The organism is Aquitalea palustris, from assembly GCF_003693445.1.
Lineage (GTDB): Bacteria > Pseudomonadota > Gammaproteobacteria > Burkholderiales > Chromobacteriaceae > Aquitalea > Aquitalea palustris.
Window position 1 is genome coordinate 1 of sequence record NZ_RFAR01000061.1, and the last position, 55,554, is coordinate 55,554.

A 55,554-nucleotide genomic window follows, 5' to 3' on the forward strand; every position below is an offset into this window, starting at 1 on the left:
GCCACCACGGCAAAGCCACGCCCTTGCTCGCCGGCCCGCGCTGCCTCGATCGCCGCATTGAGTGCCAGCAGATTGGTCTGATCGGCCACGTCGCGGATCACATCGACAATGCCGACAATGGACTCCGACTGCTTGCTCAGTACCTGGATGGTATCGGACACGGTGGATATCTCGCGCACGATGCTGTCCATGCTGCGCCCCGCCCCCTGGATTACCGAAGCACCGGAGCCAGACTGCTGCACCGCGCTACGCGACAGCTCATGTGCCTCGACCGAACGCTCGGCACTCACCGCCAGGCTGGTACTCAACTCCTCCACCGCCGCCGCCATGCTGGAAGCCGCTTCGGACTGACGGTCGCTGCTATGGGCAACCTGACTGGCCCCATCCGCCACGTCATGGGCCGCACCATCCAGCTGTCGTGATGTCGCGACCAGTTGCTGTACCGTCTCGCGCAGCTGATTGCGCATCTGGCGGATGGCCGCCAGCAAGCTGGTTTCGTCCTTGCCTTGCAGCTCGATACGCGTGTCCAGCCGACCGGTGGCAATCTGCTCCACCACATTCTGCACATAAAACGGCTCGCCCCCCAGCTGGGCGGTAATCGACAGGTATAGCGCAATAAACAGATAAGTAGACAGCAGGAAGGCAAAAGCAGCGCAAGCCAGATACACATCGCGCTGCCACTGTATGCGGCCGATGCGGGCGTCCAGCAGGCTGCCCAGTTGCTGCAAGGCGGCCTGCTGAAAGTGACTGGCAGTATCCAGCGTCGCCGCAGACAAGGCCGAGCCAGCAGCAGCCTGGCCGGAAATCGCCTTGTCCAGAGCCCCCGCATTCAGGGCAGACTGTGCCGCCAGCTTCTCGTCTGCTCCGGCAAAGCCGGCTTTGACGGTGGCGTTATAGGCGTTAGCCTTGGCCAGATCATGTTGCAGGTTTTGCAGGCTATCGCTGATCAGTGGCGACAGGCCGATAGCCTGATCCCGCGCAGTGGCGGTCAGTGGCTGCCCTCTGGCCGCCAGCAGCAGGCCATTGGCCTGGGTGCTGCGGTTCAGCCAGTTGGGCCACTGCACGGTCACCGCATCCATCAGATAAAAAGTATCGATATCCGGGTCCAGTGTCAGGTTGGACTGATCGCTGGCCATGCTGATCAGATCCAGCAAGCTGCCGGCCATTCCCTGATAATTGGCCAGCTCCGGTGTGCCTTTCAGCTTCTGCCACGCCCCCTCCAGCGCAGCCCAGCCCTTGTCCAACCCCAGACTCCCATTCAGTTGCTGGTGGGTCTGCTGCATGCGCTGCCATTGCTCCTCCAGTCCGGAGGAAAGCGCGGCCTTGTCGCTGGCAGCGGCATGCTGCGCCTGTTCCTGCTCCAGTGCCAGCAGCAGGCTCATCGCCGGCTTCAGGTACTGCACCCCGATCACTTCCTTGCTGGAGAAATCGACATTGTCCTGATTACTGCGATACAGCCCGTAGGTGAGATAAACCAGTGCAATGGCAAAGACAGCCCCTATCACCGCAAAGCGCGTGGGGTAACTCAAGCGCTGCATCCAGCGCGCAACAAGACGGAACATGGACAACTCCTCTGGGATATTGGCCTTGCCCTATGTCTTTTATATGGTGGGCAAGCCTTTCATTTATAGGCGTAAAATTTCGCCACACCTCTTCTAACCATGGTTTTTGCCGGAATTAATCACAGAGCGATGCTCTTGCCATCACTGGTGACAACACCATTTTAAAGATGTATTATTTTTACATTTTTAACGGCAGCACAATCTGTTCTGCACAGCAGCGTGCGTCGATAAAGATGTATTTTTAAAACATCATAAGGAACTGCCATGTTAGACGTATTCACCCGCCAGCAGGTCAAAGCCACAGCCCCCATCCTGAAACAGCATGGTGTAGTGCTGACCAGCCACTTTTACCAACGCATGTTCCAGCACAACCCGGAACTGAAAAACATCTTCAACCAGGGTCACCAGCATGCCGGCCAGCAGCAACAAGCCCTGGCCATGGCCGTGGCTGCCTATGCCGAACATATCGATGCCCCCGAAGTACTGCTGCCGGTACTGGAACGGGTGGCCCACAAGCACACCAGCCTGGGCATCCGTGCCGAGCACTACCCGATTGTCGGCAAGCATCTGCTGGCGTCCATCCGCGAAGTGTTGGGCGAAGAGGCCGCTCCGGACAGCCTGCTGGAAGCCTGGGCCGCGGCCTATCAGCAACTGGCCGAGCTGCTGATCAATCTGGAAAACAGCCTGTACCAGCGCGCAGCCACCCAGCCCGGCGGCTGGAGCGGCTGGCGGCCATTCCGGGTGGTGAACAAACAGCAGGAAAGTGCGGAAATCACCTCTTTCTACCTGCACCCCGCCGATGGTGGCGCGCTGCCCGACTTCCAACCCGGTCAGTATGTATCGGTACAACGCTTTATCCCGGAATGGGGACTGTGCCAGCCACGCCAGTACAGCTTGTCCGATGCTCCCGGCAAAGACTGGCTGCGCATTTCGGTCAAGCGCGAAGCAGCACAGGAGGAAGCCCCGGCTGGCAAGGTTTCCGGGCAACTACACGCAGAGCTGGGCGAAGGCGACATCCTGCAGGTGTCGCCGCCCTTCGGTGACTTCGTGCTGCATCAGGATCGCACTACCCCGGTGGTGCTGATCAGTGCCGGCGTAGGCCAGACCCCGCTGCTGTCCATGCTCAAGCATCTGCTGGCAAGCGGCAGCCAGCGTCCCATCCGCTATCTGCATGCCGCCCGCCACGGCCAGGTCCATGCCATGAAACAGGAAGTCGGCCAACTGGCAGCACAGCACCCGGCACTGAGCAGCACGGTGTTTTATGAATGCCCGCAAGACGCAGACCAGCCAGGCCTGGACTACCAGCGTGCCGGCCGCATCGATGCCGAAGCCATCCGCGAACACGCCCTGCTGGAAGATGCCGACTACTACCTGTGTGGCCCGCAAGCCTTCATGCAACAGCAGCGCGCACAGCTGCGCGCCTGCGGTGTGGCCGCAGCGCGCATTCACATGGAAGTATTCGGCTCCAATGCCATGGCCAGCGACTGATTGCCAGATGCACATGGTTTGCCGCAGCGCATTGTGAGGGTGGGCCGTGCGGAGTATCCTGCGCGGCACCGCCTTTACCCTTTTTGCCCATGCAACTGAACCGTTTCACCGATCTGGCATTGCGCGTGCTGATGTACCTGACCCACCGCGATCGCGAACAGGCCGTCACCATCAGCGAAATCGCCGAGCGCTTTGCCATATCGCGCAACCATCTGGTCAAGGTGGTGCATTTCATGGGACAGCAAGGCTGGCTGCTCACCAGTCGCGGCAAGGGTGGAGGCCTGGCGCTGGCCCAGCCGCCGGAGCACTACCGGCTGGGTGGCATCATCCGCACCCTGGAGGGTAATGCCGCCCTGATCGACTGCGCCACGCCCCCTTGCGCATTGCGCCAGGATTGCCGTCTCAAGTCGGCACTGGACGTCGGCCTGCAAGCGTTTTTCACGGTGCTGGATGGTTATTCCCTGCGCGATATCGTCGCCAGTCCCACCGGAGAGGCAATTATTCGGCTGCACCGACAGCAAAATCCGCCAGCTGCGCCAGATGAGGCGACTGAAGGCTGATCCACGCTCTGCAATTTGTTGTAAAAAACCATCACTTTTCAAACAAAAAGCCCGCTGTGCGCGGGCTTTTTTTCAGGCTTTTTTTCAGGGTTTCCCCTTGGAAAAACAGCAATAACAGTGGGGTCAGATTGTCTTGGAATAGCGTGCCTTGGTCTCTCGCTCGCGCAAATGGCGGTCGAACAGCATGGCGATATTGCGGATCAGGAAGCGGCCCTTGGGTTCCACCATCAGGAAATCACCGTCAAAAGTCAGCAGACCCAGCTTGTGATATTCGCGGATCGCCGGCAGCTCGGCAGCAAAATACTCAGCAAAATTGATGCCGTGCACCTGCTCGATGGCCTCTACCGACAGCGAGAAGCGGCACATCAGCGCCTGAATAATGCCACGCCGCAGGATGTCGTCCTGATCCAGCACCATGCCGCGCATGACCGGCAGCCGGCCCTCGTCCAGCGCGGCGTAATAGCTGTCCAGGTCTTTCTCGTTCTGGCTGTAACAGGGGCCAACCTTGCCAATGGACGATACCCCAAGGCCGATCATGTCGCAGTCGGCATGGGTGGAATAGCCCTGGAAATTGCGCTGCAGGCGGGCCTGGCGCAGGGCGATGGCCAGGTCGTCTTCCGGCTTGGCAAAGTGGTCCATGCCGATAAATACATAGCCGGCATCCGCCAGGCTTTTGACCGCGTCCTGCAGGATGTCCAGCTTGGTGCTGGCGGCCGGCAGATCCGCCTCGTTGATGCGTCGTTGCGGCATGAACACCGTGGGCAGGTGGGCATAGTTGTACAGCGCCAGCCGGTCCGGGCTGATGGCAATCACCTTGTCCAGCGTGGCTTTCAGCGATGCACGCGTCTGCAGCGGCAGGCCGTAGATCAGATCCACACTGACCGACTTGAAGCCTGCCTCGCGGGCGGCATCGATCACTTCCAGTGTCTCGGCTTCGCTCTGCACCCGATTGACCGCCTGCTGTACCTGCGGGTCGAAATCCTGAATGCCCACGCTCATGCGGTTGAAACCCAGACGCGCCAGGTGATGCACGGTTTCGCGGCCCACCTTGCGCGGATCGATCTCGATGGAATACTCTCCCTCCGGCAAAAATTCGAAGTGAGTGCGCAACATGCCCATCAGCCGGTCCAGCTGTTCATCGGACAGGAAAGTGGGGGTACCACCGCCGAAATGCAGCTGGATCAGCTTTTCGCGACAGCCCAGCGAGGCGGCCACCAGCTTGATTTCTTTTTCCAGGTAGTCGAGGTAGCGATCGGCGCGGCTTTTGTCTTTGGTGATGATCTTGTTGCAGCCGCAGTAGTAACATACCGTGTTGCAGAACGGTATATGAACGTACAATGATATTGCGTTCTGATGCATGCCCAGGTGGCGTTGCTTCAGCCAGTGTTTATAGTCCTTCTCGCCAAACGCCGGCGTAAAACGGTCGGCAGTCGGGTAAGAAGTGTATCTTGGGCCAGAGCCATCAAGACGTTCGATCAATGCTCGGTCGAACTCACAGTGGGTAGGCGAAAACGGATGGGTGGTGTGCATGTCGTCGGGTATTGATAGTCAAACGTCAGGTGGACTGGTAAATTTGCGGAAAACGTGTGAATTCCGCTTTGACAAGGGTCAAGCTTCTTTACAGGGTTGTACAAAACACTCGATGTCTGACCAAAACCAACACACTATTCACGCACTGAAGGTGTCCTGCTCCAACTGCAGCCTGCGCGAACTCTGCCTGCCCATCGGGCTGAACCGCGACGAAATGACGCAGCTGGATGCCGTGATCCGTCAGAGCCGCCGCCTCAAGCGCGGCGAGTACCTGTTCCGCAGCGGCGAGGGCTTCAAGTCCCTGTTCGCAGTGCGTACCGGTTTCTTCAAAACCAGCGTCGCCAGTCAGGACGGTCGCGAACAGGTCACCGGCTTTTTGATGTCCGGCGAACTGATGGGCCTCGATGGCATTTCTTCCAATGTGCATGGCTGCGACGCCATTGCGCTGGAAGACAGCGAAGTCTGCGAGCTGCCCTTCAACCGCATGGAAAGCCTGGGGCGCGACATTCCCAGCCTGCAGCACCACTTTTTCCGGCTGATGAGCCGCGAAATCGTGCGCGACCAGAATGTCATGCTGCTATTGGGCAATATGAAGGCAGAAGAACGCCTGGCCGCCTTCCTGCTCAATCTGTCGCAGCGTCTGTCCACACGCGGTTTTGCCGCCAACGATTTCATCCTGCGCATGAGCCGTGAGGAAATCGGCAGCTTCCTCGGCCTGAAACTGGAAACCGTCAGCCGTACGCTGTCCAAGTTCCAGCAGCAGGGCTGGCTGAGTGTTGATCACAAGCACATCCAGCTGATCAAGGCCGATGCACTGAAAGACCTGATCGCCGGCTGCACGCACGCCAACGGCGTCTGAAGCAACACCACATCAGGAACACCGCAGCCCTGCTTGCCGGCAGCCTGCGGTGTTTTTGCATCTTGCGCATGACGGGCAGCGCCGACCATTCGTCTGAAGACCTAGTCCGGGCGACTTAGCCGCCAGCCCAGCGCTACCAGCGCCCCACCAGCATGCCTGCAGCCAGCATCTCGCCCAGCTCCATCGCCTGTTCTCGATGCTGCGGCAATACCTCGCCCTGGGCCAGCAAGGGTGGCAAGACTTCCTTCCAGCCATAACCACAAGCAATACGCCGCATGGCCTGGATCGCCCCCAAACCATCCGTGCCCGCTGACACCAGCATCAGGTAGGGCAGTCCTTCGGTTTTGCCTTGTGCCGGATAATAGGTGCGATCAAAAAAATCCTTCACTTTACCCGCCATATAGCCGAAGTTCTCCGGCGTTGCCAGCACGATGGCATCAGCCGCCAGCAAGTCATCCAGATCCGCCGCTTCGGCCGAGAGCCGGCTGATGCTGAGCTCTGCGCACAGTGGCAATAGCGGCTGACAGAAGGCATCGAGCAGTTGCAGGGTGTGGCCAGTCTGGCTGGCGTAGACAATCAGCAAGCGTTTCATGGCGCGGGCCTGCCATCAATCGTGGCCAGCAAATCCTGCAGCCGCTCCTGTTGCGGCCAGCCCGGCGGCACCACAAAGCCACGTGCCACCTCCTCCCAGTAACCATTGCCTACCGGCAGCAATTCGGCCACCAGCTGTGGCACCGCCGCCTGCAACAGCTCTTGGCGCAGGCTGTCCTGTTCACGAACCATGCCCTGCTCTACCCGTGCCGGGGCCAGCCAGCCCAGCCGCGACAGCCATACCCAGCGTCCTCCGCTGGAAAAACTTGGCCAGGGCTGCTGCAGCGGGCTGATCCAGCCCTGCAGTTGATCTGCCGCCAAAGGTTCAGCCAGGGGTGCCGGCATGTCGGCATAGAAGAACCAGCCGGCCAGTCGCGCTGCACTGGCACAGCCGGCAAAACCGGGCGGCAAGACACGGGCAGCCGCTGGATGACCGGCCAGTTGCAGTTGTTCCTGCAGCTTGGCGGCCTTGAGCGGCCAGGCATCACGCAGGCTGGGGCCAACCAGGGTGTCCGGGCCATGCCCCAGTTGCAGATAGAATTTGCTGGCGGTTTCCACATGCAGCGGCACGCCATCCAGCCGGATCAGGAAATCGAACTCGCCGATGGTGCGACCGGCAGCGTCACGCACCGGTAGATTGGCCGCCACCAGTTCGATATGCGGCGCCAGCCGGAACCAGAAAGCCAGCAGGCGCTCGGCATAGTGGCCAAGCCGCTGGCAAGGCTGTTGTGCCAGCCAGTGTGTGAGCGAAGCCGGATCTTGCTCCAGCGCCGCCAGCAGGGACTCGCCCTGCTCCCCCAGCAACTGCGCGGGCGAGAGATTGCGGCCACTATCCCAGGGCGCAGGCGAGGTCAGCAGAAAAGCCAGATCACGCAGCGCCGGCTGCGTGTAGGGGAGATGAAAACCGCGCTCAGGCTTCGCCGTCGTGCTCATGGCCATCTGCCACGCGCTGAATCTGTTTCATCAGGCCGCGCAGGATGTCGACCTCGTCGCGCAGCATGCCGGAACGATTGAACAGCGCACGCATGCGGCGCATCAGCCGTTCGCTGTTGCGGCGGCGGTAATAGCCGATGGCGTCCATGGTCTGGTCCAGATGCTGGCAGAAGCCTTCCACCTCGCCCAGGCTGGCGGTTTCGCTTTCCGGGCGCAGGTATTCCACATCCACCCCGGTATGGCTGAACAGCTCGTAGGTCATCACCTGCACCGCCATCGCCAGATTGAGCGAGAAATAATCCGGATTGCCGGGGATGGTGACCAGCCGGTTGCACTGCTCCACTTCTTCAATCGACAGGCCGAAGGTTTCATTGCCAAACACCAGCGCCACCTGTTCACCATCCCGCGCGCGGGCTACCAGCTCGGGCGTGGTTTCACGCGGAGTGGACAAGGGCGTGGTCAGCTCGCGACGGCGGCTGGTCAGCGCGCAGGCCACGGTGACGTCGCCCAGGGCCTCGGCCAGGCTGGACACCACAGTCGCGCTCTCCAGCACATCCACCGCACCGGAAGCCAGCGCATTGGCTTCATCGCTGGGAAACACCTTGGGCTCCACCAGATACAGCCGGGTCAGACCCATGGTTTTCATGGCACGGGCGGCCGAGCCGATATTGCCCGGATGGTTGGGCCGGGCCAACACCACACGAATGTTTTTCAGAAAATCAGGTACTTGGGGTTTATTCATCAGCGGTTTCACATTAAAATAGCGGGCATATCAAAAAGCCCGCGCACTCGCGTCGGCTTTTTTTGTTCCTTAACCCAGATTGTTACCGTCAGATGTCGAGCCGTGTTGGCTGACATCTGCTATCCGTTCTAGAGGCCGTCAATGCATCCGATGCTCAATATCGCGGTTAAAGCCGCTCGCCGTGCTGGCAGTGTTGTCCAGCGCGCGTCGCTTAACCTCGATACCATTCGCGTAGAAAAGAAAAAGCACAATGACTTTGTGACCGATGTGGACCGCGCTGCCGAGCAGGCCATCGTCGACATGATTCTTGAGGCGTATCCCAAGCACGCCATTCTAGCAGAAGAGTCCGGCGCCAAAGGCGTGGGCTCCTCCGAATTCGAGTGGATCATCGACCCCATCGACGGCACCACCAACTTCCTGCACGGCCATCAGCAATACGCCATTTCCATCGCCCTGGCGCACAAGGGCCAGGTACAGCAGGCCGTGGTATACGACCCCAGCCGCAACGACCTGTTCACCGCCAGCCGTGGCGTGGGCGCCTTCCTGAATGACCGCCGTATCCGTGTCTCCAAGCGCTTCATGATGAACGAATGCGTGATTGCCACCGGCTTCCCGGTTTCCGACCAAAGCTATATCGACCAATACCTGGGCATGCTCAAGGATGTGCTGGGCAAAACCGCCGGCGTACGTCGCGAAGGCGCAGCCTCGCTCGACCTGTGCAATGTAGCCTGCGGTCGCGTGGATGGTTTCTGGGAACTGAACCTGAAGCCGTGGGATATCGCTGCCGGCAGCCTGATCGTGCAAGAGGCAGGTGGCATCGTCACCGACCTGACCGGCGAACAGGAATGGCTGGAATCCGGCGATATCGTGGCTGCCAACCCCAAGGTGCTGGCCCAGCTGCTGGCTACCATCGCGCCGCACCTGAACAAGTAATCGCCTCAGTGCAGGCAGCAAAAACGGCGACCCGCGGGTCGCCGTTTTTTATTGCCCGCTCACCGCCGGCTATTCGTGCATCACCACTTCCACCGCAGGCGCATCTGCAGCTGCCTGGCGCGGCTTGAGCAGCAATAGCAAGGGCAGCATCGCCAGAAAGCTGTAGGTAATCAGCCAGTACACATCGACAATCGACACCATCAGCGCCTGACGCTGCAGCTCGGCCGCCAGTTGCACGGCGGCAGTGCTGTCCAGGCTGGTCTTGCCCATGCGCGCCAGATAGTCGCTCAGCCACGGGTTATACAGATTGAACTGCCCCACCATGGCATTCCAGGCCGACTGCTCACCGCGTGAATAAGCCGTACTGACAATGGCAATACCCACCGAGGAGCCCATGGTACGCAACAGGCTAAACAGCCCCGCTGCCTCGGCCGACAAGCGTGCCGGCAAGGTGGACATGGCCATGGCCGACAGCGGCACGTAGATCATCCCCAGCCCAAAGCCTTGCAACAGCACCGGCCAGGCAAACCAGAAGGGACTGGTGTCCAGATTGTAGTGCGTACAGACCCAGGTACCACAGGCCCCGATCAGCAAACCACTGCCAATCAGATAGCGAGAATCCACCCGGCCAATCAGCCGGCCCACGATCATCATGCTCACCAGGCTGGCGATGCCGCGCGGTGCCATGATCAGGCCGGTATCCAGCGTGGGGTAGTGAAACAGCCCTTCGAGCATGATGGGCTGGATCACCATCGCCCCGTACATCGACAGGCCCAGCGCAGCGATGACGATGCTGGCGGCAACAAAGTTGCGGTCCTTGAACATGTGCAGGTCGAACAGTGGGTGAGCCCCGCTGGACAGCCCGCGCCAGATGAAACCCACCGCGCCAACCATGGCCAATACCGCCGCCGTGACAATGCCACGGCTGGAGAACCAGTCATCGCCATTGCCACGGTCCAGCACATACTGGATGCCGCCGATAGCCAGTGAAATCATCATCAGGCCCAGCCAGTCCATGCCGCGCTCGCGCCGGGGTGTGTCCGGTACCTGGCGTGCCAGCAACAGCGACAGCAGCCCCACCGGCAGATTGATGAAGAAAGTCCAGCGCCAGTCGAACATATCGGTGAGCCAGCCGCCCAGTGTGGGCCCGGCAATCGGCCCCACCATCACCCCCATACCCCAGATGGCCATGGCCTTGCCCCGCTGCTCGCGCGGATAGTTATCCACCATGATGGCCTGCGACAAGGGTACCAGTGCCGCGCCAAACACCCCTTGCAACAGACGGAAAGCCACCAGCTGCCCCAGATTCAGCGCCACACCGCACAGCATGGAGGCCAGCACAAAACCGCTGATCGACAATAGCAGATAGCGCCGCCGCCCCAGCCGGTCGGTCAGAAAACCGGTGAGCGGCATGCAGATGGCGGAAGCCACCAGATAGCTGGTCAGCACCCAGCTGATCTGGTCAGATGTCGCGCCCAGCTCACCCTGCATCTGCGGCAGGGCGACGTTGACGATGGTGGTGTCCAGCACCTGCATCACCGTGGCCGCCATCACCGCCACGGTCACCAACAGCCGCTTGCTCACGCTGTCGGCTCCTGGGCCTGCTCGGCAGCGGCGCGGATTTGTGCCAGCACCTTGATACAGGTTTGCAATTCCTGCGCATCCAGCCCGCCCAGCAACTCGGCCTTGAGTGCATCGGCTACCTGCAGCAGTTCACCGGACAGCTGCTCTGCCTTGGCCGTCAGGCAAATCCGTTTGGCGCGACGGTCCTGCTCATCCTGCTGACGGACAATCCAGCCATCGGCTTGCAATACATCCAGCAGGCGCACCAGCGAAGCCGGTTCGATGCCGACACGCGCCGCCAGCTCGTTTTGCAGCAAGGGCTCGCCCGCACGGCCCAGCTTGAGCAAGACCTGCCAGGTGGCCTGGGAAAAACCATACGGTCGCAGCCGCTGGTCCAGCAGCGCCCGCCAGGCCTTGGGTACCGCACCCAGCAACTCGGCCACTTCCTGATGCGACTGACTCATGCCTTGCTCCATCAAATAATTAGTCAGCTAATTATATTGACGCAAATAATAACCGGCAATCCACGTTTCCCAGCCAACAGGCAAGCGGACAAACCCATAGCCGACGCTGCAGGCGTAAAGTGGCTGTATTCCCCTTCTGCTATCCTGACAGCTGAATCAGTTCATGGAGCCTTGCATGTCCTCTCATTTCCTGCGCCTTGCCCTTGGCCTGCTGTTCTGCCTGCCGCCACTGGCGCAGGCTGCCGGCCCGGATTGCAGCCGCAGCTATACCCTGGCGCTGCACGAACACGGCTTGCTGTATAACGCCAGCAGCCGCAGCGGCATCGACAAGGACGTGGCGGACGAGCTGATACGCCGCAGCGGCTGCCACGTGGAAATCAGCCTGCTGCCACGCTCACGCATCTGGAAACTGCTGGAAAGCGGCAACCTGGACTTCAGCTTGTCCGGCATCACCAACGAGGAACGCGAACGCTTTGCGGCTTTTGCCTGGTATTTCGCCGACAAATACAGCCTGATCGTGCGCAAGGATGCGGCCGTGCAGAGTCTGGCCGAATTTGAAAAACGCAGTGATCTCAAGCTGGGAGGGATTCTCAGCTTCCGCTACAGCGACACCATCAACCAGCTGGTAGATGCGCTGGACCGTGAAGGGCGGCTGATCGGCAGCTACGACTACGATGCCCTGTACCAGAACCTGCGCCAGGGGCGTACCCAGGCCATCATCATCGAGCCGTTCGACTATTCGGATCTGGACAAATACCAGGTGGGCAAGCTGGTGCGCATCATGGAAACCAACGACCAGCCCACCCCGCACGGGCTGATCATGTCGCGCAAGACCATTTCACCGGAACAGCAGGAGCGCTGGCGCGAAATCATCAACAGCATGCGCCGCGATGGCAGCATGCTGAAAATCTTCCGCAAGTATTTCAACCGCGATGAAGCGCAGCAGATGATGAATTTCTGATCAGCCGCCCAGCAGCGGCTTACCTGACGGCCGGTAGCAGATCCAGCCGGTCGGTACAGACACTGTCCACGCCCCAGCCCATGATTTCACGCGCCCGCGCTAGCTCGTTCACCGTGTAACACAGCAACTGGTAACCGGCGGCCTTGATGGCGGTGGCTTGCTCACGCGTCAGGGTGCTGTGGTCGCAATGCAGGGCAATGCAGTCCATTTCCTGCAGCATGGCCTGCCAGTTGGCCGGCACCTCTTCCACCAGCCAGGCGCGTGGCAGCGCCGGTTCCGCATGCTGTGCCGCGCGCAGGGCTTCGGCACTGAATGATGACAATAGCGGCGGCACCGCCGCACCAGCCCACAAGCGTGCCGCCTCCTGCGCCACCAGCCGGCCGGTTTCCTCTTCACGTCCCGGGCAGGGTTTGATTTCCACGTTCAGCAGCATGCCCTGAGCCTGACAATAAGCGGCCACATTGGCGAAAGTGGGCAGGGCCTCGCCGGCAAAAGCCGCCCCCTTCCATGCCCCGCCATCCAGCTGCGCCAGGCTGGCCATGCTCAGCTCGGCAGCCAGACCCTGGCCATTACTGGTGCGGTCGACCGCATCGTCATGCAACAGGAAGCAGACATTGTCTGCCGACAGCTTCACATCGCATTCGGCAGCGCGGTAGCCATGAGCAATGCCGGCGCGAAAACCGGCCAGGGTATTTTCCGGAGCCATGGCCCCACCACCCCGGTGTGCCACCACGGCAGGATAAGGCCAGGGGCTTCGCAGCTGTAGCTGGGACATCGATTTTCTCCATCAAGACGCTTGCAATGGTTGGACAGGCAGCGGCGGCAGTTGGCCGGTGCCGATATGGCTTGGCATGAACATGGCAGGCATGCAGATCTCACCAGAGCAGCATGCGCCATCTTGCATTAAAGCGGCAAAAAGCGCGCATTATCCGTCGCCGATGTGACGCATGCATGACAAAACCCGACCTGCCGGGCAAGTCGGGTCTTAAACAGCATGAGCCGGTGCCCGCGCAGACTTACTGGTAGCTCAGGCTGTCGGCTTTGCCCCAGAACACCCGGTAGGCAAAGGCGGTATAAGCGATGATGCAAGGCAGCACCAGCAAGGCGCCCCACAGGATGATCCACAAGGCCTCCGGATCGCTGGCTGCCTGCCAGATATCCATGCGCCCGATCACCACCTGCGGAAACACACTATAGGCCAGCCCCCAGAAGGCCAGCAGCACAATACCCACGGTGGCGGCAAAAGGCAGCCAGCAGTAGCGGTCATTGCCGACAGCCTGGCGGCGCGCCAGCCGCGGCAGGATGATCAGCTGCAGGGCAAACAGGGCAACTGTACCCAGCGGCAAAGGCAGCAGCAGGAATAACTGCGGCAGGGCAAACCATTTGGCGGCAATCGCCGGATTCACCAGCGGCGTCACCCCCGACACCAGCAATACCGCCAAGGCCGCGCCCGCCACACTATGGCGCGCCCAGCCGATGGCCCGGGCCTGCAAGGGGCCATCGGTTTTCATGATCAGCCAGCAGGCGCCGAGCAAGGCATAAGCCGCGCTCAGCCCGGCCCCCACCAGCAAGGCAAACAGCCAGGGCAGCACGCCCTCGGCAAAGCCAGTCAGGTAACGCCCCAGCATCACCCCTTGCGCCAGCGAGGCCAGCAGCGAACCCAGCGCGAAAATGGCATTCCACCAGGGGCGGTGCGGGTCGCGCGCCTTGACGCGAAAGTCGAAGGCCACCCCGCGCAGGATCAGCCCCACCAGCATCAGCAGCACCGGAATATACAGCGCACCAAACACCACGCCATGCGCCATGGGAAAGGCCACCAGTAACAGCCCCGCCCCCAGCACCAGCCAGGTTTCATTGGCATCCCAGAACGGGCCGATACTGGCCACCATGCGGTCCTTGCCGGCATCGTCCGCCAGCGGCAGCAACAAGCCCACCCCCAGGTCAAAGCCATCCAGCACCACATACACCAGCATGGCCAGACCCATCAATCCGGCGAAGATCACCGGCAACCAGTAAGCAGCGTTCATGCCTGCACCTCCTGCAGCACGACAGCAGCATCAGCCTGTCCTGCCGCTTTTTTGGCCAGATGAAACAGCACCGAGACATAAGCCAGCAGCAGGCCGGCATACAGTGCCAGATAAGTGAGCAGCGACCCGGCCACCATGCTGGTAGTGGCCTGCCCCGCTGCTTGCGCCGTGGTCAGCACACCGGTTACCAACCAGGGCTGGCGGCCGATCTCGGTGACATACCAGCCCGCCAGCGTGGCCACCCAGCCGGCAAAGGTCATGCCCACCAGCCAGCACAGCAGACGCCGGTCCAGCCGGGCAGCAGGTCTGTCCCGACGTAGCTGCCAGGCGCCAAACCAGGCAGTCAGCAACATCAGCACCCCCACCCCCACCATTACGCGGAAACTCCAGAACACCTTGGCCACCGGCGGATGCTGGGCAAATTCGTTCAGACCGCGGATTTCGCCGTCCGGATCATGCTTGATGATCATGCTGGCCAGATACGGAATACCCACGGCGTAATCGTTACGCTGGGTATCGGCATTGGGCAGGGCAAACAGCAGCAGGGGCGCGCCGCGCTCGGTATGCCACACCCCTTCGATGGCCGCCAGCTTGGCCGGCTGGTGCTCCATGGTATTCAGGCCGTGCGCATCGCCCACCAGAATCTGCAAGGGAATCAGCAGTGCCGCCAGCCGGACCCCGGTTTTCAGCGCTGCGCCATTGCCCGCGCTGCGATCCCCTTTCAGTTGACGGTAAGCCGACAGCCCGGCCAGCAGGAAGGCTACAGTCAGGCCGGAGGCCAGCAGCATGTGAGTCAGCCGGTAAGGCATGGACGGATTGAAGATCACCTGCAGCCAGTCGCTCACATGGGCGCGGCCATCCTTCATCACGAACCCGGCCGGGGTTTGCATCCAGGAATTGAGTGCGATGATCCAGAAAGCCGACAAGCTGTTGCCAAAGGCCACCAGTAGCGTGGCAAAGGTATGCACCCGCTCGGACACCCGTGGCCGGCCAAACAGCATGATGCCGAGAAAGCCCGCCTCCAGGAAAAACGCCGTGAGGATTTCATATGCCAGCAGCGGGCCGGCAATATTGCCCACCGTCTGCATATAGCCCGGCCAGTTGGTGCCGAACTGAAAGCTCATGGTGACGCCGCTGACCACGCCCAGCGCGAAAGACAGCGCGAAGATCTTCACCCAGAAGCCATAGGCATCCATCCACGCCTGCTTGCCGGTACGCAGATAGCGCAGCTTGAAGAACAACAATACCCAGGCCAGTGCGATATTGATGCTGGGAAACAGAATATGAAAGCTGATATTGGCACCAAACTGGGCACGCGCCAGCGTTAAGGCATCCAGTTCCATGATGGCTTACTCCCTTTCCGTGTCACGCCCGGTCAGCTTGCTCAGCGACTGGGTGAACTGCAGTACTTTTTGCACCTGCGAACCCAGCTTCATCAGCCGCTGCAGGGTTTCCACATCCATATGCTGGATATCGGAAAACCAGGTGGTGACCAGTTCGATCAACTGGTACATCTCTTTCATGCGTGCCTGCGCATGGCGGTCGGCCTCGCTGCCGGCGGTCTCCATCATGGCCCCGCGCAGCATGGTGAGCGTCGGTTCCACTTCGCGCTTCTTGCGCTCCTCGGCCAGTGTTTTGAAGATGGCCCACACATCATCCGGAGTAGAAAAGTATTCGCGCCGGTCGCCCGGGTAGTGCTGCAGCTTCACCAGCCGCCACGACTCCAGTTCTTTCAGGCCCATGCTGACATTGGAGCGGGAAAAACTCAGGCGCTCGGCGATCTCGTCGGCATTGAGCGGTTTTTCGGAAACAAACAACAGGGCATAGATCTGACCGACGGTGCGATTGATGCCCCAGCGGCTGCCCATCTCGCCGAAATGCGAGACAAAAGACTGAACTAAAGGGGTGGCATTCATGACTTCCTCAATTTTCAGGAATTTCTGAAACTTTGATAAAGATCATACTTTCATCAGTTAATGCTAGTCAATGCGTCGCGTGCTTGATTAAAGGACTTGCCAAATAGCGCAGACCAAGACAGCCACAGCACGCCATCAAGCTCAAGCTGGACGACTGCCGCCTGACACCCGGCCCCCGCTACGGTAAAATCGCCGTTTCATGTCAGCGCCCCGCCAAAGCGGGGCGTTGTCATCTGCACCCGATACCGACCAGAGCACCACGCCCATGAGCACGCCCCAGCACACCCCGATGATGCAGCAGTACTTCGCCCTGAAAAGCCAGCATGCCGACAAGCTGCTGTTCTACCGCATGGGCGATTTTTACGAGCTGTTCTACGAGGATGCGGAAAAGGCGGCACGCCTGCTGGACATCACCCTCACCACCCGTGGCGCCAGCGGCGGCAACCCCATCAAGATGGCCGGTGTGCCTTACCATGCTGCCGAAGGCTACCTGGCACGGCTGGTAAAAATGGGCGAGTCGGTGGCCATTGCCGAACAGATTGGCGACCCGGCCCTGGCCAAAGGCCCGGTCGAACGCAAGGTAGTGCGCATCGTCACCCCCGGCACGCTGACCGATGCCGCCCTGCTGGACGACAAGCGCGACAACCTGGTGCTGGCAGTAAACATGCACAAGGGCACGCTGGGCCTGGCCTGGCTATCCATGGCCAGCGGTGAATTCAAGATCATGCAAACCGGCGTGGAAGAATTCGCCAGCGAACTGGAACGCCTGAAACCTGCCGAGCTGGTGCTGCCGGACGACAGCGGCCTCAATATCTTCGAGCAGGTCAGCTGCCCGCGCAAAAAGCTGCCACCCTGGCAGTTCGACACCGCGTCCGCCCAACTGGCGCTGACTCGCCACTTCGGCACGCATGATCTGGCCGGCTTCGGCGCCGACACCCTGCCGGTAGCGGTGGGGGCGGCCGGTGCACTGCTGGAATACGTCAAATCCACCCAGAGCGTGAATCCGGCGCATATTTCCCAGCTGGCGGTAGAGGATGCCGGCGAGCTGATCCGTATGGATGCCGCCACCCGCCGTAATCTGGAACTGACCGAAACCATACGCGGCGAACCCTCGCCCACACTGGCGTCCTTGCTGGACACCTGCGCCACCAGCATGGGTAGCCGCCTGCTGCGCCACTGGCTGCACCACCCCATCCGCCAGCATGCCAAGCTGCAACGCAGGCTAGAGTCGGTACGGGCACTGCTACCGCTGCATCAGGACGTGCACGGCCAGTTGCGCGAAGTGGCCGACATCGAACGCATCACCGCCCGCATCGCCCTGCGCAGCGCCCGCCCGCGCGATCTGGCGGCCCTGCGCGATTCGCTCAAGGCCCTGACCGGTGCCAAGCAGCTGGCCAGCAGCCTGGATGCCCCGCTGCTGGGCGAACTGGCACGGCTGCTGCCGGACAACTCTCCGGTGGAAAGCCTGCTGACAGCCAGCATCCTGCCGGAACCGGCCACCTTTTTGCGCGATGGCGGGGTCATCAACCACGGCCTGAATGCCGATCTGGACGAACTACGTGCCATCCAGACCGACTGCGGCGACTTCCTGCTGGCGCTGGAAGCACGCGAAAAAGAACGCACCGGCATCACCACCCTCAAGGTGGAATTCAACCGCGTGCACGGCTTCTATATCGAGGTGTCGCGCGCCCAGGGCGACAAGGTGCCGGACGACTACCGCCGCCGCCAGACCCTGAAAAATGCCGAACGCTACATCACGCCGGAGCTGAAAGAATTCGAAGACAAGGCCCTGTCGGCGCAGGACCGCTCGCTGGCATTGGAAAAGCAGCTGTACGAACAGTTGCTCGACCAGCTGGCGCCGCACATTCCCGATCTCAAGCTGATCGCCCAGGCCGTGGCCGGGCTGGACGTGCTGGCCGCCTTTGCCGAACGCGCCAGCAGCAATAACTATGTCGAACCGCAATTTGTCAGCGACACCCGACTGGAAATCATCCAGGGACGCCATCCGGTCGTCGAGGCCGAGGTGGAGCGCTTCATCGCCAACGACACCCGCCTCAGCGACGAGCGCAAGCTGCTGCTGATCACCGGCCCGAACATGGGTGGTAAATCCACCTATATGCGGCAGAACGCGCTGATCACCCTGCTGGCGCACATCGGCAGCTTCGTGCCGGCCGAGCGCGCCGTCATCGGCCAGATCGACCGCATCTTCACCCGCATCGGCGCCTCGGATGACCTGGCCGGCGGCCGCTCCACCTTCATGGTGGAAATGACCGAAACGGCGAATATCTTAAACAACGCCAGCGCCCAGTCACTGGTGCTGATGGACGAAGTGGGCCGCGGTACCTCCACCTTCGACGGCCTCGCCCTGGCCTGGGCCATCGCCAAGGCACTGATCGAAAAAAGCCGCGCCTACACCCTGTTTGCCACCCACTATTTCGAGCTCACCACCCTGGCCGATCAGTACCCGGCCGTCGCCAATGTGCACCTGTCTGCCGTCGAGCACAAAGACCGCATCGTGTTCATGCACCATGTGGACGAAGGCCCGGCCAGCCAGAGTTATGGCCTGGCGGTGGCCCAGCTGGCCGGAGTGCCGCCCAAGGTGATTCGCGAAGCCAGGCGCTATCTGGTGGAGCTGGAAAACCAGTCGGCAGCCCGCGTCCAGCCCGATCTGTTCAGCGCACCGCCGGCCATGGTCGACACCGTGGAAAACGAGCCGAATCCGGCGCTGGACATGCTGCAAGACATCAACCCGGACGAGCTCACCCCGCGTCAGGCACTCGACTTTCTCTATCAAGTGAAAAAACTGCTGAATTGATACAGCAAAATGACAAGCATCATCTATGATGAAAAAATCATGACACGCAGAGAACAGGAGTAAGCACTATGTCGTCGCAGAGCACTGCCAGCAACCCGGGGTTTGTTCGCCTGTTTGGACACACTGGAGATGATGGCAGCATCACCCTTCAAGCCATCCGCGAGCGCGCCAGCAAACAACTGGCCAAGTTTGCCAGCCTGGCGGAAGAACAACTGGTGGAACGTCAGATCAGCATGCCACCTGCCATCAGTCTGGTAAGTTGCCCGGCGTGCAGCCTTACCCTGGAAAACAACCATCCCCAATCCGATGAAATCCTCAGCTGGCTGACTGACAACGCCAAGTTGTCCAGCCAATTCAAAGAAGTAGAAGTGCTGTTCGAACTGGTACGTGCCGCTGAAGCTGCAGGTGAAATCTTCCCCGAGACATCCTGCTTTCATATCGGTCTGACCAGCGCAGGTCCCATTGCTTACTTCGAGGACCATGCCTGCAGTCCCTACCCGCAATAATTTTTGTGTACGCCTGAGCCGCCGGGGGAGACTTCAGTCTCCCCCGGCGGCTTTTCAGCGCCATACCGGCCTTAGCCGACCACAGAATTTACAGCGAATCAAAGAGAAAATTCGCTAGCAATCATCAGACTCCCCATCCGGCCTGCCCTTCTACCATCAAGGTATCGCACACCTTTGGAGCAAGAACATGCCGCTGACCGAATCCCCCCGCCAGCAAGCACAGGCCCTGCAGCCCCCCACCCTGAGTGAGAATTTGCGCCTGCAAGCCAAAACCCTGCTGGGCAGCCTGGGACGGCAAGCCCGCCTCGAACTGCTCACCCGTGGCATACACATTCCGCCCGCCATCTGCCTGGGCAGCGATCAGCACGGCCAAGTGCTGCTGCTCAGCCCACATCCGCAGGCCCGACAAATCCGCCTGTGGCTGAAAAACAGCCATTACCTGGGTGAACTGTTCCTGGAGCTAAGCAGCCTGTTCGAACTGCTGCAGGCTTGCAACGCAGAGCATCCCGCGGCCGCCAATCGCCGCTTCTGCCTCGGTCTGACTTCGGCCGGACCACTGGCCTACTTCGAGGATTACCCTCAGTCAGCTGCCAGCGCACACGCTAGCTGAGTCCTGCCACAGACATGAAAAAAGGGAAGCCACGGCTTCCCTTTTTCAGTCTTGCTCATCCATACCCCGGCAAGGTCGCGCCTGCCGCCGCGCCAGTGCGTGGACAAAGCGCATTTCTTCCGGATAAGGATAGAAGTCCTCCATATAGCCAGCGCGGATGCGCTGCTGGCGCTGCTGCCAGAAATCCGGCGTCAGCAAGTCGCGGTGGTATTGCAGAAAGGTCTTGCGCACCAGCGGGTCGCCCAGCAGGAAAGTACCGAACTCCTCGGGAAACACATCATTACGTGCCACCGGATACCAAACCTCGCCGGACATCTCCATTTCCGGATTCGGCGCTTCCGGTATCTGACGAAAATGGCAATCGGTCAGATATTCGATTTCATCGTAGTCATAAAAAATCACCCGGCCATAACGGGTGACACCGAAGTTCTTGAACAGCATGTCGCCGGGAAAGATATTGGCGGCAGCCAGCTCCTTGATCGCCAGGCCGTAGTCGCGGGTCACCCGCTCTTTTTCCTGCTCATCGCAGTTCATCAGATACATGTTCAGCGGCTTCATGCGCCGCTCGATATACAGGTGGCGGATGACAATGCTGTCTTCCCCCTCCTCCATCATCGACGGCGCCAGACTGCGCAGCTCCTCGAGCAGCTCGGCGGTAAAGCGCTGGCGCGGAAAGGCGACATTGGAGAACTCCAGCGTGTCCGACATGCGCCCCACCCGGTCGTGCCGCTTCACCAGCCGGTACTTCTGCTTCACCGTGTCGCGGTCTATTTCCTTGGGGCCGCCAAACACATCCTTGATCAGCTTGAACACATAGGGATAGGACGGCAGGGTGAACACCAGCATCACCAGGCCGCGGATGCCCGGGGCGATGATGAACTGGTCATTGGAATGCTGCAGATGCTGCATGAAATCACGGTAAAAGGTGTTCTTGCCCTGCTTCTGCAAACCCAGCATGGTGTAAAGCTCGGCCTTGGTCTTGCCCGGCAGCATGCTGCGCAGAAACTGCACATAGCCGGAGGGCACTTCCATATCCACCAGAAAGTAGGCGCGGCTAAAGGAAAACAGCACGCCGATACGCCATGGCTCCAACAGCACGGTATCCAGATACAGGCCGCCATCCGCATCGTGCAATACCGGCACGGCAAAGGGATAGCTCAAGCCGCCATTGATCACCTTGCCGAAAATATAGGCCGTCTTGTTACGGTAAAAGGGGGAGGACAACACCTGTATCTGCAGATTGGCCTCTGCATGCGGCCAGGTACCGGCAAAAAAGTCATTGGCGTACTGCAAGACCAGCGCCAGATCGCGGCGCAGGCGGACAAAGGCGCGGCTCCAGCCCATGTCGGCGATGATCTGCCGCATCACCCGGCGCAAGCTGCTGCTGGCCGGATAGTAACTGCGATAGGACGGCGGGTCGGACTCGATATATTCGGTGGAAATGGCCGGCCGGATGAAGATGAAATCGTTGTTGAAATAATCCCGGTGCAGCATGCGGGTGAACACCGAGTTGAAGAAGGTCTCCGCCAGCTCCGGCTGCTTGTGATTGGTCAGCAGGCCGATGAAATACAGCTTGGCCTGCTGCCATATTTCATCGTCCAGCAGATCGGCATGAAACTCCCCGTGCAGCCGGGCTACCGTCTCCACCACCCGTTCATCGTAAAACTGGATGCGATCCCGAATGGCCTGCTGCACACCTTGCCAGTCGCCGCGCTCGAACAAGCCCTTGGCCTGGCGGTTACAGTCGCGAAACAGCCGGTAGTGCTTGTCAAAACCATCGATCAGGGCCTGAGCGATATCACGCGCCACCGGATTGTAATACTCGGGAATCTGCATGCTCTGGCCTCGCTGTGACCACGCCCGCCATCACGGCTAACGGCAGGTGCTCATGGCTTGTTTCTGCGGGCAAAGCGGAATGAGGGCTGTGGCCCCGCCTTGCTGCCTGCGGCTGTGCTCTTGCGAGCAGGGGCGTCGCTGCCCTGCCCCAGACGCTCAGCATGCGACAGCGTCGGCAAATCTTCAAGATTCACATTGATGCTGCGCAGCTCGCCCGGCTGCAGTCCGTCCAGCTGCCAGGGGCCAATGGCCGCCCGCACCAGGCGCAGCGTGGGCAAGCCCACCTTGGCCGTCATGCGCCGCACCTGGCGGTTCTTGCCTTCACTGATGATGATTTCCAGCCAGCAGTCCGGCACTGTCTTGCGAAAACGTACCGGTGGCTTGCGCTCCCACAGCGCCGGTGGCTCGATCTGCCGCACCTGCGCCGGCCGGGTGACAAAATCCCCCAGATCGACCCCCGCACGCAATGCCTCCAGCTGAGCCTCGCTCACCCGTCCCTCCACCTGCACCCAGTAGGTCTTGGGCAGCTTCCAGCGCGGGTCGCTGATACGGTGCTGCAAGGCACCTTCGCCGGTCAGCAGCAGCAAACCTTCGCTATCGGTATCCAGCCGGCCAGCCGGGTAGACGCCGGGTAACGCGATATGGTCTTTCAACGTGGGGTGCAGCTCGTGCTGGGAAAACTGGCAGATAACGCCATAGGGCTTGTTGAACAGGATGAGCTGGGACATTTTCTGGCAAACCGTAAACGAGTGATGCGCCGGATGATAACAAGGACTGACTGGCGCGGTCATGCTGGAGCTTGCCCGACAGGCTACTGCAACAAACTATTCGCATCGCTGTCAATTGCAGTGGCTATGCTGTGGAGTGCAGCTCACAGCACCGGTGCGGAAAATTCACATTCGAACAGTTGTTTCTCTAGTCGAAATGGCAAAGTTCGGATACTTACAAACAGCGCGCAGATTTGAGGGGTATAATTCACTTCCGAAAAGTCACCCGCAAGTTCACGGGCCACGCTGCCACGCACAGGCTGCCTAGTGCAGTCCGGCAAAACGCCCGCCTGCTGCTGTGCCTTTCCACGCGCCTAGCGGAACATCCCCCGGTGTGCGAAAGCCGCCTTGCGCAGCCGTTCTGACGTCAAAATAATCATTGGAGATAGAGTATGCCCACAAAGCAGCCGACCATCATCTACACCCTGACCGACGAAGCACCAGCGCTGGCCACCAGCGCCTTCCTGCCGGTCGTTCGCACCTTTACCGGCGCTGCCGGCATCAACATCGAAACGGCAGATATCTCGGTTGCTGCCCGCGTACTGGCCGAATTCCCCGAATACCTGACTGAAGAACAAAAAGTACCGGATACGCTGAGCACCCTGGGCAAACTCACCCAGGACCCGGACACCAACATTATCAAGTTGCCGAACATCAGTGCTTCGGTTTCGCAGCTGATCTCCTGCATCAAGGAACTGCAAGCCAAGGGCTATGCCCTGCCCGACTACCCGGAACTGCCCAGCAGCGACGCCGACCATGCCCTCAAGACCCGCTACGCCAAGTGTCTGGGCTCGGCCGTCAACCCGGTACTGCGCGAAGGCAACTCCGACCGCCGCGCCCCGCTGGCCGTGAAAAACTACGCCAAGAAACACCCGCACTCCATGGGCGAATGGAAGCAATGGTCGCAAACCCATGTTTCCCACATGCACCATGGCGACTTCTACCACGGCGAAAAGTCCATGACGCTGGACAAGGCACGTGACGTGAAGATGGAGCTGACCACCAACAGTGGCAAGACCATCGTGCTCAAGCCCAAGCTTGCCCTGCAGGCGGGCGAAATCATCGATTCCATGTTCATGAGCAAGAAGGCGCTGTGCGACTTCTACGAACAGGAAATGGAAGACTGCCGCGAATCCGGCATCCTGTTCTCGCTGCACGTGAAAGCCACCATGATGAAGGTGTCCCACCCCATCGTGTTTGGCCACTGCGTCAAGATCTACTACAAGGATGCTTTCGAAAAACACGGCAAGCTGTTCGAAGAGCTGGGCGTCAACGTCAACAACGGCATGGCCAACCTCTACGAAAAGATCGAGACCCTGCCGGCGACCAAGCGCGAAGAAATCATCCGCGACCTGCACGCCTGCCAGGAACACCGTCCGCGTCTGGCCATGGTGGACTCCGCCAAGGGCATTACCAACTTCCACTCGCCCAACGACGTGATTGTCGATGCCTCCATGCCGGCCATGATCCGTGGCGGTGGCAAAATGTGGGGTGCCGATGGCAAGCCGGCCGACTGCAAGGCCGTGATGCCGGAATCCACCTTTGCCCGCATTTATCAGGAGATGATCAACTTCTGCAAATGGCACGGCAACTTCGACCCGCGCACCATGGGCACCGTGCCCAACGTCGGCCTGATGGCGCAGAAGGCCGAAGAGTACGGCTCGCACGACAAGACCTTCGAAATCGCTGAAGACGGCGTAGCCAACATTGTTGACCTTGCCACCGGCGAAATCCTGCTGAGCCAGAACGTGGAAGCTGGCGATATCTGGCGCATGTGCCAGGTGAAGGATGCCCCGATCCGCGACTGGGTGAAGCTGGCCGTGACCCGCGCCCGCAACTCCGGCATGCCGGCAGTGTTCTGGCTGGACCCGTACCGCCCGCATGAAAACGAGCTGATCAAGAAGGTGGAAACCTATCTGCAGGACTACGACACCAGCGGCCTGGAAATCCACATCATGTCCCAGGTCCGCGCCATGCGCTTCACCCTGGAACGTGTCGCCCGCGGCCTGGATACCATCTCGGTTACCGGCAACATCCTGCGCGACTACCTGACCGACCTGTTCCCCATCATGGAACTGGGCACCTCGGCCAAGATGCTGTCCATCGTGCCGCTGATGGCCGGTGGTGGCATGTACGAAACCGGTGCCGGCGGTTCGGCACCGAAGCATGTACAACAGCTGCTGGAAGAAAACCACCTGCGCTGGGACTCGCTGGGCGAATTCCTCGCCCTGGCGGTATCGCTGGAAGAACTGGGCATCAAGACCGGCAACAACAAGGCCAAGATCCTGGCCAAGACCCTGGATGCCGCCACCGGCAAGCTGCTGGACAACGACAAGTCGCCGTCGCGCCGCACCGGTGAGCTGGACAACCGTGGCAGCCAGTTCTACCTCGCCAGCTACTGGGCCGAAGCATTGGCCGCGCAAACCGAAGATGCCGAACTGCAAGCCCAGTTCGCGCCGCTGGCCAAGCAACTGGCCGGCAGCGAGCAGCAAATCATCGACGAGCTGAAAGCCGTACAGGGCCAGCCGGCCGACATCGGCGGCTACTACCTGCCGGATGCGGCCAAGTGCCAGGCCGTAATGTGCCCGAGCGCCACCTTCAATACTGCACTGAAAGCGGTACAGGCCTAAGCCAACACTGGCGCACTGTCGTGCGCATGCCAGTCCCCAAAGCGTCAGGATTCGTCCTGGCGCTTTTTTTGTGCGCTCTTGCCCACCAACGATTTTCCAAAAAATTTGTCTGATAATCCTCTGCAAGCGCCCCGCCACGGTCTAGGCTGAGTGAGTGGAGAAACACTGCGCCCGGTCGCAGCCCCTTACCCGGTAAACAGGAGAGAACAACAATGAGTGAATCCCATATCAAGGTTCCCGCAGCAGGACAAAAAATCATCCCGGGGCAAGCCACCCCCGACCACCCCATCATTCCCTTCATCGAAGGTGATGGCATCGGCATCGACATCACCCCGGTGATGATCAAGGTGATCGATGCTGCGGTGGCAAAAGCCTATGGCGGCGCCAAGAAAATCCACTGGATGGAGGTGTATGCCGGCGAGAAATCCACTCGCCTGTACGGGCCGGATGAATGGCTGCCCAAGGAAACCTTCGACGCGCTGAAAGAATACGCAGTGTCCATCAAGGGCCCGATGACCACCCCGGTAGGCGGTGGCATCCGCTCGCTCAATGTGGCGCTGCGCCAGGAGCTTGACCTCTACCAGTGCGTACGCCCGGTGCAGTACTTCCAGGGCGTGCCCTCACCGCTCAAGCAACCCGAACTGGTCAATATGGTGATCTTCCGCGAGAACACCGAAGACATCTATGCCGGCATCGAATGGCAAGCCGGCTCCGATGCGGTGAAGAAAGTGATCGCCTTCCTGCAAAACGAAATGGGCGTAAAGAAAATCCGCTTCCCGGACAGCTCCGGCATCGGCATCAAGCCCATCTCGGTCGAGGGCACCGAGCGCCTGGTGCGCGCGGCCCTCAACTACACCATAGACAATGACCGCAGCAGCCTCACCATCGTCCACAAGGGCAATATCATGAAGTTCACCGAAGGCAACTTCCGTGATACCGCCTATGCGCTGGCACGCCGCGAATTCGGCGCCGAACTGATTGCCGGCGGCCCGTGGTGCAAGTTCAACAATCCGAAAACCGGCCGCGAGATCATCGTCAAGGACGCCATTGCCGATGCCTTCCTGCAGCAAATCCTGCTGCGCCCGGCCGAATACGACGTGATCGCCACCACCAACCTCAACGGCGACTACATCTCCGATGCCCTGGCCGCGCAAGTGGGCGGTATTGGTATCGCACCGGGGGCCAATATCTCGGACCAGTATGCCTGCTTCGAGGCCACCCACGGCACCGCCCCCAAATATGCCGGTCTGGACAAGGTCAACCCCGGCTCGCTCATCCTGTCGGCGGAAATGATGCTGCGCCACCTGGGCTGGACCGCCGCAGCCGACTTGGTGATCAAATCCATGGAAGCCGCCATTGCCGACAAGCAGGTCACCTACGACTTCGCCCGGCTGATGGAAGGTGCCACCGAGGTCTCCTGCTCCGGCTTTGGCGACGCCATGATCGCCCGCATGTAAGCCATCGGCAGGCGTAGTCAGCCACAAGGCCCACCCCTGCGGGCCTTGCCTGTTTCAGCCATCTGCCAAGGCGCGCGCTGCGTCCAGTACCAGCGTTTTTGCCGCATCCACCCGCTTGCCCGCGCGCCAGGCCATCATCACTTCCCAATGCCACGCCGGCAGCTCCGGCAGGCACAGCCTGACCAGGGTGCCATCCTGCAGATCAGCCTTGATCGACAGCTCCGGCATGAAAGAGACAAAACGATGGCGCAATACCAGCTCACGCGCCGCCGAGGCCGGCTGTACCGCATGAATCGGGCTGGGAAGCTGCCGCAACATGCGGATTTGCTGGATCAGGCTTTCGCACTCGTCCCCCCAAAACTGCGGGGCAATGCGATGACGGGCAAGATCAGCCAGCGCCAAGGGGCTGCGGCAGTCCGCCAGCGGATGATGGGCAGCCACCACCGCAACAATCGGCGAACGCCACAGCAGCTCCATCTGAATACCGGCCATCGCCGGACATTTCAGCACAAAGCCCACCTCCACCTGCCCGGTCAGCAAATCTTGCATGATCTGCTGTGAGTGGTCGGTACCACAGCGTATCTCCATCGGCGCATCGGCCAGCTTCATCAGCAAAGGTCCGAAAACCGGCGAGGTCAGCGATGGCAGGCAGGATAGCCGGATACGCGGCACACTCGGTGTGCCCTGCATGGCCTCCAGCCCTTGCCGGTAGGCCGTAAGCGACTGGCGTGCCGCAGCAAGGAAAGCCTGGCAGGCATTGGTGGCCACCGCACCACGCCGATGCCGGGTAAACAGGCGGACATCCCACTGCTGCTCCAGCAGGCTGATACGCTGGCTGACCTGTGGCTGCGACCAGCCGCGCTTGGCCGCCGCCTGACTGAAACTGCCCAGCTCAGCCACATCCAGCAATAACTCCAGATCAGACAAAGCCACAGACATAAAAAAATCGCATATGAAATATTAGTAGAAGTCGACTTACATAATAGCAGGCCGCCTCCTTAAAATGCTGTTCGGATGAGGAGAACACATGGCTTCGGCACAACGGGCACGCAAACTGGGCAAGGCGTTTATCCTGCTGGACAACCTGCTGGTGATATTCGGTTTTTTCATGGTTTTCCCGCTGATCAGCCTGCATTTTGTTGACCAGTTAGGCTGGAGCGCCACGATCGTCGGCCTGGCACTGGCCATGCGCCAGTTCATGCAGCAGGGGCTGGGCCTGTTTGGTGGCTCGCTAGCCGACCGCTACGGTGCCAAGCCCTTGATAGTCTGCGGCATGCTGATGCGCGCCGCCGGCTTTGCCTGCATGGCACTGGCGCATGCACCGTGGCTGCTGTTTGTCTCCTGCCTGCTCTCCGGCCTGGGCGGGACCCTGTTTGATCCGCCGCGCACGGCGCTGGTCGCCAAGCTGGTACGGCCCAGGGAGCGACCGCACTTCTACGCCATCCTGATGATGCAGGACAGCGCCGGCGCGGTGGCTGCCGCCCTGCTGGGTTCCTGGCTGCTGCAATTCGACTTTCGCTGGGTTGGTCTGGCCGGCTGCGCCATGTTCGTGCTGGCTGCCGTGGTCAATGCCCTGTTGCTGCCACCGTACCGGGTCGCCACGGGCAAGGCCTCCCCCTGGCACTCCATGCGCACCGTCTTGCACGATCGCAGCTATATGCGCTTTGTACTGACCTTGAGTGGCTATTACATGCTCGCAGTCCAAGTCATGCTGCTGGTCCCGGTGACCATCAAGCAACTGACTGGCAATTATCAGGCGGTAGGCTGGATGTATATGCTGGAGACCTGCTTGTCTCTCAGCCTGCTTTATCCGCTGGCACGCTGGGGAGAACGCTATCTGCGACGCGAGCAGCGCATGCTGATCGGCCTGGGGTTGATGAGTCTTAGCCTGGCCATCATGAGCAGCGTGCAACATCCACTGGCGGCCTTTGTCATTCTGGCCATGTTTTTTCTGGGGTCCATCATCATGGAGCCGGCGCGGGAAACCTATGTCGCCGGGCTGGCCAAGGCACAAGCGCGCGCCAGCTATCTGGGTTGCAGTCGGCTGGGGCTGGCTTTGGGTGGTGCCGTGGGCTATGTTGGAGGAGGCTGGCTGCTGGACATGTCCCGTCAATGGCATCTGCCAGCGCTGCCCTGGCTGTGCCTGGCCATGATTGGCACCATCACCTTGCTGGCACTATGGGGGCAATTGCTACGCGCCCCTGCCGGCACACGCTATGCCAGCAATACCATTTGATGAAAAAACAAAACCCGCCGGTTGGCGGGGTTTTGTTTGAAGCTGTCGGGACGTTGACCGGTCAGATCAGCGCACCTGGCAATCCTGGCGCATCCTCTGCCTGATCAGGCAGCCTGGATGTTCGACGCTTGCTTGCCTTTCGGGCCGCTAACGATGTCAAAGCTTACACGTTGACCCTCTTTCAGGGTCTTGAAGCCTTGCATATTGATGGCGGAGAAATGGGCAAACAGGTCTTCACCACCCTCATCCGGGGTAATAAAGCCAAAGCCTTTAGCGTCGTTGAACCACTTAACGGTACCAATTGACATGTTACTTCCTTGATTGACTATGGCTGGTGAGGCCGACCAACTTAAAGCCTGCTGTCCATTCCGGCTTATCCGGGAATGCCAAACAGCTAAGCCAAGCACCTGAACAGCATTTCTACGCAACCATCGTGATAGCGTCAAGTCCAAAAGGAATTCGCACTCGCCCCTTGAAAAAAAGTCAGGGGGAACCAAAATTGAAGTAAACCGCGGTTTAACTGAAAGTCGACATGTCCACGCAGTTCAGCAACGACGCCGTCAAAGAGGTGTCACGGGTGAGGACCACCCCTCCCCCAATGTATAAGGTATTGTTATTGAACGATGATTTCACCCCAATGGAATTTGTGGTGGAAGTGTTGCAGCAGTTGTTCCACATGAACAGGGAAAAGGCTACCCAGGTCATGTTGCAAGTCCATACGCAAGGTCACGGCGTGTGTGGCGTTTATACCAAAGACGTGGCTGCCACCAAGGTTGAACAGGTGTCGCAATTTGCCAAAGCACACCAGCATCCGCTTCAGTGCGTAATGGAGGAAAACTGATGATTGCCCAGGAGCTTGAAGTAAGCCTGCATATGGCGTTCATGGACGCCAGGCGCAAGCGCCACGAGTTCATCAGCGTGGAGCATTTGCTGCTTGCCATGATCGACAATCCCTCCGCCGCCGATGTTTTGCGCGCCTGCGGGGCCAATCTCGACCAGCTGAAAAAACAGCTGGGCGACTTCATCGACGAACACACCCCCACCGTTCCCGGGGAAACCGAGGTCGAAACTCAACCTACGCTGGGCTTCCAGCGGGTGATTCAACGCGCCATCCTGCATGTGCAATCGTCCGGCAAGAAGGAAGTGACTGGCGCGAATATCCTGGTGGCCATCTTCGGCGAAAAAGACTCACATGCCGTGTATTACCTGCATCAGCAAGGAATTTCGCGGCTGGATGTGGTCAATTTCATCTCGCACGGCATTACCAAACAGCGCTCGCCGCAGCACCCACCCGAGCCCCGTGAACAGCACAACGAGTCCGAGGGCGAAGAGCAATCTGCCGGCCCTGGCGGCGCGCTGGAGAACTACACCCAGAACCTGAATCAGCAAGCCCGCGACGGCAAGATTGATCCACTGATCGGTCGCGAACACGAGCTGGAGCGCACCGTGCAAATCCTGTGCCGCCGTCGCAAGAACAACCCCTTGCTGGTGGGTGAGGCCGGCGTGGGCAAAACCGCGATTGCCGAAGGTCTGGCGCGTCGCATCGTCAATAACGAAGTACCGGATGTCCTGTCCAAGGCCACCGTGTATGCGCTGGATATGGGTGCCCTGCTAGCTGGCACGAAATACCGTGGTGATTTCGAGCAGCGCCTGAAAGCCGTCATCAAGCAGTTGACTGAAGACGAACACGCCATCCTGTTCATCGACGAAATCCACACCCTGATCGGTGCAGGTGCAGCCTCTGGCGGCACGCTGGATGCGTCCAACCTGCTCAAACCGGCCCTGTCCAATGGCAGCCTGCGCTGCATTGGTGCCACCACCTACAACGAGTATCGTGGTATTTTCGAGAAGGATAATGCCCTGTCGCGGCGCTTCCAGAAAATCGACGTGGCTGAGCCTACCGTGGAGCAGACCATCGAGATCCTCAAGGGTCTGAAATCACGCTTCGAGGCGCACCACGGTGTGAAATACACCCAGTCGGCACTGTCCACCGCTGCCGAGCTGTCTGCACGCTATATCAATGACCGTCACCTGCCAGACAAGGCAATTGATGTGATTGACGAAGCAGGCGCGGCGCAGAAGATTCTGCCCAAGTCCAAGCAGAAGAAGGTGATCAACAAGTCCGAAATCGAAGAGATCGTGGCCAAGATTGCCCGCATTCCGCCAAAGACCGTCTCCAGCGATGACAAGAACGTCCTGAAGAATCTGGAACGCGACTTGAAAAACGTGGTGTTCGGGCAGGACAAGGCCATCGAAAGCTTGGCCACCGCTATCAAGATGACGCGTTCGGGGCTGGGCAATCCGCACAAGCCGATCGGATCTTTCCTGTTCTCCGGCCCCACCGGGGTGGGCAAGACCGAAGTGGCCAAGCAACTTGCCTACGTGCTGGGCGTGGAGCTGATCCGCTTCGACATGTCGGAATACATGGAGCGGCATGCCGTCAGCCGTCTGATCGGTGCCCCTCCGGGCTATGTCGGCTTCGAACAGGGCGGCCAGATGACCGAGGCCATCAACAAGCATCCGTACGCAGTCTTGCTGCTGGATGAAATCGAGAAGGCACATCCGGACATTTACAACGTGCTGCTGCAGGTGATGGACCATGGCACCCTGACCGACAACAACGGGCGCAAAGCTGACTTCCGCAACGTGGTGATCATCATGACCACCAATGCCGGTGCCGAAGCCATGTCCAAACCCACGCTGGGCTTTACCCAGTCCAAGGAAGCCGGTGACGAAATGGCCGATATCAAGCGCCTGTTCAGCCCGGAATTCCGCAACCGGCTGGATGCCACCATCTCCTTCAAGACGCTGGATGAACAGATCATCATGCAGGTGGTGGACAAGTTCCTGATGCAGCTGGAACACCAACTCAGCGACAAGAAGGTGGAAATCCACTTTACCGACGCACTGCGTGCCTTCCTGGCCAAACGTGGCTTTGATCCGCTAATGGGTGCACGCCCGATGGCACGGTTGATTCAGGACACCATCCGCAAGGCGCTGGCAGATGAGCTGCTGTTTGGCCGCCTGGCCAACGGCGGGGAGGTTACCGTCACCATCAACGATCAGGATGTCGTTGAGTTGCAATTCGACCAGGAAACACTAGCCGCCGAACCGGCCTGATTCATCTTTCCATCACCACAACGCCCGCATTATTTGCGGGCGTTTTTTTGGTGAAATCCACTCGCCTCAACCGCGCGGATGATGCTGGGCGTGCAGCTGCTTGAGCCGCTCGCGCGCCACATGGGTATAAATCTGCGTGGTGGAAATATCAGAGTGGCCCAGCAGTAGCTGCACCACGCGCAGATCAGCACCATGATTGACCAGATGGGTGGCGAAAGCATGTCGCAGCATATGCGGGCCGATAGGTGGCAAGCCCTGCTGCCGAGCATAGCCGGCAATCAGATGCCAGGCCATCTGCCGCGTCATGCCAGCCTTGCGCTGGGTGACAAACACCGCATCGCACTGCGCACCCGCCAGCAACAATGGCCGCGACTCGCGGAAATAGCGTTCCAGCCACTCCAGCGCAACCTCGCCCAAGGGCACCATGCGCTCCTTGTTACCCTTGCCACGGGTAATGATCAGCCCGCTAATCATGTCCAGCTGCTGCAAGGTCAGCCCTACCAACTCGGACACACGCAGGCCGGTGGCATACAGCACTTCCAACATGGCCCGGTCCCGCAAACCCAGTGGTTCATCGACATCAGCAGCTTGCAGTAGCTGCTCCACCTGCCCTTCGGACAAGGCTTTGGGCAAGCGCTGCCCCAGCTTGGGGCTGCCCAGCTGGGTACTTGGATCGTCTGCACGCTGGCCACTGGCCAGCAGAAACTGGTAATAGCGCCGCAGACAGGACAACTGACGAGCACGAGTTGCAGGCTTTTCGGTATCAACCGCCATCAGCAAAGCTTGCTGGATACACGGCTGATCCGCCGTATCCAGCTCAGCATCCAGCGCCTGCAGCTGTCGCTGCAGCTTGAGCAGGTCGCGACGGTAAGCCGCCAGCGTATTGGCAGACAAACCGTCGGTCAGCCACAGATGATCCAGAAACCGGTCTATGCTCTCGCTACTCATGCCCTTCCCTCACCATGCCTGGCTGCAGACGCAAAAAAAGCGCAAGGCAGTTGCCTTGCGCTTTTATCATACCTGACAGTATCAGGATCAGCCTTGCTTGCGAGCCGGCAGTTTTTCCTTGATACGTGCAGACTTGCCGGTACGGCCGCGCAGGTAGTACAGCTTGGCGCGACGTACATCACCACGGCGCTTCACTTCTACGGAAGCCACCAGCGGGGAGTAGGACTGGAAAGTACGCTCAACACCTTCACCGGCGGACATCTTGCGCACGATGAAAGAGCTGTTCAGACCACGGTTACGCTTGGCGATAACAACACCTTCGTAAGCCTGCAGACGTTCGCGGTTACCTTCCTTTACCTTGACATGAACCACAACGGTATCGCCAGGAGCGAATTCCGGGATGGTTTTGCCCAGGCGGGCGATTTCTTCTTGCTCGAGTTTCTGGATCAGATCCATGTGTTACTCCGGTTTTTTGAGGATATCTTGTTCCTGCTGGTACTCTGCCAGCAGCCGAGATTCCTGTTTTGTCAACGTGCGGCCTTGCAGCAGATCCGGGCGACGTTGCCACGTCCTTCCCAGCGCTTGCTTCAACCGCCATTTAGCAATCAGTGCATGATTTCCGGACATAAGTACATCCGGCACCCGCATGCCCTGATAGTCTTCGGGTCGGGTATAGTGCGGACAATCAAGGAGTCCGTTCACATATGAATCTTCATAAGCAGACTGGGCATCGTTGAGCACGCCAGGCAGCAGCCGGATGACTGCATCCATCAGCACCATCGCAGGCAGCTCGCCACCGGACAACACATAGTCGCCGATGGAAACTTCCTCATCTACCTGGCGCTCGATCAAGCGCTCATCCACCCCTTCGTAACGGCCGCACAAAACAATGAGTCCGGGACGTTGGGACAGCTCCACCGCCTTCGCGTGCGACAAGGCACGCCCCTGCGGTGACAGGTAAATCACATGGCTCTCTTCGACACCTGCTGCCTGCTGACGGGCTTTGGCTGCCGCAATGGCAGCTTCCAGCGGTTCAATCAGCATCAGCATGCCAGGCCCACCGCCATAAGGACGGTCGTCCACACGGCGATAGTTGTCATGGGTGAAATCGCGTGGATTCCATTTCTGGAAATCCCAAATGCCCAAATCAAGCGCCCGCTGGCTTACGCCAAAGCGGGCGATGGCATCGAACATTTCCGGAAACAGCGTGATGGCATCGATATGCATCAGTAGTCGAGGCCCCAGTCCACTGAAATGCTGGCCTCAGCCAGATTTACATTCAGCACAAACTGGCCGACAAAGGGAATCAGCCGCTGGCCGTGTTCACCTTCAACTACCAATACATCGTTGGCACCGGTTTCCATCAATTCGGTCACCTTGCCAAGCACCACGCCTTGCTGGTTGACGACAGACAGGCCGATCAAATCGGACCAGTAATATTCGTCTTCACCGGCTTCCGGCAATTCACTACGGGGAACAGCAACCTGCAGGCCGCGCAGGGCTTCCGCCCCATCACGATCGTCAACGCCTTGCAGCTTGGCGGATAAACCCTTGGGTTGCACTGCCCCGTTTTCAAATGTGTACGGCTTCCAGCTGTCATCCTTGCCCAGCCACCAGACCGGGTAGTCAAACAGACCGTCAGCGTATTCGGTATCGGCCTGGACTTTCACCCAGCCCTTGATACCGAAGGCGCCACGCACAAACCCCATCAAGACGAGATCTTCTTTGCGCATGCGCCTTAGTCCGTTAGTTGAGTCAACGAACGATTAGGCAGCAACCTTCTGCTCTTTCAGCAGCTTGGCTACGGCGTCGGTAACCTGAGCGCCAACGCCGATCCAGTAGTTCAGACGATCGGAAGTCAGGCGCACGCGCTCTTCCTTCTCGTTTGCTACCGGGTTGTAGAAGCCAACGCGCTCGATGAAGCGACCGTCACGACGGTTACGGGAATCGGTCACCACGATGTTGTAGAACGGACGGTTCTTGGCGCCGCCACGTGCCAGACGAATCACTACCATTGTCGATTGTCCTTAGATAAAAACGGTATCGTAGAAAAGCCCACGATTCTATGGCACTTTTCCCTTATCTTGCAAGCGCTTAATACGCTTGCGGCCTAGTGTGGCCCATATCGGCGGGCTGGACGCCCTTGTTTGACGGATAAAAACCACACACCAGAGCCATATGGGCGACCATTGGCCGCCCGAACTGCCTTACAGGATTTTGGTCACGATGGTCAGCGCCCGGTCTTCCGGGTGGGTTTCCACGGTAAAGCCCAGCTTGTGCATCAGCTTGAGCATGCCCTTGTTGCCGGCCAGCACTTCGCCACGCATCACGGTCAGCCCCTGCTCGCGAGCCGCATCAAACAGGGCATTCATCAGGATGTAGCCGATGCCCTTGCCCTGCCACTTGTCGGCCACTTCCAGCGCGAATTCGCAGCCTTCGTTGTCCGGATCGGTAATGAAACGGGCCACGGCCTGCTGTTCTTCGCCGTTTTCTGTTTCGCAAGTCATGGCCAGTGCCATCTCGCGGTCGTAGTCCAGCTGGGTGAAACGCACCAGCATGGTTTGCGACAGCTGCTTGATACTGGACATATAGCGGTTGTAGCGGCTCTCGTCTGACAGGGTGCGTACGAACTCCTGCTGCATCTCGGCATCTTCAGGCCGTACCGGGCGGATGGTGACCTTCATGCCATCCGTCAGCGTGGCGCTACGCACCATGTGCATGGGGTAAGGCATGATGGCCATGTGGCCGTAGCGCTTCACATCCGGCTTCAGCGGCTCGACAATGATGCGCGCATCCAGGGCGATGACGCCCTTTTCATCGGCCACCAGCGGATTGATATCCATCTCGCGCAACTCGGGTAGCTCGCACACCATTTCCGACACGTGCAACAGCACGTCCACCAGTTCGTCCATGTCCACCGCGGGCAGGTTCTTGAAGGCACCCAGCAACTGGCCGATACGGGTCTTGCGTATCATGCTGCCCACCAGATACTGGTTGAGCGGTGGCAGCGACAAGGCACGGTCATGCATGACTTCTACCGCGATACCGCCGGCACCAAAGGTAATCACCGGCCCGAACGAGCTGTCATGCGTCACCCCCACCATCACCTCGCGGGCAAAACGCCGCTTGCGCATGGGTTGTACCGAAATGCCGTCGATACGTGCCTCCGGCATGGCTTGGCGCGCGCGCTCCAGAATGCCCTGGAACGCTGCGCGCAAGGTAGCTTCGTTGCTGATGTTCAGCTCCACACCGCCCACATCGGACTTATAGATGATGTCCGGCGAATCGATCTTCAGCACCACCGGGTAATGAATCTGTTCGGCCAATGCCACCGCTTCATCTTCGGTTCGCGCCAGCAGGGTCGGGTTAACCGGAATGCGGAAGGCCGCCAGCACTTCCTTGGATTCCCGCTCGGAGAGCACGGTGCGCCCTTCGGCCATGGCACCGGCGATGGCGGCGCGGGCGCGACTGAGATCCGGAGCCTCGCGCTTGCCCTCCAGCGGGCTGGGGGTCTGCAGCAGCAACTGCTGGTTGTGATGGTAGGAGGCAAGGTTGCGGAACACCTCGATACCATATTCCGGGGCACGGAAATGGGCACACTTGGCCTTGGAAAACAGGTCACGGCTTTCTGATACCTTGGCATCGCCCAGCCAGGACAGGAACATCGGCTTGCTCGATTCGCGCTGCAGGCCAATCATCAGTTGTGCCGTGGTCAGGTGATCAGTCCCGGCCTGCGGGGTAAAGATCACCAGCACCCCATCTACATTGGGGTCATCGATACAGGCTTTCACCGCCGTACGGAACCGCACCGGGCTGGCGTCGCCAATCAGGTCGATGGGGTTGCCATGCGACCAGTTGCGCGGCAAGGCATTGTTGAGCAGTTCCATGGTGGTCTCGCTCAGCTTGGCCAGTTCTACCCCGTTGGTATAAGCACTGTCAGCTGCCAGCACCCCAGGGCCAATACCGTTGGTGACAATTGCCAGCCGTTTGCCGCCAACGCGGAAATTGGCTGCCAGAACCTTGGCTGCGGTAAACAACTGGGCAATGGAAGACACCCGCAGCACACCGGCTCGCGACAGCGCCGCGTCGAACACATCGCCACTCTCGATCAGATTGCTCGAATGCGTCACCCCGGTCACATCATCCTGGTAACGGCCAGACTTGATCACCACCACCGGCTTGGTACGGGCAGCCGCACGCAATGCGCTCATGAAGCGGCGCGCATGGTGAATGTGGTGAACATGCAACAGAATGCCCTGGGTGAAGTTATCCGCCACCAGGTAATCCAGGATCTCACCAAAATCCACATCCAGCGCCTCGCCCACCGAAATCACGCTGGAAAAACCGATGCCCTTGCTATCAGCCCAGTCCAGCATGGCGGTACACAGGGCGGAAGACTGCGACACCAGCGCCATATTGCCCGGCCGCACCTTACTGGTGTAATTGGTGGCATTGAAACCCGCCACCGGTCGCATCAAACCCAATACATTCGGCCCCAGCACCCGGATGCCGTAGTGACGTGCAATCGATACCGACTCATTCAGGATCTCGCGCTCCAGCTGTTCGCTGTCGGAAAACTCCTTGGCCAGCAATACCGCCTTGATGCCTTTCTTGCCACAGTCTTTGATGATGGCCGGCAGAGTGCGGATCGCCGTGCACACCACAGCCATGTCAATCGCCGGTTCGATCAGGCGCACCGAAGGCACGGCCGGAATACCACCGACCACCTTGTGATTGAGATTGACCGGAAACAGCTTGCCTTGAAAATTGCCTGCCAGCAGGTTGGCAAACACGGCCTGACCGATGGACCCCGGGGTATCGCTGGCGCCGACAACCGCGACATTACGCGGCGAAAAGAGCGAAGTAAGGTAGTGAGGCCTCATGGCAGCGGTTCCAGTTCTGTTGAATCAAGCAATAAAGCATCGTCCAGCGGCCTTGCCGGATAGGCTGGCCGCTAGCGGGCGAAATACCTTTGTGACACAGCGGCTTGCGTTAACAAGGCAGCCATTATTTTCCAATCATGTTGCGACAGTATTGTGCAACGCACAATAAGGAGTAACGATAATACTGGCTACCGTCGCAAACTGCTGCACAGGGCAGCACCCGTCCAGGAACAGGCCAGCCACTCGAAGCAGCAGCTCATCCTGCCGCAAACATCACTATGTCATGTTGACTTCAGGCAAGCAGGCTACAAATGAATTTTATAGCAAAGACCAACAGCAACTGACGGACATAAGGCGGCTTTACTGGTGGTAATCGCACTGCAATATTGCTAACCTTGCCTGCTTGGCAACCCACAGGCGTTGCATCGCAACATATTCATTCAGCCCACCTGCAGCACGCTGGCGGGCAGGAGTCAGCTCATCATGACGAAGCGCGTCGTCACCCTTGCCCACTACTACACTCAGCCAGAAATCCAGCAGATGGCTGACAAAGTGGGAGACAGCCTGGAGCTGTCCTTGTATGCCAAAGAAGCCAACGCCGACATTATCGTATTTGCCGGCGTCCGCTTCATGGCCGAAACCGCCAAAATCCTCAATCCGCAGGCCGAAGTCATCCTGCCCGATGCAGGCTCTACCTGTTCGCTGGTGACCCAGACCGATGTCACGGCACTCAAGGCCTGGCGCGAAAGCCATCCCGACCACGTGCATGTGTCGTACATCAACTCCAGTGCCGAGCACAAGGCGCTGTCCGACTGGATTGTCACCAGCCGCAATGTGGACGACATCATTGCCCACCTGTATGCCGAAGGCAAAAAGGTCATCTTCTCGCCCGACCGCAATATGGGCGGTTATCTGAACGACCAGTACGGCTACGACATGCCGCTGTGGTCTGCCGTGTGCGAAGTACACGACAAGTTCAACGAAGCCGCCCTGAACGAAGCCTTTGCCGCCGCCAGCGGTGAAAAATACCTGATCGCCCACCCGGAAAGCCCGCTGCCGGTGCTGAAAAAAGCCGATTACGTCGGCTCCACCTCGGGCATGCTGAACTGGGTCAAAGCCTTCAAGGGTGATAGCAAGGCCGTGATTTTCGTCGCCACCGAAGACGGCATCCTCTACAACATGGGCCTGGCGCGTCCGGATCTCGATCTGCGCCAGGCACCGATCTATGCCGGTTGCCAGTGCAACTCCTGTCCTTACATGAAGATGAATACCATCGAGGCAGTCAAACGCGCCCAGCAAGGCGAGGGCTTGCGCATCGACTACCTGAGCAGCGCACAGATGGATGCCGCCCGCATCCCCATTGAGCGCATGCTGGATTTCAGCCAGCGCTACTACGCCTGATCATGCAAACCCGCCACGGCGGGTTTTTCTTTGTCTGTCATGCCGCTGCGGTTTTCCACAGCGCCACGGCAGCGATACAATCAGGCGTCCAACCCGGAAGCACAGCATGAAGTTCCTGATCAGCAATGATGACGGCTATTTCTCCCCAGGGATCCGTACCCTGGCCGAAACCCTGTCCCGTCATGGAGAGGTTGTCGTCGTGGCCCCCGAGCGAGACCGAAGCGGGGCCAGCAATTCGCTGACACTGGACAGACCGCTCACCGTACGCCAGGCCGCCAACGGCTTTTACTATGTCAATGGCACACCCACCGACTGTGTGCATCTGGCGGTCACCGGCCTGCTGGACTTCCGTCCCGACATGATTTTCAGCGGTATCAACCATGGCCCCAATATGGGCGACGACACCATTTACTCCGGTACGGTGGCCGCCGCCACCGAAGGCTTCCTGCTCGGCATTCCCTCGGTAGCCATTTCACTGGCCGGCTACAGCGGCCAGCACTTTGCCAGCGCCGCCCTGGTGGTTGATCAACTGGTCATGCGCTGCCAACAACAGCCTTTTACCCAGCCGGTGCTGCTCAATGTCAATGTCCCGGATGTAGCGCCGGAAGAGTTGCAAACCATGCAGGTCACCCGGCTGGGACGCCGCCATCATGCCGAACCGGTAATCAAAGCAAAGAATCCGCGCGGAGAGACGATATACTGGGTAGGACCGGTCGGCAGCGCACAAGATGCCGGCCCAGGCACCGACTTCGCTGCCATCGCGGGTAAACACGTGTCTCTGACCCCGCTGATGCTCGACCTAACCGCTTTCGGCCAACTGGACGGAATCAACACATGGCTTCATCCGTGACACAAGACAGTCAGGCTTATGGCATGCTGTCCGATCGAACCCGCAAGCGCATGGTAGAACGCTTGCGTCAGGCAGGCGTACAGGACGAGCGGGTGCTCAATGCCATGTCCGAAGTCCCGCGCCACCTGTTTGTCGATCAGGCTCTGGCCACGCGTGCCTATGACGATGTGTCCCTCCCCATCGGCCACGGCCAGACCATCTCACAGCCACACACAGTGGCCCGAATGACCGAAATCCTGCTGGCCGGGCGCAAGCCGGGGAAAATACTGGAAATCGGCACCGGCTGTGGCTATCAGACCGCGGTACTGTTGAAGACCGGAGCCGAGGTTTATTCCATTGAACGACTTGGTGTTCTGCTGGACAAAGCAAGACGCAACCTGCGGGCGGCCAAGCTGGTGCACGCGCGGCTGGTGCACGGTGATGGCCATTTCGGCCTGGCAGAAGCCGCGCCGTTCGAAGGCATCATCATGACCGCCGCCGCACGCAATATTCCGGAAGCACTGGTCGAACAAATGGCGGAAGGCGGGCGCCTGATCATGCCCGTTGGCGACACCGAACAGCATTTGTGGTTGCTGGAGAAGACTACGCAAGGCTTGCAAAAGACCCGGCTAGACCCGGTGAAATTTGTCCCATTATTGCCCGGTCGTAACTAACTCTTGCAAAAACACAACACATAACCTGTCAAACGATTTACAAAACCCAACTAACTGACATATAAAATCTCCAGGCATGCATAAACAGCATTCAAAGCGTTGGCTTGCGGCGTCACTGACGGCCGCCGTTCTTACCGGTTGCAGCAGCATGGCGCAACAAGCAGCGCCGGTAGAGTCCGCCCGCCCGGCCCAGATCGCCGCGGGTACAACCATCAGCAAATCGGCTCCCGCGCCGGTCGCGGAAGTCGCGGTTGCCAGCCCCTACCAGAGCAGTGGCAGCCTGGCTGCCAAGCCGGTGCAGTCTGGCGGTGGCGAGAAGACCCATGTGGTACAGCCAGGTGAGAACCTGTTCCGCATCTCGCTGAACAACGGGTTGAAATACAAGGATGTTGCGGCCTGGAACAATCTGACGGACACCAATATCAAGGTCGGTCAGGTCTTGCGCCTGACGCCACCGGATTCAGCCGGCAGTGTGGTACCGCCAACAGCGGTGAAAACACCGGAAACTGTAGCGCAGCAAAGTTCGCGTAATACAGCTGTAGTAGAAAATGGTAATCCGGCCGCTGGTAGCAAAAACTATCCGAAAGCACTCAAACTGCCCTATTCGGAAGATGCGGCGCGTAGCCTGGCACAACAGAGCGAAGGCAGTTCCGGCAAGAAAAATGCCATCAGCAAGAGTAGCAGCACTTCAGCTCCAGTCGCACAAGCCGATAAAAAGGACAGTAGCTCCCCGGCTGCAGTATCGGAAAATAAGAACAAAATAGAAGAAAAATCTCAGGCCGCAGTAGGCGAAGACGCAGTCGCCTGGATCTGGCCGACCGAAGGCAAGGTCATCCGGGCTTACTCGGACAGTAACAAGGGGCTGGATATCAGTGGCCGCACAGGTCAGGCCGTCATCGCAGCCGGCGATGGCAAAGTGGTATACAGCGGAAATGGCTTGAGGGGCTACGGCAAGCTCATCATCATCAAACACAACAAAACATTCTTGTCTGCTTACGCACACAACAGCCAGTTACTGGTGAAGGAGGGGCAAAGTGTCAAGAAAGGGCAGAAGATTGCCGAAATGGGCAATACCGATGCCGACCAGGTAAAACTGCATTTCGAGATCCGCCGTTTCGGGAAACCGGTCGATCCGATGCAGTACCTAGACAACAAATCCTGAGCAGGGGTATTTCCCCCTGCAAGGAACCACCGTAGCGGGGGGAATCATGAGCCAAGACAGCGATATCCTTGAAGAAGAGGAAGTTCTTGAAGAAGAGGCCGCAGAAGAAGCAGCTGCCGAAGCAGATGCCGAAGAAGTGGCTGAGCGTCAAAGTGTTACCGAAGAGGTAGCGGATGTCACTCAGATCTATCTGAACGATATCGGCAACAATGCCCTGCTGACACCAGCCCAGGAACTGGCGCTGGCTCGGCGCGTGGTGGCGGGCGAGTTTGAAGCCCGGCAAAAGATGATCGAGCACAACCTGCGCCTGGTGGTAAACATTGCCAAGCACTACATCAACCGCGGCCTTGCCCTCCTCGATCTGATCGAAGAAGGCAATATCGGCCTGATGCACGCGCTGGAAAAGTTCGACCCGGAACGGGGTTTCCGCTTCTCCACCTACGCCACCTGGTGGATCCGGCAGAGCATCGAGCGCGCCATCATGAACCAGTCGCGCACCATCCGCCTGCCGGTGCATGTGATCAAGGAGCTCAACGTCTATCTGCGTGCTTCGCGCCATCTGGAAAGCCAGATCGGCCGCGAACCGACACTGGACGAAATCGCTCATCTGGTTGGCAAACCGGTTGAGGATGTGCGCAAGGTGATGAACCTGAATGAGCGCATGGCCTCACTGGATGCACCGCTGGATATCGATCCCATGCTGTCGATTGGTGAATCGATCCCGGACGAGCAACATGAAGAGCCGGAAATCCAGCTGCATAACAGCCAACTGGAAATGTTTGTCAAAGACTGGCTGTCTCAGCTGAACGAGAAGCAGTGCATGGTGATAGAGCGCCGTTACGGCCTGAATGGCCATGAAATCTGCACGCTGGAAGAACTGGCTGCTGCCCTGAACCTGACCCGCGAGCGGGTACGGCAGATTCAGATCGAAGGCCTGGAGCAATTGCGCCGCATTCTGCGCCGCAAGGGTATTTCCCGCGACTTCCTGCTGTAAGTCCGCCACGCGGCAATCAGCATACTTCAGCCCCGCCCCCTGGCGGGGCTGTTTTATTGGCGCCCCGGCCGGAAGGCTTTGACCCGGCGCAACCACTGCCTTGCCTGTTGCTGCGGTACAGGCTGCCGATAACGCATCGCCGCATATTCTTTCAGCAAGGCCTTGAGCTGGCGGTAATCAGGCTCTGGCAAGCGGCGAACCTTGTTCAATATATCCAGCGGACCATCACTATCCACCACCATGATGCCCATTGCGGCGAGAACCTGCACCAACCGGTCCCGCCCCTGCTGCAAGGGTGACTGCGCGCACTGGCGGCGCCACAACAGCAACAAGGGCAGGCAGGCCAATCCACCGCCAATCAGCACCGCCCGCAATACTGCACCACTGTCGACCTGCTCACCCAGCCCCAGCCAGCGATACAGATTAAGTTGCTTGCCCGCATCATAGCCCACCACCCATTGCTGCCAGGCAAAGCCAGCAGCCTGCCAGTTTTGCTGCACACGCAGTAGCCAGGATGGCATGCTGCGCCCCAGCCCGGGCAGCTGCGACTGCATGGCGGGGATGCTCTGGCTGACACCTTGCGTCACCCGGTCGGGTGCCACTGCTGCCGTCGGGTCGACCCGCAGCCATTCACCAGTCTCTGCCAGCCAGATTTCCACCCAGGCATGGGCATCCGATGACTTGACCTGCCAGAACTGCCCCACCGGATTGAACTGTCCGCCCTGATAGCCGGTGACGATGCGCGCCGGCATGCCGGCAGCACGCGCCATGAAGGCCAGCGCCGAGGCATAGTGTTCACAGAAGCCCTGCCGGCTGGAGAACATGAATTGATCAATCCCGTCCTCGCTGTTGAGCAAAGGTGGCTGCAAAGTGTAGGAAAAGCCACCCAGGCGGAAATATTGCAAGGCTGCGCGGACAAAGCCGGCCCCATCCCCGCCCTGTGCACGCCACTGCAAGGCCAACTGGCGGCTTGCCGGATTGCCAGGCGGCAAGTGGCGATAGAAATCCTGATCAGCCCGACTGAGCACGGTACGGTAATGAGCGGCGAGCAGGCTTTGCGCCTGGAAACGGAATAGTTCGTCACCATCACGCGCCAGCTTGAACAAATTACCCGGCTCCAACACCCCGCCAGCTGGTGCGGTCACCGTGTACTCCAGTAGCGGCAAACGCGATTTGCTTGGCTTGCCGGTCAGGCTGTAAGACACCAGCCGCCCTCCCTGCCACTGCACAGTCTCGCTGCTCAGGCCACGGACGTTCTGCCAGCGCCGCCCATCAAAATCGTCAAAAATCATGATGCGCCAATACATTTCGCTCACCGCTGGCGCCTGCCCGGCAAACACCACCGAGAATGCCGGCTCTTGCTGCTGCACCAGCTGGCTGATGCTGCCCGGCTCCATGCTGTCGGACAGGCCGGTACCGGCAACATGCTGGTCGTGCGGCATGCTCCACAGCGGGCCCGGTAAACGCGGCATCACCACGAACAGCACCAGCATCAGTGGCAGCGACAGTGCCAGCGCCTGCATGGCGCTACGCAGGCTACCCTCCACCATTTCACCGGACAGAATCAGCATGGCCCAGGTCAGCACCAGCAGACTGATGGCCAGCCACACCGCCGCTAGCGGTGACTGATCGAACAACAAGGGCATGGCAGCCAGGAAGAAACCTAACGCCAGCAGCACCTGCCAGTCACGCTGCTGACGTGACTCGAAACTCTTGAAGCCCAGCAACAGGATCAGCAAGGCGGCACCACCTTCGCGCCCCACCAGCGTGTTCAGGCTCAGCCATAGCCCGCCGACCGCCAGCAGCAGCAAGGGCAGCAACAGATAGAGCGAAGGCAGCACCGCCTGACGGTGCAGCAATGCACCGCGCAAAGCCAGCATGGACAGTACCAGCATGGGCAGCCACGGCGGCAAGAACAGCAGCAGCGGCAAGATGACCAGGGCCACGGCCAGCAATACGGCCATTTCACCCTGACGCAATAATGACTTGATCATGATGGAAGCTGGAACTCCGCCAGCGCCGCCAGCGCCAACTCACGCTGCAATGGCTGCGGCTCGATTAGCAGGCCAGGCAAGTGCAGGCGGTAATGCTGGCCGGCTTTTTCACATTGCTGCACCCGCCAGCACAAACGCGACAGCCGGCTTTCGACATCCACGGTAGCCGGATAATCCTGCCAGGCCAGCTGGCGTATCGACTGGCCTCTGGGTTGGCTGGCAAAGCGTTTGCTCACCAGCACATCACGCCGAGCCAGCACGCTCCAGGCAATCTGGCGCGGCGTATCTCCCTGGCGGTATTCGGCCAGATGGGAAAAATCCTCTTCATCATCGCCGCTCTGCCGGCCACACCCCTGCTCGCTGTGCAGATCGTTGCGTTCCCGATCTGGCACCGGTAAAGGATAGGCCAGCACATGGCCATCCGGCCGCAGCCAGGCAAATGCCCGCATCAGGCCGAATGGTGCAGTGCTCCACAGCTGCAAGGCAGGATAAGCATGGCGGCCACGGCGAGCCAGCAACAAGGGTAGCGCCAGCGACTGGCTGCTACCGGCAGCCAGCAGGCAGGACAGGGGTTCGCCCTCCTGCCCGGCACGTAATTGCAGACGACGCGCCAGCGCAGAGTCATTACCCAGCTGTATCCGACAATCAGCACTCTGCCCGACAAATACCCCCTCGCCAGGCAGCACCGTCCAGTGCAGGCCGGATAACTGCCGGTAAGCCATCAGCACGGCAAGCAGCATCAGGCCGATGATCCAGAATGCCAGGGCATAGGCCAGACTGACCGCGTAATTGAGCGCCCCCACCCACACCGCCAACGCCACCAGCAGCAGCAGCAGGCCAAAGCGGGTCGGTAGCAGATAGATACGCTTCTGCCCCAGTCGGCCGGCACTTTCCAATGGCAGACGACTCAGCAACCAGCGCTGCAGCGACTTACGGAATGGCAACATGATCCAGCAACTTTTTCAGGCTGCCCAGCGCATCGCCACTCAAACCCAGCCGGTGGCCGGCAACATGGGGAAAGACTGCCTTCACGTCTTCCGGCAAGACGTGATCGCGCCCTTCCAGCAGAGCCCAGGCCCTCGCTGCAGCCAGCAGCGCCAGGCCGGCACGTGGGCTGAGTCCGGTCAGATAACTGCGCTCCTGCCGGGTAGCCTGCAACAAGGCCAGCACGTAATCGGCCAGATCCGGGGTTACCGTCAGCGCGGCGGCTTTGTTCTGCAACAACAGCAAGTCTGCTGCGGTCAGACCGGCACTGATATCAGCCAGCAGGGTGCGCCGGTCCTGCCCCAGCAACAGGGCACGCTCGGCCTCTGGCGGCGGATAGCCCAGCGAGATGCGCATCAGGAAACGGTCTAGTTGCGACTCGGGCAAGGGGAATGTACCCAGTTGTTCGGAAGGATTCTGCGTGGCGATGACGAAAAACGGCGTCGGCAGCGGATGGCTCTCACCATCGATGGAAACCTGGCGTTCCTCCATGGCTTCCAGCAAGGCGGATTGCACCTTGGGCGAGGCACGGTTGATTTCATCCGCCAGCAACAGCTGGCTGAATACCGGCCCCTGATGGAAGCGGAAGCTGCCGGTTTCACGCTGATAGATGTTGACGCCAAGGATGTCGGCCGGCAGCAGGTCACTGGTGAACTGCACCCGCTGGTAATGCAGGCCCAGCACGGCGGCCAGACCATGCGCCAGCGTGGTTTTACCCACGCCGGGTAAATCTTCGATAAGCAGGTGACCACGGGCGATCAGGCAGGCCAACGCCAGCCGGATGGCACGTGGCTTGCCCAGAATTAGTGTGTTCAGTTGACGATAGGCAAGGCTGAGTGATTGCATTTGGACCCGGTTGCGCGCAGTATTTATCGAAAAGACATAAAGATAAAACTCGCGTCCATTGTACGCAAACAATCGTACGCAACAAGGAAACGCTCGTGTTCACTTGGCTAAAAAACCGTCTACAGAGAAATGGACTCACTGCCTACATCACCCATCCCGTCTGCCTGCAGCACAATATGGGGGTAGGCCACCCGGAATGCCCGGAGCGGCTGATTGCCATCAGGGACCAACTGATGGCCGCGCAAATCTACGACAGCCTGCATGAAGTCGAAGCACCGGAGGTGACCGAGCAGCAGCTGGCCCGGGTTCATCCGCCACGCTACGTGGAATATATCGAAGCCTGTTCGCCCAGCGTCGGTACCTTCCGCATGGACCCGGATACCGCCATGGCACCCGGTACCCTGTCGGCAGCGCGCCACGCTGCCGGTGCGGTGATCAAGGCGGTAGAACTGGTGTGCGAGGACAAGGCACCCAATGCCTTCTGCGCCATCCGTCCGCCAGGCCACCATGCCGAACACGACAAGGCCATGGGCTTCTGCTTCTTCAACAATATCGCCGTCGGCATCGCCCATGCGCTGTCCACCTACAAGTTTGAACGGGTGGCGGTAATCGACTTCGACGTCCACCACGGCAATGGCACCGAAGACATCTTCCGTGACGACCCGCGGGTGATGATGGTGTCCATCTTCCAGCACCCCTTCTACCCTTACTGCGGTGATAATCCGGCGGGCGCGAACATGGTGAATGTGCCGCTCAAGGCCGGCAGCACCGGGCGGGAATTCCGCGAAGTGGTGGAAAACGTCTGGCTACCCAGTCTGCACGATTTCAAACCGCAGATGATCTTTATTTCTGCCGGTTTTGATGCCCACCGCGAGGACGACATGGGTTCGCTGGGCCTGGTGGAAGCCGACTACGAGTGGGTGACCCGCCACCTGATGCAGATTGCCGACCAGTATGCCGATGGCCGCATCGTGTCGGTGCTGGAGGGCGGCTACGACCTGTCCTCGCTGGCGCGCAGCGTGACGGCCCACGTCAAGGTGCTGTCTGACGGTTAACCGCCATCCGTCAGTAAAAATAAAAAGCCACCGCATGCGGTGGCTTTTTGTTGGCCAACAGAATACTAATTGCCTTTCTTCTCGGCCTTCTCGCCGATCCGGCCTTCCTGACCGGTCAGCAGCTTGATCAGATTGGACTTGTGGCGGTGGATCACCAGAATGGCAATGATGATGCAAGTACCAAAATACGGCGAAGCCGGCCCGGTAATGAAATAGGCGTACACCGGCACCATCACGCAGGCGACGATGGCGGATAGTGAAGAAATCTTCACCACAAAAGCCATGAACAGCCAGGTGGCGATGGCCGCCAGCGCCAGCCAGACATTGAAGCCAAACAACACGCCTACCGCGGTGGCCACGCCCTTGCCGCCCTTGAAGCCGAAGAATACCGGCCACATATGGCCGATCAGCACCGCCAGTGCCGACATGGCAATGGCTTGCTCGCCTAGGCCATAGCGCGGACCAAACCAGGCAGTCAGCGCCACGGCCACCCAGCCCTTGGCCCCGTCACCCAGCAGGGTGAGTACGGCGGCAGTCTTCTTGCCGGAACGCAGGACATTGGTGGCGCCGGGGTTGCCGGAACCATAGCTGCGCGGGTCTGCCATGCCCATGGCTTTGCTTACGATGACGGCAAAGGACAGGGAGCCCAGCAGGTAGGCCGCAACAACGAAGGCAAAAGCTGTCGTGGTCATGGTGTATCCATTAGAATAGAAGGCTTCGGATTTTACGGTATCGGGCGACAAAGCCCAACTCCCGGCATACAGATGGATATCATTTTCCTGCGCGAAGTACGCGCCGACACCATTATCGGTGTTTATGAGTGGGAGCGGAAAAATCCGCAGACCATCGAAATCGACCTGGAAATCGGCATTCCCAGCGAGGTGCCCTGTCACAGCGACAATATCGGCGACACCATCCACTACGGCGTGGTGGTGGAGCGCTTGCGCAAGGCGCTGTCGGAGCAACACTTCCTGTTGCTGGAGGCGCTGGCCGAATACATTGCCAAGGTGATCCGCGAAGACTTTGGCGCGCCCTGGGTCCAGGTGTCGGTGACCAAGCTGGGCATTCTGCCCGGCGTACGCCGTGTGGGCGTATTGATCGAACGCGGCCACCGCCCGCGCTGAGGCAAGCTCACCCCGGCATGGGGTGTCACAACAAATTGACGTTAACGTAATCGTCATGCACCATGCAAGGACCATTTCCGAGGTCCACCGCATGAGCCAGATCAGCGTTGCAGAATTCCAGTCCTTGATCGACAGCGAGCTGCCGCTGGTCAAGCTGTTCGGCATGCGTACCGAAACCATCGGCCATGGCCGTGCTAGTCTGCGCATGCATTTCAACCCCGATCTGATCCGCCCTGGTGGCACCATTGCCGGCCCGGCGCTGATGGCACTGGCCGACGCCACCCTCTACGCCGTGGTGCTGGGCATGATAGGCAAGGTGGAGCTGGCGGTCACCACCAGCCTGAATATCAATTTCCTGCGCAAGCCACCACAGGCGGATGTGATTGCGGAAGGCCGCATTCTCAAGCTGGGCAAACGATTGGCAGTGGGCGAAGTGCTGTTGTACTCGGAGGGTAACGACGAACCCGTGGCCCATGTCACTGGCACCTACTCCATTCCGCCCCACCCTTCCATCAAATAAAACAGCCCTCTGCCGGCGACCGCCATGCAGAGGGCCTGATACAACTAGCCGCCAAGGCCCGTTGGCTATTCTTGCTGATTACGCATGAAATCCGCCGTGTTGTAGAAGGCTTCCAGCAGCTTGGCCTTGAGCCAGTCTTCCACCAGCAGTTCATTCACGGCCTGAGTCATGCACTGCATCCACTGGTCGCGCATCTCCCCGTCCACGGCAAACGGCATATGGCGCATGCGCAGGCGCGGATGGCCGAATTTTTCCATGTACAGCCCCGGCCCGCCCAGCCAGCCGGACAGGAACATGAACAGTTTCTCGCGCGAACCGGCCAGATCAGCCGGATGCATGTCGCGCAGCACCTTGACCGAAGGGTCGCTATCCATGATGTCGTAGAAGCGGTTAGTGAGCCAGCGCACCACCCCTTCGCCCCCCATCAGTTGATAGGGCGTCATATCCTGCATGCTCACCCCTTCACCGGCTGTACCAGCGACGCGGCCAGACGGGCGCGTTCGCGGGCGGTTTCCACATGATCGGCCTGGGCCACGGCCACGCCCATGCGGCGGCGGACAAAGCTTTCCGGCTTGCCAAACAGGCGCAGATCGGCCCCCGGCACCGCCAGTGCCTCGGCCACGCCCTCGAAGGCGATACCCTGTTCTTCCATGCCGCCGTAGATCACGGCCGAAGCGCCAGCGCTGCGCAGCGCCGCATCCACCGGCAGGCCCAGAATGGCCCGGGCATGCAGTTCAAACTCGGAAAAACGCTGGGTGGCCAGCGTGACCAACCCGGTATCATGCGGGCGTGGGCTGACTTCGGAGAACCACACCTGATCGCCCTTGACGAACAATTCCACGCCGAACAGGCCACGGCCGCCCAGGGCATCGGTCACCGCCTTGGCCATTTCACGGGCACGCAGCAGGGCCAGCTCGTTCATCGGCTGCGGCTGCCAGCTTTCCACATAATCACCGTTTCTTTGCAGGTGGCCGATGGGCTCACAGAAATGGGTAGCGATGCCGCCGGCACCATCACTGGCACGTACCGTCAGCAAGGTGATTTCGTAATCAAAGTCGATAAAGCCCTCGACAATCACCCGGCCCTTGTCCACGCGACCGGCGCTGACGGCATATTCCCATGCCTTGGCCACATCATCCGGGCCGCGCAGCAGCGATTGTCCCTTGCCGCTGGACGACATCACCGGCTTCACCAGGCAGGGGTAGCCGATACCAGCGTCGATGGCCTGTTGCAACTCGTCCAGCGAGGAGGCAAAAGCAAACGGCGAGGTGGGCAGGCCCAGCTCGTCAGCGGCCAGGCAGCGGATACCCTCGCGGTTCATGGTGAGATTGGTGGCACGGGCGGTGGGGATCACCTCGGCCAGACCATCCGCCTCGATGCGTAGCAGTTCTTCGGTGGCGATGGCTTCGATTTCCGGCACGATCAGATGCGGGCGTCGCTGCTCCACCAGGGCACGCAGCGCGGCGGCATCCGCCATGTCGATCACATGACTGCTGTGTGCCACCTGCATGGCCGGGGCATCCGCATAGCGGTCCACCGCGATGGTTTCCACGCCCAGGCGCTGCAGCGCGATGACAACTTCCTTGCCCAGTTCGCCACTGCCCAGCAGCATGACACGCAGCGCGCTGGCGCTGAGCGGGGTTCCGATACGCATGGTCCGACTCCAGTTTGATGATCCAGGCCGGCATTTTAGCATTGCTGCCGCGCTACCCGCTGCGCCGGATCAAATCCCCTGAAAGGCAAAGTCAATGGGCGGGGTGCGGCCACTGATGATTTCTGCCAGCGCCCGGCCGCTACCCGCGCCTTCCGTCCAGCCCAGCGTGCCGTGGCCGGTATTGAGGTAAAGATTGGCATAGCGACTACGGCCAATCAGCGGCACATTGCCCGGTGTGGCCGGCCGCAGGCCGCTCCAGAACTCGGCGGCATCCCAGTCGGCAACATCCGGCATCAGCGCTTGTCCACGCTTGAGCAAGGCCTGACAGCGCAGCGCATTCAGACTGCTGGAATAACCCGCCAGCTCGGCCGTACCGGCAATGCGCAGGCGCTTGCCCAGGCGGGAAATCACCACCTTGTAGGCTTCGTCGGTAATGCTGGCCACCGGTGCCGTGGCCGGGTCGCGCAGTGGCAGGGTGGCGGAATAGCCTTTCCATGGGTAGATCGGCAGGCGGATGCCTATCGGTGCCGCCAGCAGCGGTGAATAGCTGCCCAGGGCCAGCACATAGGCATCGGCGGTCACTCGGCTGTAATTGCCTGCTGGCAGGTTAACCGACACGCCACTGATGCGCCCGCCATCAGCTTCCAGTGCATTGATACGGGTATTGAAGCGGAACTCCACCCCGGCGCGCGCGGCATGTTCGGCCATGGCACAGGTATACAGATGCACATCGCCCGACTCATCGGAAGGGCAGTAGCTGGCCCCGGCCAGCGTCGGGGCGATGCCAGCCAGCGCCGGTTCGATGCGCGCCAGCTCTTCACGGCTGATGATGTGCTTGTCCATGCCTAGCGCCTGCATCTGGCTGGCGACATGGGCTGCCGAATCCAGCTCGCGCTGGCTATGAAACAAGGACACGATGCCACGGGTCTGCTGCTGGTAGTCCAGCCCCAGTTCGGCGCGCAGCAGCTGCAGGGTGTCGCGGCTATAGCGCCCCAGCGCCAGCATCTGCCGCATATTGTGCTCGGCCCGGCTGCCACGACACTCCAGCAGGAATTGCCAGCACCAGCGCCATTGCGCCGGGTCCAGCCGCATGCGGAACAATAGCGGCGCGTCATCCCGCAACAGCCATTTGATGATTTGCCATGGTGCCGACGGATTGGCCCAGGGTTCGGACTGGCTGACCGAAATCTGCCCGCCATTGGCAAAACTGGTTTCCCGCGCCGGCCCACAGGCGCGATCCAGCACCACCACCTCATGCCCTGCCCGGGCCAGAAACCAGGCGGTGGACACCCCCACCACGCCAGACCCCAGCACTGCTACCTTCATGTCGACTCCAGCAGACGTGACAACGGGCAAGACGCGCCTGCCCGTTTGGCTAACTCGATTGAGACTCCGGATACTACGCCGCCGCGTAGGCCGGCTCAATGGGATGGCTGCTACTTTTTCGCCGTGTGCTGGTAAACGGTTTTGCCCTTGAGATGGAAATAGTCGGCGGCAAAATAGAAATTCTCCGAATGGCCGACAAACAGCAGGCCGTCCGGCTTCAGCAGCGGGGCAAACTTTTTCAGCACCGCAAACTGTGTGTCGCGATCAAAGTAGATCATCACATTGCGGCAGAAAATGGCATCGAACTGCTTGCGTAGCGCCCAGTTGTTCTCAATCAGGTTCAGCCGCTGAAAAGTGATCATATTGCGCAGCACTGCCTTGGCCTGATAGTTGCCATCCGGCAGCTTGTCGAAATACTTCTGCGCATGGCCGGGCGGCAGGCGGGCGATCTTGTCGTCGGAATAAATGCCCTTGCGGCCGGTTTCCAGCACGCTGGTATCCAGATCGGTCGCCACGATGCTGATGCTGGGCTTGCTGGCCAGCGGGAAGGCTTCCAGCGCGGTGATCGCCAGCGAATATGGCTCCTCGCCAGTAGACGAGGCGGCGCACCAGATGGACAGCTCGCTGGCTCCGGTGGACGCACGCTGTTTCAGATGCTCGGCCAGGATGGGGAAATGATGTTCTTCGCGAAAGAAGAAGGTCAGATTGGTGGTGAGCGCGTTGACGAACTGCTCGAACTCGCGCTTGCCCGACACCGATTCCAGAAAATCCACATAGGCCGCGAAACTGGCCAGCTTCAGCTCGCGAATTCGCCGCACCAGCCGCCCGTACACCATGTCTTTCTTGGACGGGTTGAGCGAAATGCCGGCTTCCTTGTAGATCAGTTTGCGGATGCGTTCGAAATCGGCATCGCTGAAACTGAACTCGCGATTGAATTCCACCTTGGGTAATACCAGCGGCGGCAATTTATTCATCTTGATTTTCCCCGATACAAAAAAACCCGGAACAGAGTCCGGGTTTTCATTCTACTCCTGTTTGCATTCGCCCCGGTTTACACCGAGAAGGACGAACCGCAACCACAAGTGGTGGTGGCGTTCGGGTTGCGAATGACAAACTGGGAGCCTTCCAGGCTTTCCTGATAATCGATTTCCGCACCCACCAGATACTGGTAGCTCATCGGGTCGACCAGGAAAGTGACACCGTCTCTCTCTATAGCGGTATCGTCCTCATTGGCGATTTCGTCAAATGTAAAACCGTACTGAAAACCGGAGCAGCCACCACCGGTCACGAATACGCGCAGTTTCAGATCAGGATTGCCTTCTTCCGCGATCAGGTCCAGCACCTTGTTGCAAGCGCTGTCGGTAAAGTTGATCGGGCACGGCATTTCGGTAGTAGCAGACATGGTTCACCTCGCAAATCGATTTCGGCCCTGCGGCCATTCACCTACTATTTTAGTCGGATATCGGGGCGAATGGCCAACATTCAATCGCCGAGTGCGTCAAGGCAGCAACGGCACGATGTCCAGGCCGGCATTTTCCGGCTGGCCGAACATCAGGTTCATGGTCTGCACAGCCTGGCCGGATGCGCCTTTCACCAGATTATCCTCCACCACCAGGATGATCAGCAGATCGCCATTGCCCGGACGATGCACGGCGAGGCGCGCGGTGTTGGAGCCACGCACGCTGCGGGTTTCCGGGTGGCTGCCAGCCGGCAGCACATCGACAAAGGGTTCGCCGGCATAGCGTTGCTCGAACAGCGCCTGGAAATCGGTGTCCATGGCTGCGGGCTTGATACGGGCATAGATGGTGGAGTGGATGCCGCGAATCATCGGCGTCAGGTGCGGCACAAAGGTCAGCTTGACCGGCGCACCATGAATGGCGGACAAGCCTTGCTCGATTTCCGGCGAATGACGGTGGCCCTTCACCGCATAGGCCTTGAAGTTGTCACCGGCTTCGGCCAGCAGTGCGCCAACTTCGGCCTTGCGCCCGGCACCGGACACCCCGGACTTGCAGTCGGCAATCAGCGTCTGGCTGTCGATCAGCTGCTTGCCGCCTTCCAGCAGCGGCAGCAGGCCCAGCTGCACCGAAGTGGGATAGCAGCCGGCCATGCCCACCAGGCGCGCCTGGCGGATGGCTTCGCGGTTCACTTCCGGCAGGCCGTAAACGGCTTCGGCCAGCAGGTCGGTGCAGCTATGCTCCATGGCATACCATTGCTGGAATACCGCCGGGTCTTTCAGACGGAAATCCGCGGCCAGATCGATGACCTTGACACCAGCTGCCAATAGTTCGCGCGCCTGGGCCATGGCCACACCGTGCGGGGTGGCAAAGAACACCACATCGCACTGGTTAAGCGGGGTTTCATCCGGAGTGGAAAAAGCCACATCCACGCGGCCACGCAGGCTGGGGAACATCTCGGCCACTTTCATGCCCGCTTCCTTGCGCGAGGTAACGGCCACGACTTCGGCACCGGGGTGACCGGCCAGAAGACGCAACAGTTCGACACCGGTATAACCCGTGCCGCCGACGATGCCCACCTTGATCATGCTGTACTTCCTTGTATAAATAAACGTCGCAAAAGCGACAGTCTAAGGACTAGCCTTGCGCGATGCAACATCGATCTGGCGCATACGCTAGCCAGGCGCACTCACAGGCGGAACTGCGCCACCATGGCCTGCAGATCGGATGACAGCCGGTGTAGCTCGGCCACGGTCTGCATCGCACCCTGTACCGCCTGATCGGTCTCCATGGTGGCGCGGTTGGCCTGCTCGGCAGCCCGTGCCATTTCGGTGGTGGCCACCGACTGCTCGCGGGTGGAGTCGGCAATATCGTGGATCGAACCCACTACCTGGGCAATCTGGCCCTGAATGCCGGACATGTCCTGTGCCACACTGCGCGAAGCCTCGACACCGCTGGCAACCGAGCGCTGCGTCTCGCTCATGTCGTTCAGCGCAGTACGAATGTCGCCATGGGTGGCATCGATCAACTGGCCGATTTCCACCGTGGCCTTGGCCGTGCGCTCGGCCAGCTTGCGTACCTCATCCGCCACCACGGCAAA

The 55,554-nt window shown here is 59.8% G+C and carries 53 protein-coding genes; 21 read left to right on the top strand and 32 right to left on the bottom strand.

Going from position 1 to position 55,554, the window contains the following annotated elements; translation table 11 throughout:
• On the bottom strand, positions 1-1,562 hold a 1,562-nt coding region (locus EAY64_RS14440), incomplete at its 3' end, for a methyl-accepting chemotaxis protein (RefSeq protein WP_147456234.1).
• 264 nt (positions 1,563-1,826) lie between these two features.
• Between EAY64_RS14440 and hmpA the strand changes: the two genes are divergently transcribed.
• Positions 1,827-3,050 carry an NO-inducible flavohemoprotein gene (hmpA, locus tag EAY64_RS14445; protein WP_103525454.1) on the top strand — a complete coding sequence of 408 codons (1,224 nt, stop codon included), beginning with the start codon at positions 1,827-1,829 and terminating at the stop codon, positions 3,048-3,050.
• A gap of 89 nt (positions 3,051-3,139) precedes the next feature.
• Positions 3,140-3,610 (top strand): RrF2 family transcriptional regulator, encoded by a 471-nt coding sequence (locus EAY64_RS14450; protein WP_103525455.1) that lies wholly within the window; start codon positions 3,140-3,142, stop codon positions 3,608-3,610.
• Positions 3,611-3,733: 123 nt separating this feature from the next.
• On the opposite strand, the gene hemN is transcribed toward EAY64_RS14450, so the two are convergent.
• The gene (hemN, locus tag EAY64_RS14455) at positions 3,734-5,140 is read right to left on the bottom strand and encodes an oxygen-independent coproporphyrinogen III oxidase (RefSeq protein ID WP_103525456.1); all 1,407 of its coding nucleotides are present in this window, start codon (positions 5,138-5,140) and stop codon (positions 3,734-3,736) included.
• Positions 5,141-5,252: 112 nt separating this feature from the next.
• On the opposite strand from hemN, the gene fnr reads away from it, so the two are divergent.
• Positions 5,253-5,999 carry a fumarate/nitrate reduction transcriptional regulator Fnr gene (gene fnr / locus EAY64_RS14460; protein WP_059285224.1) on the top strand — a complete coding sequence of 249 codons (747 nt, stop codon included), beginning with the start codon at positions 5,253-5,255 and terminating at the stop codon, positions 5,997-5,999.
• A 133-nt stretch (positions 6,000-6,132) separates the two neighbouring features.
• On the opposite strand, the gene EAY64_RS14465 is transcribed toward fnr, so the two are convergent.
• Genes EAY64_RS14465 through EAY64_RS14475 form a run of 3 tightly spaced genes read right to left on the bottom strand, consistent with a single transcriptional unit; the run spans position 6,133 to position 8,265 of the window.
• On the bottom strand, positions 6,133-6,591 hold the full coding sequence (locus tag EAY64_RS14465; RefSeq protein WP_103525457.1) for a flavodoxin family protein: 459 nt from the start codon (positions 6,589-6,591) through the stop codon (positions 6,133-6,135).
• A complete protein-coding gene (locus EAY64_RS14470) occupies positions 6,588-7,523 on the bottom strand; it encodes a DUF1853 family protein (protein WP_103525495.1) in 936 nt (311 codons plus the stop codon). The genes EAY64_RS14465 and EAY64_RS14470 overlap by 4 nt, the downstream gene beginning before the upstream one ends.
• A complete protein-coding gene (locus EAY64_RS14475) occupies positions 7,501-8,265 on the bottom strand; it encodes an RNA methyltransferase (protein ID WP_103525458.1) in 765 nt (254 codons plus the stop codon). The genes EAY64_RS14470 and EAY64_RS14475 overlap by 23 nt, the downstream gene beginning before the upstream one ends.
• Before the next feature lie 141 nt (positions 8,266-8,406).
• Between EAY64_RS14475 and EAY64_RS14480 the strand changes: the two genes are divergently transcribed.
• Positions 8,407-9,198 (top strand): inositol monophosphatase family protein, encoded by a 792-nt coding sequence (locus EAY64_RS14480; RefSeq protein ID WP_103525459.1) that lies wholly within the window; start codon positions 8,407-8,409, stop codon positions 9,196-9,198.
• A gap of 69 nt (positions 9,199-9,267) precedes the next feature.
• On the opposite strand, the gene EAY64_RS14485 is transcribed toward EAY64_RS14480, so the two are convergent.
• Entirely contained in the window at positions 9,268-10,782 is a 1,515-nt protein-coding gene (locus EAY64_RS14485; protein WP_199734457.1) for a DHA2 family efflux MFS transporter permease subunit, read from the bottom strand.
• A complete protein-coding gene (locus EAY64_RS14490) occupies positions 10,779-11,225 on the bottom strand; it encodes a MarR family winged helix-turn-helix transcriptional regulator (protein ID WP_103525460.1) in 447 nt (148 codons plus the stop codon). The genes EAY64_RS14485 and EAY64_RS14490 overlap by 4 nt, the downstream gene beginning before the upstream one ends.
• 175 nt (positions 11,226-11,400) lie before the next feature.
• Here EAY64_RS14490 and EAY64_RS14495 point away from each other — a divergent pair, with 175 nt between their 5' ends.
• Positions 11,401-12,186, top strand: coding sequence for a substrate-binding periplasmic protein (locus EAY64_RS14495; RefSeq protein ID WP_103525461.1), 786 nt, complete (start codon positions 11,401-11,403; stop codon positions 12,184-12,186).
• 19 nt (positions 12,187-12,205) lie between these two features.
• Here the strand turns inward: EAY64_RS14495 and ugpQ are convergent, their stop codons facing one another.
• The 4 genes from ugpQ to EAY64_RS14515 all read right to left on the bottom strand — a co-directional run bounded on the left by ugpQ (position 12,206) and on the right by EAY64_RS14515 (position 16,129).
• Positions 12,206-12,961, bottom strand: a complete 756-nt coding sequence (ugpQ, locus tag EAY64_RS14500; RefSeq protein WP_103525462.1) for a glycerophosphodiester phosphodiesterase — start codon at positions 12,959-12,961, stop codon at positions 12,206-12,208.
• Between the two features lie 241 nt (positions 12,962-13,202).
• Positions 13,203-14,213, bottom strand: coding sequence for a cytochrome d ubiquinol oxidase subunit II (locus EAY64_RS14505; protein ID WP_103525463.1), 1,011 nt, complete (start codon positions 14,211-14,213; stop codon positions 13,203-13,205).
• Complete coding sequence (locus tag EAY64_RS14510) at positions 14,210-15,556, bottom strand: cytochrome ubiquinol oxidase subunit I (RefSeq protein ID WP_103525464.1); 1,347 nt, start codon at positions 15,554-15,556, stop codon at positions 14,210-14,212. Before EAY64_RS14510 ends, EAY64_RS14505 begins: the two co-directional genes overlap by 4 nt.
• A gap of 6 nt (positions 15,557-15,562) precedes the next feature.
• Positions 15,563-16,129, bottom strand: coding sequence for a GbsR/MarR family transcriptional regulator (locus EAY64_RS14515; RefSeq protein WP_059286618.1), 567 nt, complete (start codon positions 16,127-16,129; stop codon positions 15,563-15,565).
• A gap of 265 nt (positions 16,130-16,394) precedes the next feature.
• Between EAY64_RS14515 and mutS the strand changes: the two genes are divergently transcribed.
• The 3 genes from mutS (at position 16,395) to EAY64_RS14530 (ending at position 20,060) form a co-directional block, all read left to right on the top strand.
• The gene (mutS, locus tag EAY64_RS14520) at positions 16,395-18,944 is read left to right on the top strand and encodes a DNA mismatch repair protein MutS (protein ID WP_103525465.1); all 2,550 of its coding nucleotides are present in this window, start codon (positions 16,395-16,397) and stop codon (positions 18,942-18,944) included.
• Between the two features lie 68 nt (positions 18,945-19,012).
• Positions 19,013-19,450 carry a hypothetical protein gene (locus EAY64_RS14525; protein WP_103525466.1) on the top strand — a complete coding sequence of 146 codons (438 nt, stop codon included), beginning with the start codon at positions 19,013-19,015 and terminating at the stop codon, positions 19,448-19,450.
• A 187-nt stretch (positions 19,451-19,637) separates the two neighbouring features.
• Positions 19,638-20,060 (top strand): hypothetical protein, encoded by a 423-nt coding sequence (locus EAY64_RS14530; RefSeq protein WP_103525467.1) that lies wholly within the window; start codon positions 19,638-19,640, stop codon positions 20,058-20,060.
• A 45-nt stretch (positions 20,061-20,105) separates the two neighbouring features.
• Here the strand turns inward: EAY64_RS14530 and aceK are convergent, their stop codons facing one another.
• Together aceK and EAY64_RS14540 are read right to left on the bottom strand one after the other, a co-directional pair.
• Positions 20,106-21,896: a bifunctional isocitrate dehydrogenase kinase/phosphatase gene (aceK, locus tag EAY64_RS14535; protein WP_103525468.1), complete on the bottom strand. Its 1,791-nt coding sequence runs from the start codon at positions 21,894-21,896 to the stop codon at positions 20,106-20,108.
• A 50-nt stretch (positions 21,897-21,946) separates the two neighbouring features.
• On the bottom strand, positions 21,947-22,624 hold the full coding sequence (locus tag EAY64_RS14540) for a pseudouridine synthase (protein WP_103525469.1): 678 nt from the start codon (positions 22,622-22,624) through the stop codon (positions 21,947-21,949).
• A gap of 431 nt (positions 22,625-23,055) precedes the next feature.
• On the opposite strand from EAY64_RS14540, the gene EAY64_RS14545 reads away from it, so the two are divergent.
• On the top strand, positions 23,056-25,293 hold the full coding sequence (locus EAY64_RS14545; RefSeq protein WP_103525470.1) for an NADP-dependent isocitrate dehydrogenase: 2,238 nt from the start codon (positions 23,056-23,058) through the stop codon (positions 25,291-25,293).
• Positions 25,294-25,505: 212 nt separating this feature from the next.
• Entirely contained in the window at positions 25,506-26,750 is a 1,245-nt protein-coding gene (gene icd, locus EAY64_RS14550; RefSeq protein WP_103525471.1) for an NADP-dependent isocitrate dehydrogenase, read from the top strand.
• Positions 26,751-26,804: 54 nt separating this feature from the next.
• Here the strand turns inward: icd and EAY64_RS14555 are convergent, their stop codons facing one another.
• Complete coding sequence (locus tag EAY64_RS14555; RefSeq protein ID WP_103525472.1) at positions 26,805-27,689, bottom strand: LysR family transcriptional regulator; 885 nt, start codon at positions 27,687-27,689, stop codon at positions 26,805-26,807.
• Positions 27,690-27,777: 88 nt separating this feature from the next.
• Between EAY64_RS14555 and mdtH the strand changes: the two genes are divergently transcribed.
• Complete coding sequence (gene mdtH, locus EAY64_RS14560) at positions 27,778-28,986, top strand: multidrug efflux MFS transporter MdtH (protein WP_103525473.1); 1,209 nt, start codon at positions 27,778-27,780, stop codon at positions 28,984-28,986.
• Between the two features lie 104 nt (positions 28,987-29,090).
• On the opposite strand, the gene EAY64_RS14565 is transcribed toward mdtH, so the two are convergent.
• A complete protein-coding gene (locus EAY64_RS14565; RefSeq protein WP_045846595.1) occupies positions 29,091-29,294 on the bottom strand; it encodes a cold-shock protein in 204 nt (67 codons plus the stop codon).
• Between the two features lie 224 nt (positions 29,295-29,518).
• Here EAY64_RS14565 and clpS point away from each other — a divergent pair, with 224 nt between their 5' ends.
• Both clpS and clpA read left to right on the top strand, forming a co-directional pair.
• Positions 29,519-29,827 carry an ATP-dependent Clp protease adapter ClpS gene (gene clpS / locus EAY64_RS14570; RefSeq protein ID WP_059284672.1) on the top strand — a complete coding sequence of 103 codons (309 nt, stop codon included), beginning with the start codon at positions 29,519-29,521 and terminating at the stop codon, positions 29,825-29,827.
• Positions 29,827-32,106, top strand: a complete 2,280-nt coding sequence (gene clpA / locus EAY64_RS14575; RefSeq protein ID WP_103525474.1) for an ATP-dependent Clp protease ATP-binding subunit ClpA — start codon at positions 29,827-29,829, stop codon at positions 32,104-32,106. The genes clpS and clpA overlap by 1 nt, the downstream gene beginning before the upstream one ends.
• A 66-nt stretch (positions 32,107-32,172) precedes the next feature.
• On the opposite strand, the gene xerD is transcribed toward clpA, so the two are convergent.
• The 6 genes from xerD to EAY64_RS14605 form a co-directional block, all read right to left on the bottom strand.
• On the bottom strand, positions 32,173-33,054 hold the full coding sequence (gene xerD / locus EAY64_RS14580; protein WP_103525475.1) for a site-specific tyrosine recombinase XerD: 882 nt from the start codon (positions 33,052-33,054) through the stop codon (positions 32,173-32,175).
• Positions 33,055-33,141: 87 nt separating this feature from the next.
• Positions 33,142-33,510, bottom strand: coding sequence for a 50S ribosomal protein L19 (gene rplS, locus EAY64_RS14585; RefSeq protein WP_059284675.1), 369 nt, complete (start codon positions 33,508-33,510; stop codon positions 33,142-33,144).
• A gap of 3 nt (positions 33,511-33,513) precedes the next feature.
• Positions 33,514-34,281 (bottom strand): tRNA (guanosine(37)-N1)-methyltransferase TrmD, encoded by a 768-nt coding sequence (gene trmD, locus EAY64_RS14590; RefSeq protein ID WP_103525476.1) that lies wholly within the window; start codon positions 34,279-34,281, stop codon positions 33,514-33,516.
• Complete coding sequence (gene rimM, locus EAY64_RS14595) at positions 34,281-34,787, bottom strand: ribosome maturation factor RimM (RefSeq protein WP_103525477.1); 507 nt, start codon at positions 34,785-34,787, stop codon at positions 34,281-34,283. Before rimM ends, trmD begins: the two co-directional genes overlap by 1 nt.
• 33 nt (positions 34,788-34,820) lie before the next feature.
• On the bottom strand, positions 34,821-35,069 hold the full coding sequence (gene rpsP / locus EAY64_RS14600) for a 30S ribosomal protein S16 (RefSeq protein WP_045846601.1): 249 nt from the start codon (positions 35,067-35,069) through the stop codon (positions 34,821-34,823).
• 192 nt (positions 35,070-35,261) lie between these two features.
• A complete protein-coding gene (locus tag EAY64_RS14605) occupies positions 35,262-37,937 on the bottom strand; it encodes a bifunctional acetate--CoA ligase family protein/GNAT family N-acetyltransferase (protein WP_103525478.1) in 2,676 nt (891 codons plus the stop codon).
• Positions 37,938-38,420: 483 nt separating this feature from the next.
• Here EAY64_RS14605 and nadA point away from each other — a divergent pair, with 483 nt between their 5' ends.
• The 5 genes from nadA (at position 38,421) to rpoS (ending at position 42,997) form a co-directional block, all read left to right on the top strand.
• Positions 38,421-39,338: a quinolinate synthase NadA gene (nadA, locus tag EAY64_RS14610; protein ID WP_103525479.1), complete on the top strand. Its 918-nt coding sequence runs from the start codon at positions 38,421-38,423 to the stop codon at positions 39,336-39,338.
• A gap of 106 nt (positions 39,339-39,444) precedes the next feature.
• On the top strand, positions 39,445-40,188 hold the full coding sequence (gene surE / locus EAY64_RS14615; RefSeq protein WP_103525480.1) for a 5'/3'-nucleotidase SurE: 744 nt from the start codon (positions 39,445-39,447) through the stop codon (positions 40,186-40,188).
• Positions 40,173-40,841 (top strand): protein-L-isoaspartate(D-aspartate) O-methyltransferase, encoded by a 669-nt coding sequence (locus EAY64_RS14620; RefSeq protein WP_059284613.1) that lies wholly within the window; start codon positions 40,173-40,175, stop codon positions 40,839-40,841. Before surE ends, EAY64_RS14620 begins: the two co-directional genes overlap by 16 nt.
• A 76-nt stretch (positions 40,842-40,917) precedes the next feature.
• Complete coding sequence (locus EAY64_RS14625) at positions 40,918-42,003, top strand: peptidoglycan DD-metalloendopeptidase family protein (RefSeq protein WP_226034185.1); 1,086 nt, start codon at positions 40,918-40,920, stop codon at positions 42,001-42,003.
• 46 nt (positions 42,004-42,049) lie between these two features.
• Positions 42,050-42,997 (top strand): RNA polymerase sigma factor RpoS, encoded by a 948-nt coding sequence (gene rpoS, locus EAY64_RS14630; RefSeq protein ID WP_103525482.1) that lies wholly within the window; start codon positions 42,050-42,052, stop codon positions 42,995-42,997.
• Positions 42,998-43,050: 53 nt separating this feature from the next.
• Here the strand turns inward: rpoS and EAY64_RS14635 are convergent, their stop codons facing one another.
• Genes EAY64_RS14635 through EAY64_RS14645 form a run of 3 tightly spaced genes read right to left on the bottom strand, consistent with a single transcriptional unit; the run spans position 43,051 to position 46,821 of the window.
• A complete protein-coding gene (locus tag EAY64_RS14635; RefSeq protein WP_103525483.1) occupies positions 43,051-44,991 on the bottom strand; it encodes a transglutaminase TgpA family protein in 1,941 nt (646 codons plus the stop codon).
• Positions 44,988-45,938 carry a DUF58 domain-containing protein gene (locus tag EAY64_RS14640; RefSeq protein WP_103525484.1) on the bottom strand — a complete coding sequence of 317 codons (951 nt, stop codon included), beginning with the start codon at positions 45,936-45,938 and terminating at the stop codon, positions 44,988-44,990. The genes EAY64_RS14635 and EAY64_RS14640 overlap by 4 nt, the downstream gene beginning before the upstream one ends.
• On the bottom strand, positions 45,922-46,821 hold the full coding sequence (locus tag EAY64_RS14645) for an AAA family ATPase (protein WP_103525485.1): 900 nt from the start codon (positions 46,819-46,821) through the stop codon (positions 45,922-45,924). The genes EAY64_RS14640 and EAY64_RS14645 overlap by 17 nt, the downstream gene beginning before the upstream one ends.
• 95 nt (positions 46,822-46,916) lie before the next feature.
• Between EAY64_RS14645 and EAY64_RS14650 the strand changes: the two genes are divergently transcribed.
• The gene (locus EAY64_RS14650; RefSeq protein ID WP_103525486.1) at positions 46,917-47,876 is read left to right on the top strand and encodes a histone deacetylase family protein; all 960 of its coding nucleotides are present in this window, start codon (positions 46,917-46,919) and stop codon (positions 47,874-47,876) included.
• A 65-nt stretch (positions 47,877-47,941) separates the two neighbouring features.
• Here EAY64_RS14650 and plsY read toward each other — a convergent pair whose 3' ends face one another.
• Positions 47,942-48,568: a glycerol-3-phosphate 1-O-acyltransferase PlsY gene (gene plsY, locus EAY64_RS14655; RefSeq protein WP_103525487.1), complete on the bottom strand. Its 627-nt coding sequence runs from the start codon at positions 48,566-48,568 to the stop codon at positions 47,942-47,944.
• A gap of 72 nt (positions 48,569-48,640) precedes the next feature.
• On the opposite strand from plsY, the gene EAY64_RS14660 reads away from it, so the two are divergent.
• Both EAY64_RS14660 and EAY64_RS14665 read left to right on the top strand, forming a co-directional pair.
• On the top strand, positions 48,641-49,000 hold the full coding sequence (locus tag EAY64_RS14660; RefSeq protein WP_089085860.1) for a dihydroneopterin aldolase: 360 nt from the start codon (positions 48,641-48,643) through the stop codon (positions 48,998-49,000).
• A 91-nt stretch (positions 49,001-49,091) separates the two neighbouring features.
• The gene (locus EAY64_RS14665) at positions 49,092-49,520 is read left to right on the top strand and encodes a PaaI family thioesterase (RefSeq protein ID WP_103525488.1); all 429 of its coding nucleotides are present in this window, start codon (positions 49,092-49,094) and stop codon (positions 49,518-49,520) included.
• A 65-nt stretch (positions 49,521-49,585) separates the two neighbouring features.
• On the opposite strand, the gene EAY64_RS14670 is transcribed toward EAY64_RS14665, so the two are convergent.
• The 7 genes from EAY64_RS14670 to EAY64_RS14700 form a co-directional block, all read right to left on the bottom strand.
• Positions 49,586-49,972 (bottom strand): group II truncated hemoglobin, encoded by a 387-nt coding sequence (locus EAY64_RS14670; RefSeq protein WP_103525489.1) that lies wholly within the window; start codon positions 49,970-49,972, stop codon positions 49,586-49,588.
• 2 nt (positions 49,973-49,974) lie between these two features.
• Positions 49,975-51,174 (bottom strand): formate-dependent phosphoribosylglycinamide formyltransferase, encoded by a 1,200-nt coding sequence (gene purT / locus EAY64_RS14675; RefSeq protein WP_103525490.1) that lies wholly within the window; start codon positions 51,172-51,174, stop codon positions 49,975-49,977.
• A gap of 69 nt (positions 51,175-51,243) precedes the next feature.
• Complete coding sequence (locus EAY64_RS14680) at positions 51,244-52,500, bottom strand: D-amino acid dehydrogenase (RefSeq protein ID WP_103525491.1); 1,257 nt, start codon at positions 52,498-52,500, stop codon at positions 51,244-51,246.
• Between the two features lie 110 nt (positions 52,501-52,610).
• Positions 52,611-53,474 (bottom strand): CheR family methyltransferase, encoded by an 864-nt coding sequence (locus EAY64_RS14685; protein ID WP_103525492.1) that lies wholly within the window; start codon positions 53,472-53,474, stop codon positions 52,611-52,613.
• Between the two features lie 77 nt (positions 53,475-53,551).
• Positions 53,552-53,902 carry an iron-sulfur cluster insertion protein ErpA gene (gene erpA, locus EAY64_RS14690; RefSeq protein ID WP_103525493.1) on the bottom strand — a complete coding sequence of 117 codons (351 nt, stop codon included), beginning with the start codon at positions 53,900-53,902 and terminating at the stop codon, positions 53,552-53,554.
• Positions 53,903-53,998: 96 nt separating this feature from the next.
• Entirely contained in the window at positions 53,999-55,042 is a 1,044-nt protein-coding gene (gene argC, locus EAY64_RS14695; RefSeq protein WP_103525494.1) for an N-acetyl-gamma-glutamyl-phosphate reductase, read from the bottom strand.
• A 101-nt stretch (positions 55,043-55,143) separates the two neighbouring features.
• Positions 55,144-55,554, bottom strand: a 411-nt coding sequence (locus EAY64_RS14700) for a methyl-accepting chemotaxis protein (protein WP_233566495.1), incomplete at its 5' end; no start/stop codon positions are given.

Bases quoted from the DNA above. Each gene is read 5' to 3' on its own strand.
- hmpA (WP_103525454.1), top strand. From the start codon at position 1,827: ATGTTAGACGTATTCACCCGCCAGCAGGTCAAAGCCACAGCCCCCATC.
- EAY64_RS14450 (WP_103525455.1), top strand. From the start codon at position 3,140: ATGCAACTGAACCGTTTCACCGATCTGGCATTGCGCGTGCTGATGTAC.
- hemN (WP_103525456.1), bottom strand. From the start codon at position 5,140: ATGCACACCACCCATCCGTTTTCGCCTACCCACTGTGAGTTCGACCGA.
- fnr (WP_059285224.1), top strand. From the start codon at position 5,253: ATGTCTGACCAAAACCAACACACTATTCACGCACTGAAGGTGTCCTGC.
- EAY64_RS14465 (WP_103525457.1), bottom strand. From the start codon at position 6,591: ATGAAACGCTTGCTGATTGTCTACGCCAGCCAGACTGGCCACACCCTG.
- EAY64_RS14470 (WP_103525495.1), bottom strand. From the start codon at position 7,523: ATGAGCACGACGGCGAAGCCTGAGCGCGGTTTTCATCTCCCCTACACG.
- EAY64_RS14475 (WP_103525458.1), bottom strand. From the start codon at position 8,265: ATGAATAAACCCCAAGTACCTGATTTTCTGAAAAACATTCGTGTGGTG.
- EAY64_RS14480 (WP_103525459.1), top strand. From the start codon at position 8,407: ATGCATCCGATGCTCAATATCGCGGTTAAAGCCGCTCGCCGTGCTGGC.
- EAY64_RS14490 (WP_103525460.1), bottom strand. From the start codon at position 11,225: ATGAGTCAGTCGCATCAGGAAGTGGCCGAGTTGCTGGGTGCGGTACCC.
- EAY64_RS14495 (WP_103525461.1), top strand. From the start codon at position 11,401: ATGTCCTCTCATTTCCTGCGCCTTGCCCTTGGCCTGCTGTTCTGCCTG.
- ugpQ (WP_103525462.1), bottom strand. From the start codon at position 12,961: ATGTCCCAGCTACAGCTGCGAAGCCCCTGGCCTTATCCTGCCGTGGTG.
- EAY64_RS14505 (WP_103525463.1), bottom strand. From the start codon at position 14,213: ATGAACGCTGCTTACTGGTTGCCGGTGATCTTCGCCGGATTGATGGGT.
- EAY64_RS14510 (WP_103525464.1), bottom strand. From the start codon at position 15,556: ATGGAACTGGATGCCTTAACGCTGGCGCGTGCCCAGTTTGGTGCCAAT.
- EAY64_RS14515 (WP_059286618.1), bottom strand. From the start codon at position 16,129: ATGAATGCCACCCCTTTAGTTCAGTCTTTTGTCTCGCATTTCGGCGAG.
- mutS (WP_103525465.1), top strand. From the start codon at position 16,395: ATGAGCACGCCCCAGCACACCCCGATGATGCAGCAGTACTTCGCCCTG.
- EAY64_RS14525 (WP_103525466.1), top strand. From the start codon at position 19,013: ATGTCGTCGCAGAGCACTGCCAGCAACCCGGGGTTTGTTCGCCTGTTT.
- EAY64_RS14530 (WP_103525467.1), top strand. From the start codon at position 19,638: ATGCCGCTGACCGAATCCCCCCGCCAGCAAGCACAGGCCCTGCAGCCC.
- aceK (WP_103525468.1), bottom strand. From the start codon at position 21,896: ATGCAGATTCCCGAGTATTACAATCCGGTGGCGCGTGATATCGCTCAG.
- EAY64_RS14540 (WP_103525469.1), bottom strand. From the start codon at position 22,624: ATGTCCCAGCTCATCCTGTTCAACAAGCCCTATGGCGTTATCTGCCAG.
- EAY64_RS14545 (WP_103525470.1), top strand. From the start codon at position 23,056: ATGCCCACAAAGCAGCCGACCATCATCTACACCCTGACCGACGAAGCA.
- icd (WP_103525471.1), top strand. From the start codon at position 25,506: ATGAGTGAATCCCATATCAAGGTTCCCGCAGCAGGACAAAAAATCATC.
- EAY64_RS14555 (WP_103525472.1), bottom strand. From the start codon at position 27,689: ATGTCTGTGGCTTTGTCTGATCTGGAGTTATTGCTGGATGTGGCTGAG.
- mdtH (WP_103525473.1), top strand. From the start codon at position 27,778: ATGGCTTCGGCACAACGGGCACGCAAACTGGGCAAGGCGTTTATCCTG.
- EAY64_RS14565 (WP_045846595.1), bottom strand. From the start codon at position 29,294: ATGTCAATTGGTACCGTTAAGTGGTTCAACGACGCTAAAGGCTTTGGC.
- clpS (WP_059284672.1), top strand. From the start codon at position 29,519: ATGTCCACGCAGTTCAGCAACGACGCCGTCAAAGAGGTGTCACGGGTG.
- clpA (WP_103525474.1), top strand. From the start codon at position 29,827: ATGATTGCCCAGGAGCTTGAAGTAAGCCTGCATATGGCGTTCATGGAC.
- xerD (WP_103525475.1), bottom strand. From the start codon at position 33,054: ATGAGTAGCGAGAGCATAGACCGGTTTCTGGATCATCTGTGGCTGACC.
- rplS (WP_059284675.1), bottom strand. From the start codon at position 33,510: ATGGATCTGATCCAGAAACTCGAGCAAGAAGAAATCGCCCGCCTGGGC.
- trmD (WP_103525476.1), bottom strand. From the start codon at position 34,281: ATGCATATCGATGCCATCACGCTGTTTCCGGAAATGTTCGATGCCATC.
- rimM (WP_103525477.1), bottom strand. From the start codon at position 34,787: ATGCGCAAAGAAGATCTCGTCTTGATGGGGTTTGTGCGTGGCGCCTTC.
- rpsP (WP_045846601.1), bottom strand. From the start codon at position 35,069: ATGGTAGTGATTCGTCTGGCACGTGGCGGCGCCAAGAACCGTCCGTTC.
- EAY64_RS14605 (WP_103525478.1), bottom strand. From the start codon at position 37,937: ATGAGGCCTCACTACCTTACTTCGCTCTTTTCGCCGCGTAATGTCGCG.
- nadA (WP_103525479.1), top strand. From the start codon at position 38,421: ATGACGAAGCGCGTCGTCACCCTTGCCCACTACTACACTCAGCCAGAA.
- surE (WP_103525480.1), top strand. From the start codon at position 39,445: ATGAAGTTCCTGATCAGCAATGATGACGGCTATTTCTCCCCAGGGATC.
- EAY64_RS14620 (WP_059284613.1), top strand. From the start codon at position 40,173: ATGGCTTCATCCGTGACACAAGACAGTCAGGCTTATGGCATGCTGTCC.
- EAY64_RS14625 (WP_226034185.1), top strand. From the start codon at position 40,918: ATGCATAAACAGCATTCAAAGCGTTGGCTTGCGGCGTCACTGACGGCC.
- rpoS (WP_103525482.1), top strand. From the start codon at position 42,050: ATGAGCCAAGACAGCGATATCCTTGAAGAAGAGGAAGTTCTTGAAGAA.
- EAY64_RS14635 (WP_103525483.1), bottom strand. From the start codon at position 44,991: ATGATCAAGTCATTATTGCGTCAGGGTGAAATGGCCGTATTGCTGGCC.
- EAY64_RS14640 (WP_103525484.1), bottom strand. From the start codon at position 45,938: ATGTTGCCATTCCGTAAGTCGCTGCAGCGCTGGTTGCTGAGTCGTCTG.
- EAY64_RS14645 (WP_103525485.1), bottom strand. From the start codon at position 46,821: ATGCAATCACTCAGCCTTGCCTATCGTCAACTGAACACACTAATTCTG.
- plsY (WP_103525487.1), bottom strand. From the start codon at position 48,568: ATGACCACGACAGCTTTTGCCTTCGTTGTTGCGGCCTACCTGCTGGGC.
- EAY64_RS14660 (WP_089085860.1), top strand. From the start codon at position 48,641: ATGGATATCATTTTCCTGCGCGAAGTACGCGCCGACACCATTATCGGT.
- EAY64_RS14665 (WP_103525488.1), top strand. From the start codon at position 49,092: ATGAGCCAGATCAGCGTTGCAGAATTCCAGTCCTTGATCGACAGCGAG.
- EAY64_RS14670 (WP_103525489.1), bottom strand. From the start codon at position 49,972: ATGCAGGATATGACGCCCTATCAACTGATGGGGGGCGAAGGGGTGGTG.
- purT (WP_103525490.1), bottom strand. From the start codon at position 51,174: ATGCGTATCGGAACCCCGCTCAGCGCCAGCGCGCTGCGTGTCATGCTG.
- EAY64_RS14680 (WP_103525491.1), bottom strand. From the start codon at position 52,500: ATGAAGGTAGCAGTGCTGGGGTCTGGCGTGGTGGGGGTGTCCACCGCC.
- EAY64_RS14685 (WP_103525492.1), bottom strand. From the start codon at position 53,474: ATGAATAAATTGCCGCCGCTGGTATTACCCAAGGTGGAATTCAATCGC.
- erpA (WP_103525493.1), bottom strand. From the start codon at position 53,902: ATGTCTGCTACTACCGAAATGCCGTGCCCGATCAACTTTACCGACAGC.
- argC (WP_103525494.1), bottom strand. From the start codon at position 55,042: ATGATCAAGGTGGGCATCGTCGGCGGCACGGGTTATACCGGTGTCGAA.